This window comes from Amycolatopsis sp. NPDC026612, from assembly GCF_040638285.1.
Lineage (GTDB): Bacteria > Actinomycetota > Actinomycetes > Mycobacteriales > Pseudonocardiaceae > Amycolatopsis.
This window is the reverse complement of the sequence record NZ_JBEZYB010000020.1, coordinates 1-55942: the sequence shown is the minus strand read 5'-3', so window position 1 is coordinate 55942 and position 55942 is coordinate 1. Positions and strand designations below refer to the sequence as shown.

The following is a 55942-nucleotide window of genomic DNA, read 5'->3' as shown; positions in this document are numbered from 1 at the left end:
GGCCGAGGCGGATGATCTCGTCCTGCTCGGCCTGGATGGTCGCGACGATGTCCCGCATCCCCTCGCCGCGGGGCGCGTTGACGGCCGCGAGCAGGGCCGCGTCCCCGCGTTCGCTGAGACATGCCTGGGGGGACGACCCCCCAGACCCCCCGAGGTCGTCCGAGCCGGGACGGCCCAGGACTTCATCGGTGAAACCGAGGACCCGGCGGCCCATCGGGTGGAACTGACGGCGGCGGCGCATGTTTTCCGGTGTCGCCGCGGTGGCGACGTAGAACGGCCGCGCCGCCGGCGCCCGCCAATCGAGCAGGAACGGTTCGTAGTCGTTTTCCTCGTCGAAGAGCCCGATGCGGCCGATGTAGCTGGTTTCGCCCGAAACGGCGTCCAACCGGCCGAAACAAAGCCCGTTGTCGGCGACGTCCAGCCGGGCCGCCTCCCGCGACCGGCACCGGACGTCGGTCTCCCGTTCCCCCGGTGTCACCTCGGTTTGGCCGAGTGCGCCGTGGTACCGGGCCTGCGCCGCCGCGCGCTCGCGATCGAGCCGCTCGTACAGCGCGGCGACGTAGGCCCGTTCTTCCCGCAATTCCTCGTCGTACCCCTGGTTTGACAAGTTCCCCTCACAGCGGTTAGAATCCAATCAGGTTCGGCGAGTGCTCCGTTTGTTTTGGAGGACACGCCGATTTTTTATTGTCCACCCGCTGTCAAGGCCCTCAGTCCAGCATGAATTCACGCGGGTTCAGCGGCCGGTCGACCACCCGCACGTCACCCAGCAGCCCCGCGAAACTGCGGTCGACCTTCCCGCCGTAGGACGAGGCACCGACCAGCCACGGCCCGCCCGGATCGGCGAGCCCGACGGCGGGCGTGGCCGGGTTCCGGACCACGGGGCAGCCGTCGACGTACACGGTCGTGCGCCTGCCGTCGTTGACCACGGCCACGTGCCACCACTTCTCCACCGGCAGCTCGTGCCCCCAGTTCGTCGAGGTCCGGTCCTGGTTCAGCGGGTACACCGCCCACTGCAGCTCGCCACCGTCCGAAAGAGACAGTGTGGCCGCGGACTCCTGCGGGTCGTCGCCGGTCTTGCCCGCGGCGGCCCCGCTGCCGAGCCTGGCGAACAGGCCGCACCAGCCGTGGTGGCCGTCCTTGAAGTCGGCGGGCAGCCGGAAGAACGCCTCGACGGTGTACCCGCGTTCGAACTTCAGCCGGTTCATCGGCGCGGCGCCGACCGTGCGCAGGTACGCACCGCGGCTGGGGTTGCGGCTGCCGTCGAACCGCAGGCTCGCCCGCGACGGTTGCCGCGGCGAGAAGTCGCTCGAGTACTTCAGCGCGTCCGGGCCGCTGCCGGGCGCGGTGACGCGGGTGAGGTCGTTGCCCTGGCCGGTCTGGTCGCGCACGACGACGTCGTCCGGCACCGGCTTGCCGTCCTGGCCGCCTTCGAAGCGCCAGTAGGCGACGGTGCCCGGCACCAGCAGCTGCTTCGCCGGTCGTCCGGGCGGGACGGGCACCGGCGCGAAGCCCTTGAACCGCTCGGCGAAGTCGATCTCCAGGCTGAAGTAGTCGGCGGAGCCGCTGCGCTCGACCTCCACCTGCTGCATTTCACTCAGGTGGTCCTGCGCGGCGAGCCACGGCGAGAACGTCCGGACGTCGATCACGCCGCGTGCGAGGTCGAACCGGTAGAGCCGGATCATCGCGCTGCCGCCGTAGTAGCGGTCCTGGTAGTTGGCGAGGTGGACGTGCACGTCGTGCCCGGCGGCGTTCTTCCGGACGGTGCGCCCGGTCGGCCAGTAGTGCCCGTTGAGCGTGAGGAAGATCTGGTCGTTGCCGTTCACCAGCTCCTTCCAGACGAGCTCGCCGAAGGTCGAGAACTGGGCTTGGTGGTCGTCGTCGGCCCAGACGAGCTCGTGGATGGTGAGGATGGCCGGCAGCGTCGGGTGCTGCGCGAGGACCTGCTTCGCCCAGTTCAAGCCGCCCGCTGAGGGCCGCCAGTCGAGGGCGAGCAGCAGCCACTCGCGGCCGCCTCCGCGGAAGACGTGGTAGCTGTTGTAGCCGTCCTTCGTCGCGCCGCGGAACGTCGGCGAGTTGCGCCGGCGCTGCGGGCCGAACGCGTCGAGGTACGGCGAGGGGCCGCGCTGGTCGTCCTTCGAGCCGTCGATGTCGTGGTTGCCGGCGAGGGTGCTGTACGGGAACCGGCGGCGGTCGAGGGCCTGGAACGACCGGCTGATCCGGGCGAACTCGTCCGCCCGGCCGTTCTGGGTCAGGTCGCCCAGGTGGGCGAGGAAGACAACGTTGTCGTCCTCGGCTTCGAGGACGTACCGCAGCGAGGCGTCCAGCGGGGCCGCGTCGCCGCGGTCCTCGTCGAACAGGTACTGCGTATCCGGCATCACCACGAGCGTGAAGCGCGGATCTTCGGCGTCGGGACGGTGGCGGCCCTGCGCTCCGGCGGAGGGCGCGCCGAGGACGTTCGGCAGGGTCGCCGCGGCGGCGACGGCCGGTGCGCCGAGGAGGAAGGTCCGGCGAGAAGTGTCAGTCACGGGCGGGAAGCTACGGGCGGCTTCCGACCACCCCGGCAACTGCCGCCGAACGCAGGATGAACAGCGGTACTGTGCCCGCATGAGCGGCCCGCGGGTGTTCCGGATGATCCAACCCGTCGACGACATCGAGGTCGCCGTCGCGTTCTACGCCGCCGTCTTCGGCGACCCCGGCGAGCGGATCGCGGTCAACCGGCACTACTTCACCTGCGGCGGCGTGGTGCTGGCCTGCGTCGAGGCGCCGCTCGGACACCGGGAGCCACGCCCGCAGCGGGACCCGCGGATCGTCTACCTCGCGGTCGACGACGTCGAGGAGACGCTCGAGCGCGTGCGCGCCGCCGGGCCGCGCTGGGTCGACGACGCCATCGAAACCCAGTTCTGGGGCGAGCGCTCGTTCTACGCCGACGACCCCTTCGGCAACCCGCTCTGCTTCGTCCAGGAGGACACGCGCTACCTGGGCGGACCCGTCGGCTGAGTGCCGTTGGCCGGGTGCAGCCGGAACGGCATGACGAACCAGAGGATCCCGAAGAGCAGCAGGCAGAGCACGGCCATGATCAGCATCGCGATCCCGCCGTAGACCACCTTGGCGATCAGCGCCACCGTCGACGTGATCGCCAGGGCCAGGCAGACCAGCCCGACCAGCACGAGCCGGTTGCCGACGGTCAGGATCCGCTCCCGGCTCCCGGTGCGGAACAGCAGCCGGTGCCACGCCGCGGGCGCGGTCAGCAGCGCCGTGGCCGCCACCGCGAGCGCCACCGCGGACAGGTGCAGCGACTTTTCGAACCCGCTGGCGTCGTGGAACCGGTCGGTGAACACGACCGACAGCAGGAAGCCGAAGAGGATCTGCACCCCGGCCTGCGCGACCCGCAGTTCTTGCAGCAGCTCGCCGATGTTGCGGGTCAGCTGTTCGTTGCGGGTTTCACCGGTGTGTTCGGGCACGAAGGCACAATAACCGGACAACGGACCGTCCACCGGCTGGGAAATCCGCGACTTTCCCACGCACTCCCGGCTCGTCACCGTCCGAAACGGACTGGTCAGAACCCCCAGGAGCGCTCGGGCACCACGCGGATGCGGACGGAGTACTTGGCGTCGAACCCGTCCGCGGTCAAGCCGACGCCCGCGTAGCGGAAGCCGTACTTGTCGAGGTACCCGGCTGCCTCCGAAGGCTTGCCCGGCTCGACGTGCGCCTTCCCGGTGACGACGAGGACCGAGCCGCCGTGCTCGTCGCTGTTGAGGTGGAAGCTGACGTCGGGGTTCGCCTCGATGTGCCGGAGCTTCGCGGTGCCACGAGGGCACCGACAATTCTTCCCTCGCTAACGGCTTTTCGGGGGTTCCGGGTGGCGGAGCCCCCGGCCGGGGCGCAGCCCCGGTTGTCTCAGCGCGACGCGACCCGCCGCGCGTACCGCGTCCCGGCCGCCAGCAGCACCAGGCCGGCGCCGAGGAACGCACCGACCCTGGCCAGGCCGTCGAGTGCCGCCAGGTCGAACAGCACCAGCTTGAGCACCGCGGCGCCGACCAGGACCAGCCCGGTGACCCGCAGGGCGACGACGTCGATCCCGCGCAGGAGCAGCACGAGCGCCGCGATCGTCCAGGACACCGTGATCAGCGCGTGGCCGAGCAGGAACCCCGTCCGGCCGGGGACCGCCAGCAGCGACCCGCACAACACGACCCCGGCGGCGCCGTACAGCGCCGAAACCCCGGCGACGAGCCAGATGGGCAGGTCTTCGGCCGGTCCGCGGAACACCGCCAGCCGGGCCGCGGCCCACGGCAGCGCGACCGACACGGCGAGGATCAGCGCGGCGACCGCGAGCGCGCCGGTCAGCTCGGTGACCGGCCGGGTGCGAGGCACGATCAGCAGTGCAGGCGTGACGTCGAAGAACACGCCGATCAGGCCGCCGATGGTCGCGAACCCCAGCGCGGCGCCGAGCGCGCCCCGGTTGCGGCCGCCCACCGCGGCCACGACCAGCAGCAGTGCCTCGCCGAGCAGCACCCCGGCGCGCGCCGGGCCGTCGAACTGGGTGACCGTCGCCTGCAGGATCGCCAGCAGTCCGGCCAGGCCGGCCACGTGCCCGCCGAACCCCGGCCACCAGCGGCGTGCCGCCCAGACGACGAGCAGCACCGCGCCCGCCCCCGCCGTGATCGGCACCGACTGCGCCTTCGGCAGCAGGACCGCCGCGACGAGCGTCGGCAGCACGGCGGTCGCCAGCACCGCGAGCGCCGCGGGGTCGTTCTGACGGCGGTGGAGCACGCACAGCGCGAGCACGACGCCCGCCACCCCGGCGCCGCCGGCCGCGGCGGTGTTGGCCCAGCTGCCGCCCGCCCCCACCACCGCCGTGCTGACCACGGAGGCGAACAGCGGCGGGACGCCAGCCACGAGCGTCAGCGACGACCAGTCGCGGCGCAGCTGCACCGGCGCCGTCGCGAGCTGGACCATCAACAGGAAGGTGACCAGTTCGGGGGTGAACCCGCCGACGGTCAACGGCGCGCACACGACACAGCCGATGACGACGGCCGAGGCCAGCAGCGGCGACTCCCAGCGCACCGCCACGAGCAGCCCGCCGACGGCGACCGCCAGCCCGGCGGCGAGCCCGGCGAGCACCGGCAGGAATTCGTACAGCGTGGTCGCGGCGACGACGTCCAGGTAAAGCGTCGCGATGCCGGTGGCGGCCAGCGCGAACGCGCCGGTGCGGCCGGCGGGCTTGCGGTGCAGCCACAGGCCGGTGCCGGTCAGCGCCAGCCCGAACCCGGCGCCGACGAGCACCCGCGGCAGCGGCCCGAGCCAGCCCCGCTGCACGGCCAGCACGAGCAGCAGGACGACGCCGAGCAGGGTCACGGCCCCGCCGATCCAGGCGAGCACGCGGCTCCCGGCGCCTTCCGCGCCGAGCTTCTCGCCCAGCGTCGGCCGCGGAACCGGCGGAGCGTACGGCTGCTGCGGGACGTACTGCGGGTGCGGGACGTACTGCTGGTGCAGCGGCGGCGCGTACTGCTCGTGGGGCGGCTGCCACTGGTACTGCGGCCGCGGAATCGACTCGGGCCGCGTCGGCCGGGGTGGAGGCTGGGGGTGGGCATGGGCCTGGGGCGGCGGTTGGGGTTGCGGCTCAGGCTGCGGCTGCGGCTGCGGCTGCGGCTGCGGCTGCGGTTGCGGTTGCGGCTCAGGCTGCGGCTGCCGATCGGGCTGCTCGGGGTGTTCGGCCTGCTCGGGCTGCCCGTCCCGGACGGTCCGCAGTTCGGAACCCACCAAGGCGAGACGACGCCCCAGGTCGTCGATCTCGCCGGCGAGCCGGAGGAGCACAGTTGCTTCGGTGGTCATACCGGACAGGGTCACGCACCGGCGTCCACCTGCGGATCCGTAGTACTACGCAATCCCAGGTCACGTCCTGGTCGCGGCCAGCACCTCGTCCATGGTCGTCATGATCGAAACCGTCTCGTCCAGGGGCATGAGCGGGCTCTCGGTCTCGCCGGCGGCCAGCCGGAGCGCCACCTCGTCGGCCTGGTGCCGCAGGCCGCGGCCCTCGTCGACGTATTCGAAGCGGCTCCGCTCGCCTTCGCGCGGGATGTAGGTGAAGGACGCGGGCGCGTAGAAGGGCCCGTCGATCTCGATGCGCGCATCGGTGCCGGTGATCGACGCCGTGGTCGGCGAAACCGCGCTCAACGTGCAGGTCAGAACGGCTTGGGCGCCGCTCGGGTAGCCGAACAGCATCGACAGCTGGGCGTCGACGCCGGTGAAGGCGGCCGTGGCCATGGCGGCGACGCGGTCGGGCGAGCCGAGCACCATCGAGGCGAACGAGACGGGATAGATCCCCAGGTCGAGCCGGGCACCCCCGCCCAGTTCGGGAGCGAACAGCCGGAAGGCCGGGTCTTCGGCGAACCACTGCCCGTGGTCGGCGGCGACGGTGACGATCCGGCCGAGGCTCGGCAGGAGTTCGCGGATGTGCCGGACGTGCGGCAGGAAGCGCGTCCACATGGCTTCCATCAGGAAGAGGTTCCGGTCCCGCGCCAGCTCGACGAGGTCCCGCGCCTCTTCGGCGTCCATCGTGAACGGCTTCTCGACGAGCACGGGCTTGCCTGCTTCGAGGGCGAGGCGCGCGTTGGCGTGGTGCATGGGGTGCGGCGTGGCGACGTAGACGACGTCGACGTCCGGGTCGTTCGCGAGGGCTTCGTAGCTGCTGTGGCGGGTGGGGATGCTTCGCTCGGCGGCGAAGTGCTCGGCGCTCCCGGCGGTACGGGACCCGACAGCGGCGACCACGCCGGAGCCGGTGAGCCGCAGGTCCTCGGCGAAGGCGCCGGCGATCCCGCCGGTACCCATGATTCCCCAGCGCAGGGGCGCGTTCGTCATACGCCGAACCCTATGCCTGGCGAAGCCGGCGGCCTGGACGAGCAGCGGCATCGAGCGGGGCCCGAACCGGCGTGATCGACACCACAGGTGACAATGGAGGACGTGACCGCCCTGCTGAGCAAGCCCGCCCTGAAGATCGGCCCCTACGAGGTCGATCCCCCGGTCGTGCTCGCACCCATGGCCGGCATCACCAACGTCGCCTTCCGGCAGCTGTGCGCCGAGTACGGCGCCGGCATCTACGTGTGCGAGATGATCACCGCCCGCGCCGTCGTCGAACGGCACCCCGGGACCATGCACATGATGACCTTCGGCGAACACGAAAAGCCCAGGTCCATGCAGCTCTACGGCGTTGACCCCAAGACCATGGCCGAAGCCGTCCGGATCATCGTCGGGGAAGGCCTGGCCGACCACGTCGACTCGAACTTCGGCTGCCCGGTCGCGAAGGTGACACGCAAGGGTGGCGGGGCGGCGCTGCCGTTCAAACGGAAGCTGTTCGAAGCCATCGTGCGCGAGTCCGCCAAGGCCGCCGGGGACACCCCGTTCACGGTGAAGTTCCGGATCGGCATCGACGACGACCACCGCACCTTCCTCGACGCCGGCCGCATCGCCGAGGCCGAGGGCGCCGCCGCCGTCAGCCTGCACGCCCGGACAGCCGCGCAGCGTTACTCCGGCCAGGCCGACTGGACCAAGATCGCCGAGCTGAAACAAGCCGTCACCAGCATCCCCGTGCTCGGCAACGGCGACATCTTCAGCGCCGCCGACGCCCTGCGCATGGTCGAGGAAACCGGCTGTGACGGCGTCGTCGTCGGCCGCGGCTGCCTCGGCAGGCCCTGGCTGTTCGGGGAGCTGGAAGCCGCCTTCCAGGGGCGCGCCATCCCGACGCCGCCGAACTTGGGCGAAGTCGCGAAGGTCATGCGAAGGCACGCCGAGCTGCTCGTCCAGCACGACGGCGAGACCAAGGCCCTGCGCGACCTGCGCAAGCACATGGCCTGGTACTTCATGAACTTCCCGGTCGGCTCCGAACTCCGCCGCGGCTTCGCGATGGTCTCCGGCCTCGCCGAGCTCGACGACCTCATCGGCCGGCTGGACCACGACGCTCCCTTCCCCGACAACGCCGACGGCCCGCGCGGCCGCCAGGGCTCCCCGGGCAAGGTCACCCTGCCGCACGGCTGGCTCGACGACCCGGACGACGACTGCGTCCCCGAGACCGAAGACATGCACTCGGGCGGCTGAGCCCGGCCGTGACACTTGTCAGGGCGGAGTCGTGGCGGATCGCATCTTTGTGAACGCCCTGGCCGGGACATGCTTTTCGCATGACGAACAACACCAGCGGCCTCGGTTCCCTCCTCCAGACCCTCGGCGTGGAAATCGCCGTCCCCCTCGGCGTCTACTACGGGCTCCACTCGCTCGGTGCGGACGACTTCACGGCGCTCGCGCTCGCCGGGGTCTTCCCGCTCGCCCGGACCCTCTACCAGTTCGCCAGGACCCGGACGATCAACGGGCTCGCCCTCGTCGTCCTCGTGACCAACGTCGTCGGCATGCTGCTGACCTTCGTCTCCGGGGACGCCCGCATGATGATCGCCAAGGACTCGCTCGGCAGCGGCTTCATCGGGATCGTCGTCCTGATCTCCGCGTTCACCGCGCAGCCGATCATGACCAAGGCCCTGCGCCCGTTCCTGACCCACGGCCAGGCCGACCACGAAGAGGCCTGGGAGCGGCTGCGGAGCAACCGGCGGTTCGACACCGTCGTCCGCCGCAGCAGCTACATCTGGGGTATCGGGTTCATGCTGGAGAGCGCTGCCCGGGTGATCGGCGCGTTCACCCTGCCGGTGTCCACGATGGTGTGGCTGAGCACGGTCATCTTCGTGGGCTCGTTCGCGGTGATCATGCTGGTGGCCGGCGCGAGCGCCAAGGAAGCGGGCGGGATGGTCGCCGAGGAAGCCCGCCGTCCGGCCCTCGTCGCCGCTTGACCAGCGCAAAGCCGGCGCGTACAGGTGTGTACATGTACAGCAAGCGGCAGCAGCTGGTCGGCGACCTCACCGACCTGATCCGCTCCGGGCGGCTCGCCCACGGCGAACGCCTCCCCGGCGAGCACCAGCTCGCCGTGCAGTACCAGGTCAGCCGCGGCACCGTCCGCAGCGCGCTGTCCGAGCTCCAGCAGCTCGACCTCATCTCCACCCAGGCCGGCGTCGGGTCGTTCGTCACCTTCGACGGCGTCCAGCTCGACCAGCGGATCGGCTGGGCCCGCGCCCTCGCCGACGCCGGCGCGCCGGTCACCACCGAACTGCTCGGCATCGAGACCGTCGAAGACGTTGCCCTGGAAGAAGAATTCGACGAGAAGGCCTACGTCGCCGTGCGGCGGCTGCGGCGGGAGCACGACCGCGGGATCTCCCTCGAAACCGCCACCGTGCCCGCCGTCGGGCCGCTCGCCGACCTCCCCGGGACGGGCCTGCGGGACGGCTCCCTGACCAAGACCCTCGAAGCCGCCGGCCGGATCTCCGTCGGCGGCGACCAGTGGATCAGCACCGAGCGCCTCGACGCCTGCGCCGCCGAGCTCCTCGGCCGCTCGATCGGCGAGCTCTTCCTCCGCGCCGAGCGCACCTCGGTCGACGTCGAAGGCCGGCTCGTCGAGCGCGTCGTCAGCCTGCTGGACCCGGACCGGTTCCAGTTCCACCTCACGTTCGGACACCGGTGACCGCGCGGGACCGGGCCCTCGGCGCGTTCACCGGGCTGGCCGTCGGCGACGCGCTCGGCATGCCGACGCAGTCGATGTCCCGCGCCGCCATCGCCGCCACCTACGGGCCGGTCACCGGCCTGCTCACCGCCGTCGCCGAGCAGCCGGTGGCGCCGTCGATGCCCGCCGGCTCGATCACCGACGACACCGAGCAGGCCGTCCTGCTGGCCCGGCTGCTCATCGACGGCCGCGGCACCGTGGAGCCACAGGCCTTCGCCGATGCCCTGCTGAGCTGGGAGGCGGACATGGTCCGCCGCGGTTCCGCGGACCTGCTCGGGCCGTCCACCAAACGCGCTCTCGCCCGGCTGCAGGAGGGCGTCCCGGCCGACGAAGCCGGCCGCACGGGCACCACCAACGGCGCCGCCATGCGGGTCACGCCGGTCGGGATCGCCACCCCGTCCGACGACTTGCACCGGCTGGTCGACGCCGTCGTGGCGACCGCCAGGGTCACGCACAACACCAGCCTGGGCATCGCGTCGGCCGCCGCGGTCGCGGCCGCCGTTTCCGCCGGGGTCGACGGCGCGAGCCTGGCCGAAGCGCTCGACGCGGGTGAGCGCGCCGCCGTCGTCGGTGGCGAACGCGGGCACTGGGCGCCCGGCGGCGAAATCGCCGCCCGGATCGGCTGGGCGCGCGGCTGGGTGCGGGGCATGGCCCCGGCCGCCGTCGCGGACGCGGTCGCGCGGGTGATCGGGACGTCGGTCGCGTCGCAGGAGTCCGTCGTCGCCGCGTTCGCGCTGGCCGAAGCCATGGGCGACGACCCGCCGGCGGCGCTGCGCCTGGCCGCCGGGCTCGGCGGCGACACCGATACCGTCGCCGCGATCTGCGGGGCGATGCTCGGGGCCGTGCACGGCGCCGGCGCCTTCCGCCCCGACGTCGTCGAGACCGTGCTCGCCGTCAACCGGCTCGAATTCGGGCCGCTCGTCGACGAACTCCTGAAGCTGCGGCGTCGATGACCGGGCAGCTGGTGCACACCGGGCAGGTCGTCCTCGACCTGGTCATGGCGGTACCGGCCCTGCCACCACCGGGCGGCGACGTGCTGGCGTCGTCGACGAACCTGGTGCCCGGCGGTGGTTTCAACGTCATGGCCGCCGCCGCGCGCTCCGGGGCCCGCGTGCTCTACGCGGGCAGCCACGGCACCGGCGGCTTCGGCGACCTCGCCCGCACCGCCCTCGCGGCCGAGGGCGTGGAACTGGCGCACGAGCCGACGTCCGAACTGGACACCGGGGTCGTCGTCGTGCTGGTCGACGCGACCGGCGAGCGCACCTTCGCGACCGGCACCGGTGCCGAAGGCCGCCTTCGCACCCTGGCCGGCGTGCACCCCGCGAAGGACGACATCGTCTACGTGACCGGGTACAGCCTCCTGCACGAAGCCAACCGGGTGGCGCTCCTCGGCTGGCTCCCCCGCCTGCCCGGCTCGGCGGTCCTATTCGACCCCGGCCCGCTCGTCGCCGCGATCGATCCCGGGACACTCGGCAAGATACTGTCCACAGTGGACATCCTGAGCTGCAACGCCCGCGAAGCCGGCGTGCTCGGCGAGCTGCCGCCGGTCGCCGTCGTCCGCGACGGCGCGAACGGCTGCCAGGTCCGGGAACCCGGCCGCACCACCGACGTCCCGGGCTTCCCGGTCGACGCGGTGGACACCACCGGCGCGGGTGACACGCACTGCGGCGTACTGGCCGCGGAGCTGCTGCGCGGCAGCACCCTCCTCGACGCCGCCGTGCGCGCCAACGCTGCGGCCGCGCTTTCGGTGACCCGGCCCGGCCCGGCGACCGCGCCGGGCCGGGAAGAGATCGACCAGCTGCTGGAGGCCACGCGATGACCGGTTCCCGCAAGCTCGAGGTGGAGACCAACGGCCTGGACGTGATCGACGACGCCGAACGCCGCGGACGGCCGCGGCAGCTGTTCTGGCCGTGGTTCGGCGCGAACGTGTCCGTGCTGGGGCTGAGCTACGGCTCGTTCACGCTCGGCTTCGGCATCTCGTTCGGGCAGGCGCTGGTCGCCGGCGTCGTCGGCATCCTGTTCTCCTTCCTGCTGTGCGGGTTCATTGCCATCGCGGGCAAACGCGGCTCGGCACCGACGATGCTGCTTTCCCGCGCGGCCTTCGGCGTGCGCGGCAACCGGCTGCCGTCGGCGATCTCGTGGCTGCTCACGGTCGGCTGGGAAACCGTGCTCGCCGCGCTGGCGACCCTGGCCACGGCGACCGTGTTCGAGCGCCTCGGCTGGGGTGGCGGGACCCCGACGAAGGTGGTCGCGCTGGTCGTGGTGGCGGCGCTGACCGTCGCCGCCGGGGTGCTCGGCTTCGACGCGATCATGAGGCTGCAGACGTGGATCACCTGGATCACCGGCGTGCTCACCGTCGTCTACGTGGTCCTCGTGGCCGGCGACGTGCACTGGGCCGCGGTCACTGCGCTGCCGTCGGGCTCGGCGCAGCAGTGGGTCGGCGCGCTGGTGTTCCTGATGACGGGGTTCGGTCTCGGCTGGGTCAACGCGGCCGCGGACTACTCGCGCTACCTGCCGCGCTCGTCGTCGAGCCGCGGAGTGGTCGGCTGGACGACGTTCGGCGCGTCGGTGGCGCCGGTGGTGCTGCTGGTGTTCGGGTTGCTGCTGGCCGGCTCGTCGCCGGACCTGAGCAAGGCGATCGCGGCCGACCCGATCGGCGCGCTGACGACGTTGCTGCCGCTGTGGTTCCTGGTGCCGTTCGCGATCGTCGCGGTGCTCGGCCTGGTCGGCGGCGCGGTGCTGGACATCTATTCGTCGGGGCTGGCCCTGCTCTCGGCGGGCGTGCGCATCCCCCGCCCCGCGGCGGCGCTCGTCGACGGCGTGCTCATGATCCTCGGCACGGTCTACATCGTGTTTTCCGGCGGCGAGTTCCTCGGCCAGTTCCAGGGTTTCCTGGTGACGCTGGGGGTGCCGGTCGCGGCCTGGTGCGGCGTGATGCTCGCGGACGTCCTGCTGCGGCGAAGCGGCTACGCCGAGCGCGAGCTGTTCGACCCCGCCGGCCGGTACGGCGACGTCCGGGTCGGGCCGATCGCGGTGGTGCTGGTGGCGACCGCACTCGGCTGGGGGCTGGTGACGAACACGTCCGCGGACTGGCTGAAGTGGCAGGGGTACCTGCTCGAACCGTTCGGGCTGGGTGGCCGCGACGGCTCGTGGGCGTTCGCGAACCTCGGCGTGCTGCTGGCGCTGGCCCTGGGTTTCCTGGCCACCTTGCCGACGCGGCGGCGGGTCCACGTGCAGGAGGCCGCGTGAAGTCGATCCTGGCGGTCATCGACCTGCAGAACGTGTTCGCCGACCGGGCGAGCCCGTGGTTCACCCCGCGCTTCGCCGAGGTGGTCCCGCCGATCCGGCGGCTGGTGACGGCCTTCGGTGACGACGTCGTGTTCACCCGGTTCGTGGCGCCCGCACGTCCGGAAGGGGCGTGGAAGCGGTACTACGAGCGGTGGCCGTTCGCCCTGCAGCCACCGGACGCACCGCTGTACCGGGTGGTCGGCGGTTTCCAGCCGTCGTCCACTGTGGACGCGACCACGTTCGGCAAGTGGCACGCGCGGATGGCGACCCGGGTGGGTGGCGCCGGTCTGGTGCTCGCGGGGGTCTCGACGGACTGCTGCGTGTTGTCGACGGCACTGGCCGCGGCGGACGCGGGTGTCGCGGTCACCGTGGTGTCCGACGCCTGCGCGGGCGCGGACGACGAGAGCCACGCGAAGGCGCTGGACATCATGCGGCTGTACGGCCCGCTGGTGCAGGTCGCCACGACCGACGAGGTGCTCGCGAAGTAGATTCGCCTGCGTGATCGACCACATCAGCATCCCGACCGAAGCCGGTTCCTTCGACGCCATCGCCGCCGGACCCGAGGACGGGCGGCCCGTGCTGCTGCTGCACGGCTTTCCCGAAGCCGCGACCGAGTGGGAGCACCAGGTCGCCACCCTCGGGGTGCTCGGGTTCCGGGCCGTCGCGCCGGATCAGCGCGGCTACTCGCCGGGGGTGCGGCCGGAGCAGACCGGCGACTACTCGATCGAGCACCTCGTCGGGGACGTGGTCGCGATCACGGAAGCACTGGGCTGGCCGGAGTTCGACCTCGTCGGGCACGACTGGGGTGGCGCCGTCGCCTGGTGGACCGCCGACGCGCACCCCGAGCGGCTGCGCAGCCTCACCGTCGTCTCCACGCCGCACCCCGCCGCCCTCGCCGACGCCATGAAGACCGATGAGGACCAGCACCTGCGTACCCGGTACATGACCGAGTGGCGGCAGACCCGCGTCACCGAGCGGCGGATGCTGGAGAACGACGCCCGTGCGCTGCGCGACATGTTCGAGCGGCGCGTTTCGCCGTCCAAGGTCGACGACTACGTGCAGCGGCTGGCCGAGCCGGGCGCGCTCACCGCCGCCCTCAACTGGTACCGGGCCGGGCGACCGGGCGGGAAGATCGGCAAGATCGCCGTGCCGACGCTGTACATCTGGAGCACCGAAGACGTCTCGTTCGGCTCGACCGCGGCGCTGGACACCGCCAACTGGGTCACCGGGCCCTACCGCTTCGAAATGCTCGAAGACGTCACGCACTGGGTGCCCGAAGAGGCGCCGGAAGCCGTTACGTCGCTGCTCGTCGAGCACCTCCACGCGCGGTAGCCGGCCGTCACCCCGCCGAGCGGACCGCGATCACCCACCCGCCTCGCGGTACGGCTCACCCCGGTCCGTCGTGTTCACTGGGTCCGTGGATACCGCGATCGAACCCGAGACCGAGCAGGTCGTCTTCGTGACCGAGGACGGCGTGCCCACCGGCGAGACCGGCCCGAAGCTGGCCAGTCACCACGAGCACACCCGGTTGCACCTGGCCTTCTCCTGCTACGTCCTGCGACGCAGCGACAACGCCCTGCTGATCACCCAGCGCGCACTCCACAAGAAGGTCTGGCCGGGCGTCTGGACCAACAGCGTCTGCGGCCACCCCGCGCCCGGCGAAGCCCTCGAGGACGCCGTCCGGCGCCGCGCCGCCTACGAACTCGGGCTGCCGTCGCTGTCCGGGCTGCACTGCGTGCTGCCGGACTACCGCTACCGGACGCCGCCGTTCCAGGGGATCGTCGAGAACGAGTTCTGCCCGGTGTTCGCGGCGTGGGCCGACGCCGAACCGACGCCGAACCCGGAGGAGGTCGGCGCCTGGCGCTGGGTCACCTGGACCGACTACACAAAGCTACTGAACGATGTTGAGGCCAATATGAGTTACTGGGCCAAGGACCAGTTCACGCAGCTCAAGCTCATCGAACCCTTTGCCGGGCTCTGAGTCGTCCACTCCGCAGAGTCACCAACCCCGTCCCGTTTGAGCTAAATTCACCTTCGCCCGCCCCAACACCTCAAGCGCGGCCTCCACCACGACGACAACCAGGGAGTGGTGGAGGTGGGGATGGTCGCCGAGGGCGAAGGCGCGCTGAGCCGGACGGCGAGCCCGCGGCCGCCGGACCTGCTCCGCCTGCACGAAGCCATCGCCGACCTCTTCGCCACCCAGGGCGACTGGCGGCGCGCCTACCAGCACCTGCGGTCCGCGCTGGACATCGCCCGCGACGGGAGCCTGCGCGACGCGCTGACGTCGAGCTACAACCGCCGTTACCTCGACGAGCGGCTGTCCGGACCGTTCACCGATCGGCTACCGCTGGGCCTCGCGCTGATCGATCTCGACCACTTCAAGAGCGTCAACGACACGTACGGTCACCTCGTCGGCGACCGCGTCCTGCGCCGGGTCGCCGATCTCCTCCAGGAGGACCTGCCGCCGGGCGGCTTCTGCGCCCGCTACGGCGGCGAGGAGTTCGTGCTGTGGCTGCCGGGGCTCGACGCCCGGAGCGCCGTCCGCGTCGTCGACGAAGCCCGGCTCCGCGTCGCCCGTCACCCCTGGTCAGCCCTCCAGGTTGGGCTACGGGTGACGATCAGCGCCGGTCTGGCGCACGGCGCACCGGAGTTCGCGGAGCCGGCGTCACCCGAGCGCCAGCTGCGCCACGCGGACGCCCTGCTTTATGCGGCGAAACGCGCAGGCCGCAACAAAGTCGCCTATCAAGACGCGCAAACGACACAGTTAATAACCCACTCTGAGTAACACAAAGGCGGCATTACTCCGATTGCCGACCGGAGTCACCACCCGTTTGTCGACGCTCACCAGCCGTTCGTCGACTCAAGGTGAAGAAAATTCCGGGAGGGTGTCGTCACGAACGGGGGGTATCCGTACGATAACGAAACCGCCGGGGGAACGATCACCTCCTGCGGGGGATGACGGCCAATCGGAGCCACCCCCTTCGATCGTGCGAAAGGAGACCGAGTGCCGGACGAGCACGACAGCCCGGGAACCGGTCACCACCTCGACGGATCCCCGCGGCCCCGGTCCGGCCGTCGCCGGTCGATGGAGGACCAGGGCGGGATCAGCGTCTCCGACGTCGTCGCCCGGACCACCGGCGCCCGCCCGCTGCCGCCCCGCGAGCAGCAGGACCGCTCCGACCAGCCGGGACACCGCGGCCGCCCCGCCGAACCACCGGCTCCCGCGCGGCCCCGCCCTCAGCGGCCGGCGCAGACCGCCGCCGAGAACCCAGTACCCGCGGACGGCACTCATCAACCGCGCGCACCGCGACCGCGTCAGCCGCGCCGCACGACCGCGGCCGCCCCGCAGCCGGAGGCCCCGCTCCAGCGCCGCCCGCCGGCGGTCAACCCGGGCGCGCAGCAGACGTCGGCCGCACCGCAGCCGCCGCGGCGCCTCCGCCGCCCGGTTTCCGACGGCCCGGCCCCCCAGGCCGACAGCGCCCCGCCGCGCCGCCCCGCACCCCGTCCCGACGCGGCCGCACCCCAGCGGCCCACCCCGGACAGCCCGGCACCCCGCCGCACGGCCCACGCCGAAGGGGCCGCACCCCAGCGCCCCGAGGCTGACGGCCCGGCACCCCGCCGCATCCCCCACGCCGAAGGCGCCGGAACCTCGCGCCCTGCTCCCGACGGCCCGGCACCCCGCCGCACCGCCGAAGGCCCCGCCTCACGCCGTCCCGCGGCTCCCGGCGACGCCGCCGCATCCCCGCGCCCTGCTCCCGACAGCCCGGCACCCCGCCGCGCCGAGGGTGTGCCTCCGCGCGTCGGGGCCGGCCCCGACGGCCCGGCCCCCCAGCGTTCGTCGGCCGCGGTGCCGTCGCGCGCCGAGCTCGATCCGCTGACCATGACCGACGAGATGGAAGCGATCGACGAGGCGACGCAGTACCGCCGCAAGATCGACCACACGCTCGCCCGGTTCTCGGCCGCGCACGACGAGATGGAAGTCGAAGAGGCGAAGCGGCGCGAACGCCGTGAACGTCTCTCGCCCGCTTCGCTGCTCGAGAGCACCCGCACCGCCCTTCAGCGCGTTGTCGCCACGACACCGCCGCCCGAAGAAGAAGCCGAGCTGGCTGCGCAAACCCGGCTGCAGGAGAAGAAGCAGCGGAAGATCGATCAGTCGGCGCGGTTCGGGCGGATCGCCGCCGCCGTCGTCGCCGGGCTGGTGTTCCTCGGCATCGGGGGCGCGTGGGGTGCCCAGACCTACTTCGACGCCAAGTTCACCCAGGTCGCCGCGCTCGACGAGAACTCGGCCGACATCCAGGACGCCGATGCGCAGGCCAACGACGAGAACTTCCTGATGGTCGGCTCCGACACCCGTGACGGCGCCTCCGACGAGGAAGGCGTCGGCACCGCCGACAGCACCCCGGGGGCCCGCTCGGACACCGTGATGGTGGCGCACGTCCCGGCCGACCGGAAACGCGTCGTCGTCACGTCGTTCCCCCGTGACCTCGAGATCAACCGGCCCGAGTGCCAGCGCTGGGACCCGGTCCAGAGCAAGACGACCGACGAAAAGGTCCCCGCGCAGAAGATCGCCAAGCTCAACACCGCCTACGCGGTCGGCGGGCCGGCGTGCGTGACCAAGGTGATCCAGCAGCTCACCGGGCTGCGGATCAACCACTTCGTCGGCATCGACTTCAACGGCTTCAAGGAGATGGTCGACGCCGTGCACGGCGTCACCATCCACAACGAGATCCCGATCGACGACTCGATCCTCGGCAAAGTGCTGCTGCAGACCGGCGATGTGACGATCTCGGGCGACCAGGCGCTGAACTTCGTCCGCGCACGGCACGTCAAGGGCGACCCGACGTCCGACTACGGCCGGATCAAGCGGCAGCAGGAGTTCATCGGCGCGCTGCTGAGGAAGGTCATGTCGTCCGACGTCGTGCTCGACCCCGGCAAGCTCAGCGATTTCATCACGGCCTTCGCCAAGGCGACCTTCGGCGACAACCTCGGCGTCAAGCAGATGATGACGCTGGCGCAGTCGATGAAGGGTCTCGACCCGTCGAAGATCACGTTCCTCACCGTGCCGACGGTCGGGATGGCCAACAGCCGCGGCAACGAGGTCCTCGTCGTCAGCAAGACGAAGGCCCTCTTCGACGCGCTGCGCAACAACACCTCGCTGCCCGACCCGAACGCGCCGGTCCCGGTACGCGAACAGGCTCCGCCTACCAGCAGCACGTCGAAGGCCAAGCCGGGCTCGTCCAAGCCGACGTCCACGAGCAAGAAGAGCGGCAGCACCGGCTGAGCCGCGAGGATCGTTAGACCGGGTTCACGTGCGGTTCACCCGGCGATGCGGTATTCGGCCCCGGTTGGCCGTAGGGTTGGGCCATGCGTGAGGCTTACCATGTCGAACTCGAACAGCTCGCCGTCAACCTGGCCGCGATGTCGGTCCAGGTCGCCGAAGCGATGGAGCGGGCCACGAGGGCACTGCTGGAGGCCGATCTGAGCCTGGCCGAGCAGGTGATCAGCGACGACGCCAAGGTCGACGACGCCCGCGCCCAGTGCGAGGAGCAGGCGTACGCCCTGCTGGCCCTGCAGGCGCCGGTGGCGACCGACCTGCGCACGGTGCTCGCGGCCATCCACGCCGCCGAAAGCCTGGAGCGGATGGGCGATCTGGCGCTGCACGTGGCGAAGGCCGCTCGGCGCCGTCACCCCGAGCCGGTCCTGCCGGAGGCCGTGCGGCCGTACTTCGCCGAGATGGGCGAGATCGCGGTCAGGCTGGCGCACCAGACCGAGCAGGTCATCAAGACGAAGGACGTCGAAGCGGCGAAGACGCTCGAGTCCGACGACGACCAGGTGGACGACATCCACCGCCACCTGTTCACGGTCCTGATGGATCGCGAGTGGCCGCACGGCGTGGCCGCGGCGGTCGACGTGACGCTGCTGGGCCGCTTCTACGAGCGCTACGCCGACCACGCGGTGTCGGTGGCGAAGCGGATGATCTTCGTGGTCACCGGCAAGATGCCGGGCTACGGTTCCGACGACGACGCCTGAGTTCTCGCACGGAGAAAGCCCCCGACCGGAGTCGGGGGCTTTCTCATGCGGTCCACCGGGCCGGCACCGTCCTCATCGGACTGTCCGCGGATCGCGGAACCGGCCCGCAACGGCAACTCAGCCGAAGCGGCCGGAAATGTAGTCCTCGGTGGCTTTCTTCTCCGGGTTGGAGAAGATCTTCTCCGTGTCGTTCAGCTCCACCAGCCGGCCCGGCTGGCCGACGCCCGCCAGGTTGAAGAACGCGGTCTGGTCGGAAACCCGCGCCGCCTGCTGCATGTTGTGCGTGACGATGACGATCGTGTAGTCCTTCTTCAGCTCGCCGATCAGGTCCTCGATCGCCAGCGTCGAAATCGGGTCCAGAGCCGAGCACGGCTCGTCCATCAGCAGCACGTCCGGCTGGACCGCGATCGCGCGGGCGATGCACAGCCGTTGCTGCTGACCGCCCGAAAGCCCGCCGCCCGGCTTGGTGAGGCGGTCCTTGACCTCGTTCCACAGGTTCGCACCGCGCAGAGCGCGCTCGGCGATCTCGTCGAGCGCCTTCTTGCCCTTGGTACCGCCCAGTTTCAGGCCCGCGACGACGTTGTCCCGGATGGACATCGTCGGGAACGGGTTGGGGCGCTGGAACACCATGCCGATCGTGCGGCGCACCTGGACCGGGTCGACCGCCGACGCGTAGATGTCCTCGCCGTCGAGGAGGACCTGGCCGTCCACGCGGGCGCCGGGGATCACTTCGTGCATGCGGTTGAGCGTGCGCAGCACCGTCGACTTGCCACAGCCCGACGGGCCGATGAACGCGGTGACGTTGCGCGGCGGCACGGAAAGGGTGACGCCGTCCACGGCGTGGAACTTGCCGTAGAAGATGTCCACGTCCTTGACGTCGATTCGCTTGGCCATCAGGAACAGCTCACTTCTTCTTCGGGGCGACGAGGCGCGCGAACACGGTGGCGAGGAGGTTGATCAGCGCGATGATGAGCACCAGGGTCAGTGCCGCGCCCCAGATCCGGTCGAAGCCGACCGAGCCGGGGTCCATCGGGTTGCTGACCCGCTCGTTGTTCATCAGCAGGGGCAGCGCGGCCTGTTCGCCGTGGAAGATGTCCCAGTTCGTGTAGGCCGAGTAACCGACCAGGACCAGCAGCGGCGCGGTTTCGCCCATCACGCGGGCGAGGGCCATCATGACACCGCCGACGATGCCGGACAGCGCCGTCGGGACGACGATCTTCATGATCGTCTTCCACTTCGGCACGCCCAGTGCGTACGACGCCTCGCGCAGGTCGTCGGGGACGATCCGCAGCATCTCCTCCGACGAGCGGACGACCACCGGGATCATCAGCAGCACCAGGGACAGCGAGACGGCGAAGCCGCTGCGCGGCAGGCCCAGCGTCGTGATCCACAGCGCGTAGATGAACAGCGCGGCCACGATGGACGGGACACCGGAGAGGATGTCCACCATGAACGTGGTGGCCCTGGCGAGCTTGCCGCGGCCGTACTCGACGAGGTAGATCGCGACGAGCATGCCGATCGGCACCGCGATGATCGCGCAGACGAGGCCCTGCAGCAGGCTGCCGATGATGGCGTGCACCACACCGCCGCCGACCTCGTCGGACAGCACGTCCCCGAAGTCCTCGGTCCACCAGTTGCTGTACGGGAGGCGCTTGATGCCGTTGACGACCACCGTGTAGAGCACCCACACCAGTGGGACGACGGCGATCACGAACGAGAACCAGACCAGCGTGGTGGCGAAGCCGTTCTTGACCTTGCGGGCCAAGCTGACCTGCTGGAACGCCGGAGTCGTCGCGGGCGCTTCGAGCGAGGTGGTGGACATGCTCACTCCCCCTTCTTGCCGATGACGGCGCGCGCCGCGAAGTTGACGAGGAAGGTGAGCACGAACAGGACCAGTCCGGCGGCGATGTACGCGCCGGCCGAGACCTCGTTGTTGAACTCGCTGTAGTTCGCGGCGATCTTCGAGGCGAAGGTGGCGCCGCCGTCGAAGAGGCTCCAGTCGAAGTTCTTGCCCTGCGGGATCAGCAGGATGACGGCCAGCGCGATCGTCTCGCCCAGCGCGCGGCCGAGGCCGAGCATGGACGCGCCGACGTACCCGGCCTTGCCGAACGGCAGCACCGTGGTGCGGATGACCTCCCAGCGGGTGGCGCCGAGCGCCAGCGCGCCCTCGATGTGCGGGGTCGGCGTCCGCTCGAACACCTCGCGCGAGAGCGAGGTGATGATCGGCAGGATCATCACGGCCAGCACGATGCCGGCGGTGAAGATCGTGCCGCGCACGCTCGGCGCGACGTTGCCGGGCGCCAGCAGCGGGAACCACGAGAACGTTTCGTTGATCCACTGCGCGAACGGCTCGATCGTCGGCGCGAACACCAGGATGCCCCAGAGCCCGAAGATGATCGACGGTACCGCGGCGAGCAGGTCGATGACGTAGGCGAACGGGCGGGCGAGGCGCGGCGGCGCGTACTGGGTCAGGAACAGCGCGATACCCAGCGACACCGGCATCGCGATGACCAGCGCCACGAGCGACGTCGCCACCGTGACCTCGAGCAGGTCCAGGATGCCGAACGCCATGTTCGCGGGGTCGCTGGTCGACCAGCCGTGGTTGGTCAGGAAGTCGGCCTTGTTGGCCTTGAGCGCCGGGATCGCCTGGATGAGCAGGAAGAGCCCGATCAGGCCGATCAGGCCGACGACGAAGATCCCGGCCCCGGTGGTCAGGTTCTGGAAGATGCGGTCACCGGGCCGCACCTTCTTCGGTTTCTCGCTCGCGGGCGGCTGCGGCGCCGCCGTCGAGGCTGGTTGCTCCGAAATCGGGACCTCCGGGGGCGTCGTGACGGACGACGAACGCCCACCGGGGTCGCCGGTGGGCGTTCGCGTCGAGGATGACTCGCTCATCAGTGACTTCTGACCAGCCTCTATCAGTCGGACTTCAGTCGCAACGCGGTCAGGAGATCGCCTTGACGGCGGTCAGGACCTTCGACTGCAGCGACTGCGGGATCGGCACGTAGCCCTTCGCGGACAGCGGCTGCTGACCGGCGGTGGCGGCCACCGTCAGGAACGCCTTGACGGCCTTCGCGACATCCGGGTTCGCGTACTTCGAGCAGACGATCTCGTAGGTCGTCAGCAGCAGCGGGTAGGCACCCGGGGTGTTGCTGGCGTAGATGCCGTTGAGGTCGAGCGCGAGGTCGTTCGTGCCGTCCTTGAGGAACTTCGCCGCGTCGAGGGACTTCGCCACGTTCTGCGAGGTGAGCTCGACACCACCGGAGCCGCTGTCGATCAGGGCCGGGGTCAGGCCGTCCTTGGCGAACGCGCCCTCGACGTAGGTGATGCCACCGTCGGAGGCCTTCACCGCGGTCGCGACGCCGTTGGAGCCCTGCGCACCGTTGCCGACGCCACCGTTGAACTTCTTGCCGGCACCCTTGGTCCAGTCCGCCTTCGCGGCCGCCGCCAGGTACTTCTGGAAGTTGTCGGTGGTGCCCGACTCGTCGGAGCGGGAGACGACCTGGATGGCCTTGTCCGGCAGGTTCAGGCTCTCGTTGCCCTTGACCGCCTTGATGGCCGGGTCGTTCCACTTGGTGATGCCGCCGCTGAAGATCTTGGCGGTCACCGCCGGGGTCAGCGTCAGCTTGTCCACACCGGACAGCTTGTAGGCGACCGCGATCGGGCCGACGACGAGCGGGATGTTCCAGGCGTCGCTGGCGCAGCGGGCCTTGGCGGCCGCGGCGTCGGCGTCCTTGATCGGCGAGTCGGAGCCGCCGAAGTCGATCTGGTTGGCGTTGAACTGCTTGATGCCCGCACCCGAGCCGCTCGGGTTGTAGTTGACCTGCTGGCCCGCGCACTTCTTGGTGTACTGCTGCGTGAAGATGTCGATCGCGTTCTTCTGCGCCGACGAACCTTCCGCGGACAGCGGGCTCTTGCCGCCGCACTGGACGTCGGCCGTCTCGGTCGCGGCGGGGGCAGCAGCGGAGCTCGAACCGCTGCTGTTGGACGCCGCGGGGTCGGTGCCACAGGCGGCGAGTACGAGGGCGGCGCTCGCGACGATGCCCACCGCGCTCAGGGGCCGCATGATCTTCACTGCTGTTTCCTCCATCAGGAGCTCACCGGTTCGGCCGCGGCGGTGGTCGCCGTGCCGAAACCGGACACTAGGCAGCGCTGATGGACGGTCACCCCTGAACAAATGAACGCAAAGTGAACAGACCCCTGGATGTGAGCAGTGCTACTGGCCCGAGAGGTCGTCGTGTCCGGGCCGTGACCTGCAGGTATGCGGTCAGTGACGAGCCGCTCGCAGCGCGTCGACCGTGGTCACCGACCGTACTGGACGTCGGTTTCGTGACGCGTGAACCCGAGCTTGGTGTAGACCGCCAGCGCCGGCGCGTTGTCGCCCTCGACGTACAGGATGATCTGCCGCAGTCCCCGGCTCGCGAGGTACCGCAGCCCGGCCAGCGTCAGCGCCCGGCCGAGGCCGCCACCCTGTGCCGCCGGGTCCACGCCGACGACGTACACCTCGCCGACGCGCTCGCCGCCGAACCGGCCCGGCACCGCTTCGTGCACCTTCGTCCAGTGGAAGCCGATGACCTCACCGTCCTGTTCGGCGAGGAAGAAGCCGTCCGCGTCGAACCACGGCCGCCGCTCGTCGGCGCGGACGTCTTCGACGGTCAGCGCGCCCTGCTCGGGGTGCCAGTCGAAGGCCCGCGCGTTCACCCGGACGACGGCGTCCTCGTCCTGGCCCGGCACGAACGTGCGCAGCGAGACGCCCTCGCGCAGCACCGGCGCCGGCCAGTCCGCGCCTTCGACGTCGACGCGCAGGATCAGCAGCTCGCGCTTGCGCTCCAGACCGGCCTCCCGGGCCAGCCGCTGCGCTCCCGGGTGGTCGCCGTGCGCCCAGACGCGGAAGCCGACCGCGGCACGCTCGTCGAGCGCATGAAGCAGCTTCGCGCCGTAGCCGCGGTTGCGGTGGGCGGGGTGCACGAACAGCTCGGCGACCTGGTGCCCGAAGGAGTCGCCCGTGGTGTCGATGTGCGCGTAGCCGACGACGTCGTCCTCGACGCAGGCGACGAGGTGCTCACCGCCGTCGAACTCGCCGGGCAGCGGCCCCTCGGCGGCGACCTCGGGCCGCCCGTCCGCCGCGCGCACGGCCAGCAACAGCCGCCGCACGTCCTCGAGCTGCCGATCGTCCAGTTCCTGGCGCCACTCGCCGTCTCCGCTCACCCTGAGACCGTACCCGCGCCGGACGCAACGCGACGGTTGTGCGAGACGTCTTCCGTGCGCGGAAGGGGGATCAGTGGGCGAGTTCGGGAGTCTCGGCCGCCGGCTCGGCGCTCGCCTGCGCGGGCACGCCCGGCCGCGGCGCGCCGCTCTTGGCCGGCCGCTCGAACTTGTAGCCGACGTTGCGCACGGTCCCGATCATCTGCTCGTGCTCGGGGCCGAGCTTGGCGCGCAGCCGCCGGACGTGCACGTCGACCGTGCGGGTGCCACCGAAGAAGTCGTAACCCCAGACCTCCTGCAGCAGCTGCGCGCGGGTGAACACCCGGCCTGCGTGTTGCGCGAGGTACTTGAGCAGCTCGAACTCCTTGTAGGTGAGCTCGAGGGTGCGCTTGCGGAGGCGGGCGGTGTAGGTCGCCTCGTCGATCACCAGCTCGCCGACCCGCAGCTCGGCGTCGACCTGCTGCGAACCGCCGTCGCGGGTCGTGACCAGCCGCAGCCGGGCGTCGACCTCGGCCGGGCCCGCCGTCGGCAGGAGGATGTCGTCGGTGCGCCACTCGGCGCTGACCGCCACCAGGCCGCCTTCGCCGACGACCGCGATGATCGGAGTGGCCGCCTCGTCCTCACCGGTGCCCTTGAGCAGCCGGCAGAGGCTCTTCGCGGAGGCGAGGTCGCTGCGGGCGTCCAGGAGGATCACGTCGCGGTGGCCCGCGTCGAGCAGGGCCGTCACCTCGGGGGCACGGACGCGTACGGTGTGCGGCAGCAGGTCCAGTGCGGGAAGCACCGAAGTGGCGTCGGCCTCCGCGGTCAGTACCAGAAGGTCCAGGCTCATCAGCCGCACCGCCTTCTCGAGTCGTCGCCGCACGGCGGCAGTGGTCGGTGCTAAGTGAGAATAGCGGCTGAACGGCCGGGCACCTAACCCTTGCTGGATCGATCACACCTGGAGGAATCCCGGTGTCCCCGACGAACAGGAGTACGGACGCGATGGTGAGCAGGCCCGTGACCCGGGACGACCGACCCGCACCGAGGCCGGACGCACGGCGCCGCGGCCGCCGCGCCCGGCGCTGGGTGATCGCACTGGTCGTGCTGGTCCTGCTGCTGGTCGGCGCCGATTTCGGGGCCGCCGCGTACGCCGAGCACATGATCTCGCAGAAGGCACGCACCCAGCTCCAGCTGACCGACGACCCGTCGGTCACGATCCACGGCTTCCCCTTCCTCACCCAGGCGCTGGGTGGTGACTACCGTCACATCAGCGTCTCGGCCGCCGGCATCCCGGTCGCCGACAAGCTGCGGGACGTCGCGGTGAACGCCGAGCTCGAGGACGTCAAGGCGCCGCTGTCCGACCTCGCGAACGGCAACACGAAGGCGATCACCATCGGCAAGCTGACCGGGGCGGTCACCATCAAGGCCGCCGACCTGGCGCGCCTGTCCCCGCTGGACAACCTCAAGGACCTGCGGATCGAGCCGTCGACCACCCAGTACGTCGAAAACGGTGACGCCGGGCAGAGCGAGCCGACGCCGACCACCACGAAGACCACCGAGGGTCAGGCCGACCAGGACGAGTCGAGCACCGGTGTCCGCATTTCGGGACACCTTCGGTTCGCGGGCAAGGATCTGGAAATCTTCTGCTTCGCGATGATCGAGGCGGACGCGGCCAAGGGCACGATCAACTTCCTGCCCAAGCGGCTGCAGTTCGGGAACGACCAGGAGACCACGGTCGTCCCGCAGGCGGTGCAGAAGGCGCTGATGCCGAACTTCAACGCCTCGATCAGCACGAAGGACCTCCCGCTGTCGGTCACCCCGACCGGCGTGCAGGTGCAGAGCGGATCGGTGACGATCAAGGGCAAGGCGGCGAACGTGTCGTTCGCGGACCTGAGCAAGTGAGGAGCGGCCGGTGACGGGGCTGTGGGTGCTCGTGGCGACGCTGGTCGCCGCACTGGCCGTCGGCGGGCTGCTCAAGGCCCGCAACGGCCGGGTGCGCGACGCCAAACCCGCTCGTGAGCTGCCCGCGCCCGTCGCCGCCGTGCTCGACCCGGCGTCCGCGGTGACGCTGGTCCAGATCTCCACCACCTTCTGCGCGCCCTGCCGGCACGCGAAGGCCGTGCTCGCGCCGCTGGCCGAGCGCACCGACGGCCTGCACCACGTCGAGCTCGACGTGACGAACCAGCCCGAGGTCGCGCAGTCGCTGTCCGTGCTGCGGACGCCGACCACGATCGCGCTGACCCCGGACGGCCGGGAGCTGCTGCGCGTCGGCGGCGTCCCCAAGGGACCGGAACTGCTGGACGCCCTGCGCCCGCATCTCACCAGCCGGACGTCCTGACCAGGAGTTCGTCCCGGAAACCGGGACTCGTCCCAAGGTATGAACGTGGTTCCCACTCTGAGGGAGCACTGGGTACCCTCGCACCCGTGACCGGGCTGAACACCTTCTTGACGCAGCGACGCGCAGTGGACCTCTGCCGCGTCCGCAGCAGCCTGTGTCGCACGCAGCCCGACCGGCGCTGAAGCACGTCCGGTCCCGCCCAGCCCCGATGCCGCTGAAGCGTGCCGTTCGCACGCACCCCCCTGGAGCTCCAGCTGGAGGAACCATGTCCGCCGGACCGGCCGTCGACCCGCGAGGCCCGCGGTTCGCCGCCATCCTGACCACGATCGTGCTCGCGGTCGTCCTGGTCACCCAGTGGTGGCCGTTGCTGGCGATCCAGACCGTCGTGTTCGCCGTCGGCGCGTTCGTCGGGCTGAAGCCGGCGCCTTACTCGATCGTGTACCGCGCGCTCCTGGCCCCGCGCCTCGGCCCGACCGACGAACGGGAGGACGCGGCGCCGCTGCGGTTCGCCCAGGCCGTCGGATTCGTGTTCGCGCTCGCCGGCACGATCGGCTTCGCGCTCGACGTCACCCCGCTCGGCATCGTCGCGACGGCGTTCGCCCTGTTCGCGGCCTTCCTCAACGCGGCCTTCAACTTCTGCCTCGGCTGCGAAATGTACCTGCTGATCAAACGCTTCAGCCCCGCCCGCGCGTCCTGAGAAACAACCCAGAAAGAGAGTCCAGTTCATGAGCCGTGAAGACGTCCTGGTCACCACCCAGTGGGCCGAGGAGAACCTGGACACCCCCGGCGTCGTGTTCGCCGAGGTCGACGAGGACACCACCGCCTACGACGCCGGCCACATCCGGGGCGCGGTGAAGTTCGACTGGCGGAACGACCTGCAGGACGGGGTGCGCCGCGACTTCGTCTCCAAGGAGGGCTTCGAGAAGCTCCTCTCGGAGAAGGGCATCTCCAACGACGACCTCGTGGTCCTCTACGGCGGCAACAACAACTGGTTCGCCGCGTACGCGTACTGGTACTTCAAGCTGTACGGCCACGAGAACGTCAAGCTGCTCGACGGCGGCCGCAAGAAGTGGGAGCTCGACGGCCGTGAGCTGAACTCCGACGAGGTCAAGCGCGACCGCACCGAGTACCACGCCCAGGACCAGGACCTCTCGCTGCGCGCCTTCCGCGACGAGGTCGTCCAGTCGATCGGGTCGAAGAACTTCGTCGACGTCCGCTCGCCGGACGAGTTCTCCGGCAAGCTGCTCGCCCCGGCGCACCTGCCGCAGGAGCAGTCCCAGGTTCCCGGCCACATCCCCGGCGCGCTGAACGTGCCGTGGGCGAAGGTCGCCAACGAAGACGGCACCTTCAAGACCGAGGAAGAGATCAAGGAGCTGTACAAGGACGAGGGCATCGACGAGGGCAAGGGCACCATCGCCTACTGCCGCATCGGCGAGCGCTCCTCGATCGCGTGGTTCGCGCTCCACGAGCTGCTGGGCTACGAGGACGTCAAGAACTACGACGGTTCATGGACGGAATACGGCTCGCTCGTCGGCGTGCCGGTCGAGTTGGGAGCCAAGTGATGGCGGTTGACGACAGCTGCGGCGCACCGGTCCAGGAGGCCACGCCCGCGGACTACGACACGCGCGGGCAGGTCGTGCTCGCCGGCAAGGTGACCGGCGCGAACGGGCCGGTCGGCGGCGCGTTCGTCCGGCTGCTGGACGGCGGCGGCGACTTCACCGGGGAGGTCGTCTCCTCGGCCGAGGGCGACTTCCGCTTCTACGCGGCGCCGGGCGAGTGGACGGTGCGCGCGCTGCACCGCACCGGCAACGGCGAGGCCTCGGTCACCGCCGAGGGCCCCGGCGTGCACCAGCTGGCCATCTCCGTCGCCTGAGTCCCGTGCTTCGTGAAGGCCACCTTGAGGAACTTCAAGGTGGCCTTCACGGCTTTCCGGGTCCCGGAGCGGTGACCGTGCTCACCGCGGCGACCCTGCGCCGGGCCCGGTGAGCGGCGGCGGACTATTCTGCTCCCCGTGGAAGCTCTGTTTACGACTCTGCTGGTCCTCGCCGGCGTCGCGATCACCTGGTTCGCCGTGTACGTCGTCTACCGGCTGTACGCGGACCAGCGCTGACCCATGACCGCCAGCGGCGACGAAGCCATCGTGGCAGCGGAGAGGCGCGCGGAAAGCACCCGCGCCCGCAACCTCCCGCTGTGGGACGACCTGCCCATCCCCAATGACACCGCGAACCTGCGCGAGGGGCCGAACCTCAACGACGCCTGTCTCGCGCTGCTGCCGCTCGTCGGCGTCTGGCGCGGCGAAGGCGAGGTCGGCTACCCGACCATCGACGGCCCGCGCAAGTTCGCGCAGCAGCTGACGATCTCGCACGACGGCCGCCCGTTCCTCGTCCACGAGTCCCGCTCGTGGCTGCTGGACGAAGACGGCACCGTCATCCGCCCCGCCGCCCGCGAGTCCGGGTTCTGGCGGCCGCAGGCGGACGACACGATCGAGCTGCTGCTCACGCACAACACCGGCATCGTGGAGCTGTACTACGGCAAGCCGCGCAACCAGACGTCCTGGGAACTCGGCACCGACGCATTGATCCGCACGGCCACGGCCAAGGACGTCACCGCGGCCCAGCGCCTGTACGGCCTGATCGAAGGCTCCCTCGGCTACGTCGAGGAGCGCGCGATGGTGGGCCACGAACTGCAGCCGCACACCTCGGCCCTGCTGCACCGCATCGTCGGCTGAGGCCGTGCGCTGGCGGCGGTGCGGCGAGGACGCCGCCCTGCTCGACTGCGACTCGCTCGACCAGATGCGGGCGGCGCACGCGACCGTCTCGGCGGCGCGCCCGCCCGGGGTCGTCGAGCTCGTGCCGGGGGCGCGCAGCCTGCTCGTGGTCGGAGGTGTCGAGGCCGTGCGGGCGCTGCTGGCGGACGCCGATCTCGCGCACCCTCCCTCGGACGAGCCCCGCGAAGTGACCCTCGACGTCCGCTACGACGGCGAGGACCTTTCCCTGATCGCTGCGGACGCCGGAGTGTCCCCGGAAGCCGTCGTCTCGCTGCACACCGAAGCCGTCTACACCGTGGCGTTCACCGGCTTCGCCCCCGGCTTCGGCTACCTGACCGGGCTTCCACCGCAGCTCCGGCAGCCCCGCCTGGAGTCGCCGCGGACCCGCGTCCCGGCCGGCTCGGTGGGGCTCGCCGGCGAGTTCACCGGCGTCTACCCGCGCGAGTCGCCGGGCGGCTGGCGGCTGCTCGGGCACACGTCGGCGACGCTGTTCGACCCCCACGCGGACCCGCCCGCGTTGTTCGCGCCGGGTGCCCGCGTCCGCTTCCGGAGCAGCCGATGAGGAGCCTGGAAGTACTCGACCCGGGCCGGTACGCCCTGGTGGAGGACCTGGGCAGGCCCGGCTACGCCCACCTCGGTGTCGCGCCTTCGGGAGCGCTCGACACGGCGTCGCTGCGGCTGGCCAACCGGCTGGCCGGCAACGCCGAAGCGGCGGCGGGGATCGAAGCCCTCCTCGGCGGGCTGTCGGTCCGGTGCACCGCGGCGGCGACGGTGGCGGTGACCGGCCCGCCGGTCGAGGTCCGCGTCGACGGCCGCGCGGTCGGCTCCCACGTCCCCGTCGCCGTGCGGGCGGGGCAGACGGTGACGCTGGGCACGCCGCCGACCGGGCTGCGCTGCTACCTGGCGGTGTCCGGCGGGATCGCCGTGGAGGCGGTGCTGGGCAGCCGGTCCCGGGACGTCCTGTCGGGCATCGGCCCTTCCCCGCTTCGCGCCGAAGACGTGCTTCCGCTCGGCACGCCGACCGGCGTCCCGGCAGGTGCGGACGTCGTCGTCCCGGCCGCGGCGCCGGCCGACGTGGTGGTGCCGGTGACGCTCGGCCCCCGCGACGACTGGCTGGACGACCCGGCCCGCGGGCTTTCGGCGTGGTGGACGGTGACGCCGGAGTCCAACCGCGTCGGCCTCCGCCTGGACGGGACACCGCTGCGCCGCGCGGTCGACGGCGAGCTGCCCAGCGAAGGGGTCGTCACCGGGGCGATCCAGGTGCCGCCGAGCGGGCTGCCGGTGGTGTTCCTCGCCGACCACCCGACCACCGGCGGCTACCCCGTCGCGGCCGTGGTGCGGGCGGCCGCGTTGAGCGCGCTCGCGCAGGTTCGGCCGGGTACCCGAATCCGGTTCCGGCCTTCCTGAGCAAGACCTACCGCCACGCGGGTGAGACCCGGATCACGCGGTGCGCCCGTCCGGGTAGGGGCTGGAACCTTGTCGCGCCGTCACCCGTCCTGATGGATGTGGAACAGGTGACGATCAGCGGTGGCACGGGTTTTCTCGACGTGAACACGCGAGCGCGGGCGGAGCTGCCGCAATCGCTGCGGATCGCACTGGCCACCGGGCAGCTGCGCCGGCCGCTGGCCACCACGCTCGGGCCGGTCCTCGACCTGCTCGTGGACGGCGACTACCGCGTGAGCGGCCCGGAACGGCTGCCGGACGGCCAGGAACTCACCCCGTCCGACGCCTGGCCGCCGTCGGACGAGGCCCGCGTCGGCTACTACCGGGCCGCCATCCGCACCGGGCACCGGCCGGTCGCGGTGGTGCTGGCCGACGACGACCGCGAGCTGATCATCGACGGCCACCACAAGATCGCCGCCTACCGCGCCGAAGAGGTCGCCCCCGCCGTCGTCCGGATCACCCAAGGTCAGGCGTATTCGCCCTCGTAGGCCGCGACGATCTCGGCGTACACCGCTTCGGAATCGGGCAGCCGGTCGCCGTCGAGCGTGTGCACCCGGGTCAGCTTGCGGACGCTGGAGGCCATGAACACGCCGTCGCCCTCGACGAGGTCGCGGACGGTCAGCGGCTCCACCTTGGCCGCCCAGCCCGCCTTCTCGGCGCCGCGGAACACCGCGGCCTGGGTGGTGCCCGGCAGGATGCCGATGCTCGGCGGCGGCGTGTAGAGCGTGCGTCCCTTCGCGAGCACCACGGTCGACGTCGGGCCTTCGAACACCGAACCGTCGGCCGCGGTGAAAATCACATCTCCGGCGCCCCGGCGGCCCGCCTCGCGCAGCGCGGCCATGTTCACGCCGTAGGACAGCGGCTTCGCGCCGAGCAGCAGCCAGGGCGCGCGCTCGGCGAGGTCCGGCGGGAAACCGCGTTCGAGGGTGATCGCGGCGACACCTTCGGCGCGGGCCTTGAGGGTGGACGGCGGTACCTCGGAGCCGAGCGCGAACCCGGTCGGCGTCGCGGCCGGATCGCCGTCGGATCCTCTCGTGTACACCAGTTTCAGCACCATTTCCGCCCCGCCTGCCCACCTTTCGACGACCAGCGAAACGACCCGTTCCCAGTCCGCGAGGCGGGGCTCGGGCAGGTCGAGCATGGCCGCCGAGCGGGTCAGCCGCTCGAGGTGCGGCCGCAGCTCACGGGGCCGGCCGTCGACGACGAGGATCGTCTCGAAGACGCCGTCGCCGCGCATCAGCCCGAGGTCGTCGACCTTGATCTGGGCGACGTCGGGGTCCGCCGGGGTTCCGTCGGAGAAGACGAGCACGCGCATGCCGACACGGTACTCACCTAGGCTGGGCGGTATGCCGTACCGCTCGCCGCTGCTGGACGTGCCCGGATCGATCCCCCCACCAGAGTCGGACACCGCGTACCCCGAGGCCGGGGTGCCCTGGCACTGGGGTGACCCGTTCGCGGAGCAGCGCACGGCCTCGCGCGGCGTGGTCGTGATCGACCGGTCGAACCGCGAAGTCCTCGCCGTCACCGGCGAAGACCGGCTGTCGTGGCTGCACCTGGTCATCTCGCAGCACGTGACCGAGCTCGCCGAGGGTTCCGGCACCGAGGCGCTGGTCCTCGACAGCCAGGGCCGCGTCGAGACGCACATGGTGCTGGCGCACCTCGACGGCACGGTGTACCTCGACACGGACCCGGGTTCGAGCGTGACCAGCGCGCTGCCCAAGGGCGGCCCCCAGACGCTGCACGAGTACCTCGAGGCGATGAAGTTCTGGTCCAAGGTGGACATCCGCGACGCGACCGGCGAACTCGCACTGCTCACCGTGCTCGGCCCGGACGCCGAGCGCGTGCTGAGCGCGGCCGGCGCCGGGGTCGGCCCGGAGCCGTACGCGGTCGCGGCGCTGCCGGGTGGCGGGTTCGCGCGGCGGATGCCGTGGCCCGGCCGGTCCAGCGTGGACCTGGCGGTGCCGCGCGAGTCGCTCGCCGGCTGGTGGAAACGGCTCACCGACGCGGGCGCCCGCGCGGCGGGCAGCTGGGTGTTCGACGCCCTGCGCGTCGAGTCGGTGCGCCCGCGGCTGGGCGTCGACACCGACGACCGCACGATTCCGCACGAGGTGGGCTGGGTCGGGTCGGCCGCGCACGTCGCGAAGGGTTGCTACCGCGGCCAGGAGACGGTGTCGAAGGTCCACAACGTGGGACGTCCGCCGCGCAACCTGCTCCTGCTGCACCTCGACGGCTCGCCCGACGTCACCCCGGAGACCGGCGACCCGGTGCTGCTGGACGGCCGGACGGTCGGCCGGATCGGCACCGTGATCCAGCACCACGAGCTCGGCCCGATCGCGTTGGCCCTGGTCAAGCGATCAACGCCGGTCGGCGCGGAGCTGCTGGCCGGGTCGGAGGACAACCTGATCCAGGCGGCGATCGACCCGGACTCCGTGCCTTCGGAGCAGCCCGCACCCGGACGGGCGGCCGCCGCCCGACTTCGTGGCTGAACGAAAGCCCCTGACAGCGAGATCACGCTCAACCGGGATAAACTGCGCTGTGATCGAAGTGCGGCCCGGCGGCAGGCGGCGGATCGACCGCGTGCTCGGCCCGGGGTACCTCAGCGGCCTGGGTGATCTGCCGCTGAAGGTGCTGCGCGAGCGGCGCGACGAAGCCGCACAGGAAGAGACTGATCTGTCCTACCTGCGCCGTCTCCTGCACGCCCGGATCGACATCGTCCGGGCGGAACAGGCGCGGCGCAGTTCCGGCGGCGAAGACAGCATCGTCGACCAGCTGGCGACGATCCTGGCCGACAACGCGCTGGGTCCGGCGGCGGGTTCGGGCCGCCACCAGCAGCTGGAGCCGTCCCGGGCCGGCGAGCACCGGCGGCACGCCGAGGCCCTGATCGGCGACACCGACCTGACCGACGTCGGGTCGCTGTCGGACGAGAAGCTCACCTCCGCTTTGGACACCTACGCGCGCGAAGAGCTGTCGGTGTCGTCCTTCCGCCGCGAGGTCCAGGGCGTGATGGACACGCTCAACGCGGAGATCGCGCAGCGCTACCAGCAGGGATCGGCCACTGTGGACGAGCTGCTGGAGAACGAAGGCGGCCGCGCCGAGTGACCAACCCCGTGCTCGCCGAAGTCGTGCGGTCGGGTTTCGTCGAGAGCGTCCACCGCGGCGCGCTCGTGGTGACCGGCCCCGAAGGCGACGCCCGCCTGGCCCTCGGCGACGTGGTTTCCCCGGTCTTCCCCCGTTCGTCGAACAAGCCGCTGCAGGCGGTCGGCATGCTGCGCGCCGGGCTGAGCTTCACCGGCGAGGCCCTGGCGCTGGCGTGTGCGTCGCACTCGGGCGAACCCGCGCACGTCAAGGGAGTGCTGGAGCTGCTGACGGCGGCCGGGCTGAGCGAAGACGACCTCGCGTGCCCACCCGGCTTCCCGCTCCACGTCCCGAGCATGCGCGACGCCGCCGAGCCGCGACGGGTGACGATGAACTGCTCGGGCAAGCACACGGCGATGCTCACGACCTGCGTCGAGGCCGGCTGGCCGGTGTCCGGCTACGAAGCACCGGACCACCCACTGCAGCAGGCGCTCGCCACAGCGGTGGCGGACCTGACGGGCGAGCCGATCGCCCACACAGGCATCGACGGCTGCGGCGCACCGCTTTTCGCGTTCTCCCTGACGGGCCTGGCCCGCGCGTTCGGCCGCATCGCCCGGGCAACGGAGGGCCCATCCCGGACAGTGGCTTCGGCGATGCGCGCGCACCCGTGGCTGGTGGCGGGCACGGGACGCGAAGACACCGAGCTCATGTCCGCTGTGGAGGGTCTGATCGCCAAGGCCGGCGCGGAAGGAGTCCAGGCGTTCGCCCTACCGGACGGCTTCGCGGCGGCAATCAAGATGGACGACGGCGCAAAGCGGCCCTGCGCACCCCTGGCAGTGGAGACGCTGCGGTACCTCGGAGTGGACGTGTCCGGCCTGACCGAGCTCGCCCACGGTCCGGTACTGGGCGGCGGCCACCCGGTCGGCGAGCTCCGGGTGCCGGAGCTGCGGGGCTGAGCAGCCCCCGATTTCCACGCTACCGGCGGGGGCCGACAGTTCCGGGTTGCAAGCCGCCGCTAGGGCCGGTCGGCGGCGCAGCCGCGGAAGGGCCGGTCGGCGGCGCAGCCGCGGAAGGGCCGGTCGGCGGCGCAACCCGCGAGAGGTTCGGTCGCCGGCGCAGCCCGCGAGAGGTTCGGTCGCCGGCGCAGCCCGCGAGGCTGGTTGCCCGCGCGGCTAGTTGGCGCGTTCGCGGGCGGCCACGTCGCCCCAGAATTCGCGCAGGTCGGAGAACAGCTCGGCCAGCTCCTCGACGTTGCCCGAGCGCAGTGCGTCCAAGATGTCGTGCACCTCGTCGGCCGTGTTGTCGGCCTCGAGGACCGGGTCCGTGAGCAGCTGCACCAGACCGCCGTAGTCGAGCTCGACCACCGAGTCCGCGTGGAAGTTGTCCAGCCAGCGCCGCGTCTCGAACAGCACGCGTCCCGGGCCGGAGTCGCCGAAGGTCTGCTCCAGGAGCTCGCCGGCCTCGCGCGCGCGGTGCTGCGCGTCGGCGAGGGTCGCCCGCCAGGACAACTCCCGGCGGGGGTCGGTGCGGCCGGCGCCGAGCACCAGGCGTCGTTCTTCCGGCTCGATCAGCACGAACCACGGCAGCGGGATGGTCCAGGTGGTCGACAACGTGTGCGCCGCCGACGTGCTGAGGTCCGCCATCGCCGACTTGGTCCGGCCGCGGATCGTCTCCTGGGTGAAGCCGCCCTCGTCGAGGACGACGTTCTTCAGCGCCGGGTGGGCGTCGCCGAGGAAGGTGACCAGCGCGGCGGCCGAACGGGCCCGCAGCTCGAGCGGGCAGACGAGCGGACCGAGCTCGGCCTTGCCGCCCGGCACCTCTTCGGGGTCGAGCACCAGGACGTCGGTCAGCAGGCTCGGCGCGGGACGGCCGTCGGCGAGCTCGGCGGGCAGGAGCCGCCGCGGTGCAGCCACCTGTGACTTGAGCCACATGGCCTGCTCACGCGCCCCCGCGTCCGTCCGCTGGAGCTTGGCCGCCGCGACGGCCGCACGCAGCCGATCGTCCGGCGGATCACCCAGGGCGAGCAGGGGTTCGTACACCCGCAGGTAAGCCACAAAGGGACGGAGCACGGTTAGATCGTGGCACGTCTACCTGCACCGATCGTCACCGACCGGCCGGTAACCGGTGTCCGGCGAACGCTGTCGCGATCGGCACACCGTGCCACGTCGCATCGAACCCCCCGGACACGGTACGGTGTGAGCAGGAAAGAATTGTCGAGACGATGCGGGGCCGCCGATTCCCCCGGCCGCCCCGCCCCTGTGCGAGGGGGTCGAGCCATGGGGCGCGGCCGGGCTAAGGCCAAGCAGACGAAGGTGGCGCGTGAGCTCAAGTACAGCTCGCACGAGACCGACTTCGATGCTTTGCAGCGCGAGCTGTCGAGTAACTCCTCCAGTAGTCATTACGAGGAGTCCGCCAGCGATGATCCAGACCCATATGACGACGGGTACGACGAGTACCGTCGTTGAGCACGCGTAAACGCGCGAGGGTGGAGCCGGGCCACATCCGGCAACCACCCTCGCGCGTTGTGTGCTGCCCACAGTGCTGCCCAAAAGGCGTGCGGGGCTGCGAAGCGATGAGGGAGTGAGCCGGTGGTAAGTCGGGTTGGAGTCGTCGGAGCGGGCCTGATGGGGTCCGGTATCGCCGAGGTGCACGCACGGTCCGGGTTGGACGTCGTGGTCACCGAGGTGAACCAGCCGGCGCTCGACGCCGGCAGGGCGCGCATCGAGAAGTCGCTGCAACGCGGCCTCAAGAACGGCAAGCTGACCGCGGAGGACGCCGACGCGGCGCTCGCCAGGCTCCGGTTCACCACGGACATCGCCGAGTTCGCCGACCGCGAACTGGTCATCGAGGCGATCCTCGAGCAGGAGCAGGCGAAGGTCGAGGTCTTCCGCCAGCTGGACAAGATCGTCGAGGCGGAGGACGCCCTGTTCGCGTCCAACACGTCGTCGATCCCGATCATGAAGCTGGGCATGGCGACGAGCCGGCCGCAGCAGGTGGTCGGCATCCACTTCTTCAACCCGGTGCCGGTGCTGCCGCTGGTGGAGCTGGTGCCCTCGCTGCTGACCAGCGAGGAGACCGCCCGCCGCGCGGAGGAGCACGCGACGACGGCGCTGGGCAAGACCGTGATCCGCTCGCAGGACCGCGCCGGGTTCATCGTGAACTCGCTGCTGGTGCCGTACCTGCTTTCGGCGATCCGGATGATCGAGTCGGGCTTCGCCTCGGCCGAGGACATCGACCGCGGCATGGAGCTGGGCACCGCCCACCCGATGGGCCCGCTGCGGCTGTCCGACCTGATCGGCCTGGACACGATCAAGGCCATCGCGGACTCGATGTACGCGGAGTTCAAGGAGCCGCTGTACTCGTCGCCGCCGCTGCTGCTGCGCATGGTGGACGCGGGCCTGCTCGGCAAGAAGACGGGCCGCGGTTTCTACTCCTACAGCTGACTCTGGTCGAACGTCACGGGCGCGTCGAAGGCCGCCCGTCTTGCGGCACGCCGCAACACCGCCAGAACGGCGGGTCCCAGCAGGACGATCGCGACCGCGTTGGTGACGGCGCGGCCGGTGTCCCAGCCGAGCGTCGACGTCAGGACGGTGTACACCGCGAACCGGTGGAGGTTGTCCGGCAGCGGCGCGCCGGGCACGAAGCCGAGCTGGGTGGAATCCCCGGCGAGGAACGGCCACGACCACAGGCTCATCAGGAGCCCGAAAAAGTAGGCCGCGAAGACGCCGTACGCGACCAGCAGGGCGATCTCCGCTTTACCGCGCGGTTTTCGCGGTAGCAGCCCGGCACCCAGCCCGATCAGCGACGACGCGAGCATCTGGAACGGCAGCCACGGCCCGACACCGGCGGTGAGCAGCGCGCTCGTGAACAGCGAAGTCGAGCCGAGGACGAACCCGAAGCCGGGCCCGAACACCCGCCCGGCGAGTACGAGCAGGAAGAACACCAGCTCGATCCCGCCGGTCCCGGCGCCGAGCGGCCGCAGCCCGGCGTTGACGGCGGAAAGCACGCCCAGCAGCGCGAGCGCCTTGGCGTCGATGCCGCCGCGGGACAGCTCGGCGAGCACGACCAGGATGAGCACCGGCAGGGTCGCCATGAACACGAACGGCGCATCCATGGCGTGCGCGGCCCCGCCGGGCCGGGGGTGTGCGAGGAGCGGCCAGCAGAACATGGCCAGGCCGAGCAGGGCGGCGAGGCCGAGGACCAGTGCGGACCGAAGCGTCAGCCGGACGACGCGCGGCGGCGGGCTCAGGAAGCCGGTCATGCCGGAGCCGCCGGTGCTAAGCGGGCACGCAGGGTTGGGCGCCCGCCGACGGCCGAGGTCCGCAGAGCCTCGGCCGGGCGCGCGAAGGCGCCGGCCCGGTGGACCGCGCGAGGCGAGGCGACACAGCCGGTCATGCCTGGACCTCCGCCACTTCGCGGGCACGCACGGGCGGGCGGAGGGAAGGCACCGACCAGGCGAACGCCACGAGACCACCGGTCATGCCCCGCCTCCACCGCTACGCGGGCACGCACGAGCGGGAGGTGGGAAAGCACCGACCAGGCGAACGCCACGAGACCACCAGTCATGCCCGGCCTCCACCGCGACGCCAAGCCACGGCCGGAGCCGACTGTGAGGCACCGCTACCTGCGCAGCGTGCGCCCCCAGTCGGGATGCCCGCGCCCGGGCGCCGCACCGGCCGGTGCGCGAGCTGCGCTTTTGCCCGCGTCCTCATGCCAAGGCTTCCGCTACCTCGTCGACCGTCAGCCACTGCTCGGGTGCCAGGATCTTCGCCACCTGCGGTGCGAACGCCGGTGAGGCGACGATCACCTCCTTCGTCGGGCCGTCCGCCACCACCTCGCCCTCGGCCATGACCACCACGCGGTCGGCCACCGTCGCCACGAACTCGACGTCGTGGGTGGCCAGCACCACCGCCCGGTCCTGCGAGGCCAGCTCTCGCAGGACCGCGGCGAAGCGCCGTTTCGCGTGGTAGTCCAGGCCGCGGGTGGGCTCGTCGAGCAGCACGACCGGCGGTGCCGCCGCCAGCTGGACAGCCAGCACCAGTGCCAGCCGCTGCCCTTCGGACAGGTCGCCGGGGTGCGCTTCACCGGCGATGCCGGGGGTCAGCCGGTCCAGCAGCTCCCGGGCCGTTCCTGCCCGTACCTCCGATTCCGCGTCGGCCTGTGCGCACTCGGCGTCCACCGAATCGAGGTACAGCAGGTCGGCCGGGGTCTGCGGGACCAGCCCGACGCGCCGACGGGCCACCCGTGGCTTGAGCGACGCAGGATCCGCTCCACCGACGTCGACCTTCCCCGCCGACCTCGGCCCGCTGCCCTGCACCGCCCAGAGAAGCGACGACTTGCCGGAGCCGTTGCGTCCCATCAGCGCGACCACCTCCCCCTGCCCGACGCGCAGGTCCACCCCGCGCACCGCCAGGACATCTCCGTAGCGGACCACCACCCCTCTCACATCCAGTGTCGAACCGGTCACCGAGAGACTACGACCCCCCACCGACAGTTTCCGACGATCCGCGAGCCGCGCGCGCAGTGGCCCGGCCACCCGCCGCGCGTCCCGGACCGACAACGGCAGTGGCCACCACCCCGCCAGCCGCCCCAGCTCGGCGATCGGGGGCGCGATCGCGGACGTCGCCAAGATCTCCGCGGGCGGTCCCGACCGGACCGAACCGTCGCCCGGCAGGTACAGCAGCCGGTCCGCGTACTGCGCGACGCGCTCCATCCGGTGCTCCGCGACGACCACCGTCGTCCCGAGGTCGTGCACCAGGCGCGTGATCGACGCGAGCACGTCCTCGGCGGCCGTCGGGTCCAATGCGGACGTCGGCTCGTCGAGCACCAGGACCCGGGGGTGCGCCGTCAGCACCGAGCCGATCGCGACGCGCTGCTGCTGCCCGCCCGACAATGTCCGAAGTGGACGGTTGCGCAGCTCCGCGATCCCCAGCAGGTCCAGGGTTTCCTCAACCCGCTTACGCATGACTTCGGGCGGCACCGCCAGCTGCTCCATCGCGTACGCGAGCTCCTCCTCGACGGTGTCGGTCACGAACCCGGCGAGCGGATCCTGCCCGACGACACCGACGACCGAAGCCAGCTCCCGAGGCGGGTGCGAAGCAGTGTCCAGCCCGTCGACCAGCACCCGGCCGGACAGCCGCCCGCCGGTGAAGTGCGGCACGAGCCCGTTGATCGCGCCGAGGAACGTCGACTTGCCGGCCCCGGTCGGCCCGGCGACCAGGCACAGCTCACCCTCCTCGACCAGCAGCGACACGTCGGTGAGCACCGGCCGCGCCGCGTCCGGGTAGGTCACCGTGACCCGCGAGAACTCGATCACCGGACGACCTCCGACGACGGCGGCGAGGACGCGACGAACGCCGGCAGCACCGCGACCAGCAGGGACAACGCGTGCACCCAGGAAACCTCCGGCCAGCGCAGCGGACTCAGCGACGGGTACAGGTTCCCCGGATCGACGCGCGCGGTCACGAACAGCAGCGCGCACGCCCCCACGCCGGCCGCGACGACCAGCGTCTCCGGCCACCGCCAGGGATCCGGCCGGTACGCCGTCCGCCGCACCCGCCGCCCGCCGAGGACGAAGCCCACGACGGCCACGGCGAGACCGGCCACCAGCAGCGGCACCCCGAGCCAGAACGACGCCGTCCCGTCGAGCACGCCGTAGACGCCGACGCACACGCCGACCAGCCCGGCCAGCACACAGCCGCCGATCAGCAGCCGCAGCCCGCGGCTCAGGTCACCGCGGCGGCCGTAGCCGCGGGAGTCCATCGCGGCCGCCAGCCGCAGCGACCGGTCCATCGCGTCCTCCAGCACCGGGACCACGATGCCCTTGACCGCCCGCAGCCCGCGAGTCCGGCCGGCTCGCAGCCGGCGGGCCCGCCGCACGCGTTGCACGCTCTCGACGAGCTGCGGAGCGACCGTCAACGCCACCGTCACCGCCGTGCCGACCTCGTACAGCGCTCCCGGGACGGTCTTGAGCAGGCGTTTCGGGTTGGCGAGGGCGTTCGCCGCGCCGACGCAGACCACCATCGTCGCCAGCCGAAGGCCGTCGTAGAAGCCGCCGAGCAACTCCTCCGCCGACGTCGGCCCGAGCAGGGACAAGCCGGCGGTGAGCGTGATCCGCGGCAGCGTGAAGAGCACGTGCCCGCCGTCTTCGCCGCCGACCAGGATCCGGAACAGCACGCGCGAGGCGACGATCAGCGCGCCGACGTAGACGTACAGCCGGAACGCCAGCGCCCAGGGCGCGTCACTCCGCCGGCTCGCGACGACGAACCCGGCGACCGCGATGATCAGGCCGAGCAGCAGCGGGTTCGTCGTGCGGCTCGCGGCGACGGCCAGCGCGAGCGCCCAGGCCCACCAGGCGCCGGGGTGCAGCGCCCTACTGCGCACGCCGGCGACGGGCGACGACGATCCCCGCGCCGCCGACCACCACGATCACGGCGGCCCCGATCACCAGGCCCCAGGGGAACGAACTTCTCTGTTCAGCAGGCGCGGGAGCCGATGCGACCGGCTGCCGGACAGGCGGCACGCGCGGCGGCGACGGCAGGTCGTTCGCGGACTTCGGACGGGCGAACGCCCAGCCTTCGAACCCGCCGGGGGCCGGCTTCGCCGTCTGCGCGCCCTCCTGGCTCGACGTCCAGGTCCCGCCGGCGGCAGCGTGCCAGTAGCCCCAGTACGCCGTGGCCGACGGCATCCCCGCGCAGGATTCGACGCTCGCGTCGGGCTGCCCGTTGATCCGGCAGGCCACGGCGAGACCGTACTTCTGCGAACCGGCCACCTCGATCCCGGCCTCCTGCAGGGCGGCGATGCCGTTCGCGGGCACGCCGGGGGCACAGCGGATCAACGGCTGCGGGCCCAGGTCACCGAAGTCGACGACCACCGTCACGCCGCCGCCCTCCGCGCAGGCCCCGTCGGTGCCCGCCGCCGAAGCGGGTGCAGCACCCACGAAGGCGGCGCCGAACAGGAGAGCGCAGGCAACGGCGAACCGGGAGGCGATCATGCAGGCACTTTAACCACGCCGGCGCCCGCCGAAGGTGCGGTTCCGGCGCGACGCGGAACACACCTAGACTGCGAGCCGTGGGACAGCTCATCGCGGACGGACAGCTGCGCGTCGGCCTGATCGGTGCCGGCCCGTGGGCGACGACGGTGCACGCGCCCGGACTGGCGGATCATCCCGGCACGACGTTGACCGCGGTCTGGGGCCGTCGGCCAGAGGCCGCGCAAGCGCTTGCGGAGACGCACTGCGCAACCGCCACCGAGAGCGTCGAAGAGCTGTTCGCGCAGGTCGACGCGGTCGCGTTCGCCGTCCCGCCGTCGGTTCAGGCGGAGCTGGGCGTGCGGGCGGCCGAAGCCGGGAAGCACCTGATCTTGGAGAAGCCGATCGCCGCCGACCTCGACGGCGCGCGCCGGCTGGCCGACGCGGTCGCGGCCGCCGACGTGACCGCCCTCGTCATGCTGACCCTGCGCTACTCGGCGCAGACCCAGGAGTGGCTCGCCGACCTCGCCCAGGCGGGCGGCTGGGCGGGCGGCGGGGCGCGCTGGCTGTCCGGCGCCCTGCTCGGCGGTCAGTACGCCGCCTCGGAGTGGCGGCAGGACGACGGCGGCGCGCTGTTCGACGTCGGCCCGCACGCACTGGACGTGCTGGACGCCGCGCTCGGCCCGATCACCGAGGTCGTGGCGGCCCGGCGGAGCCCCGGCGACCTCTGGCACCTGATGCTGGCGCACGACGGCGGCGTGATCAGCACGGCCACGCTCGCGCTGCGGCTGCCGGTGCAGCCGACCGTCGTCGAGGTCGCGGTCTGGGGTGAGCACGGCTACCGGACGCTCGGGCGCAAAACGGGCTCGGCGCAGGCGTCCTACACCGCACTGCTGGACGACTTCGCGGCGATGATCGCGAGCGGCGCGACGACGCACCCCTGCGACGTCCGGCGTGGTCTGCACCTGCAGGTTCTGCTCGAGCAGGCGCGGGAACTGGCCGCAAAGTAGTCCACAGGGACACTTCAACCCTTTCCCTTGCAGCACAAGGCTTTCCCCTCGGGCACGGGAATTCATCCACAGGGTTGTCCACAGGCTCCACTGTGGACGATGGCCCCCTGACCGAACCACGTCAAGATAATCGGCGCCACCGGAAAGATCACCGAATAGTGCGGCCCGCTCGGACTGCCGAGTCGATCTTGTGATGCGAAGGTGATCTTGCTAGGGGTCGTTTCATCGCGCATCGATGATCTTGAGGGGTTCAAGAAGGGAAGCGCATGGAAGCTCTGCTGCGCGCCTTCTGGGGGATGGTTCCCATTTCGGCCATCGCGCTGCCGTACGCGCTGCTCGGCTGGCCACTGCTCGCGGCGAGGCGCCGCCGGAGAATGGCCGCTCGCCGAGCGAGCGCGACGGCCGCGGTCGACTGCGCCGCCGCCCTCGTCGTCTTCCTGGTGTTCTGCCTGGTCACGATGCCCGTCGGCGGCTCGAGGGAGAGCACGCTCGACCTCGTGCCCGGTGCCGACATCACCGCGGCGATGGCCAGCGACGGCTCGCTCTGGCAGGTGGTCGGCAACGTCTTGCTGCTCTGTCCGCTCGGCGCCCTGCTCCCGCTGCGGATCCGCCGCCTGCGCGTGCTGCCGCGGATCGCGCTGGCCGCACTGATCGCGTCCGTGCTGGTGGAAGGTACGCAATATCTGATCCACACCGGCCGCGTGACGTCGGCCGACGACGTCCTGCTCAACACGGCGGGCGCAACGCTCGGCGCGGCCCTCAGCCGTCGCGGCTGGCGCGCGCTGGACGCCCCACCGCCGGTGCCGGTGGTGATCCCGGTACCGCGCCGCACCATTTGCGAAGCTCCGAAACTCACCTTGCGGGTGCCGCGCTCGGTGTGGGACACGCGCTACGCGGCCATCGCGCACCCGGAACGCCGGTAAACCGGTGGCCGGCCGTGCGATGATGGCCGGGAAGAGCACCATCGAGTCAAGGAATGACTGCCTATGCCTGGCGCCGTCTCCGGCGTCGGCCCCCGCTAGGCCCGACGCCCAGCGCCCTGCCCGCACGCCCGCTGAGCGGCTGCGGTTCCTTGACGTGCTCTCGAAAGAGCTCCCACCAGCAATGTCTGCTATCCAGACCTATGTCCGCACCACGGCGCCCCGCGGCCGGGAGACCGAGCGGCTCGGCCCGTTCCTCGCCACCTATTCGCCGGGCACGGCCCACCCGATGCTCAACTACGCGATCCCGGACGACGGCGCGAAGCCGACGATGGCCGAGATCGGCGCGCTGACCGAGGCGTACCGGCGGCGGGACCTGCTCCCGCGGCTCGAGTACTTCACCGACGTCGCACCCGGCCTGGAAAACCGGCTCGTCGACGCGGGGTACGAGCTCGAACGACGGGTGCCGTTGATGACGTGCGCGCCGGCCGCCCGCGTGGACAAGCCGGCTCCGGCGGGTATCCGGCTGCGCGTGCCGGAGTCCGGCGAGGACTTCCGGCGCATGCGGTCGGCGCAGAACACCGCGTTCGGCGAACCCGCGGAGATCGTCGACGACGAAGTTCCGCAACCGAGCGCCGGCGGGCGGTACCTCTTGGCGGAGGACATCGCGTCCGGCGCGGTGGTCGGCGGCGGGCTCGCGCTCGAAATCGTCGACGGCACCACCGAGATCGCCGGGATCGCCGTGCTCGAGCCGTACCGCGGCCGCGGGATCGCCGCGGCGCTCACCGCGCACCTCACCCGCGAGGTGCACGAAGCCGGTGCGCACACGGCGTTCCTCACCCCCGGTGACCTGGGGATCGGGAACGTCTACGCCCGCGTCGGCTACCGGACGGCGGGCGAGTGCGTGCACCTGAGCTCAGTGACCAGTTAGTCCTCGAAGCGGCCGGAGCGGCCTCGTTTCACGTCGCTCCGGCGCTTCTTCGACGCCAGGCGGCGCTCCTTCGAACCGCGGGACGGCTTCGTGGGGCGCCGCTTGGCGGGCGGCGGCGCCGACGCGTCGAGCAGGAGGTTCGCCAGCCGGCCGCGCGCCGCTTCCCGGTTCTGCAGCTGCGACCGGTGTTCGCTGGCCGCGATGGTCAGGACGCCGTCGACGAGCCGCGAGCCGAGCCCGGCCAGCACCCGGTCACGCAGGTGCTCGGGGATCGACGGCGAGGAAGCGACGTCGAAGGACAGCTCCACCCGCGAGTCCGTGGTGTTCACGCCCTGGCCGCCGGGGCCGGACGAGCGCGAAAAGCGCTCGCTCAACTCGGCTCCCGGGATCACGAACCGGGAGCCGATCACCACGTCTTCGGCTGCCACACCCTCAAGTGTGACAGCCACGATCAAGTGGCTTCTTGAAAGGACGCTGTCAGAAGCGCGGGTGATCGCCCGAAAGGATCGCCCTCGGCCCGTCGACGTCGTCGGCGGGCTGGACGTCGCCCAGCACCCACGCCGGGACGTGCCGCGCGGTGAGCATGGCCAGCGCCCGGTCGACGTCCTCGGCGCCGACGATCGCGACCATGCCGACCCCCATGTTGAACGTCTTCTCCAGCTCGGCGCGCTCGACCTTGCCGCGGTGCCCGATCAGCGCGAACACCGCCGACGGCGACCAGGTGCCGCGGTCGAGCCGGGCGACCAGGCCGCGCGGCATGACGCGGGCCAGGTTCGACTCCAGGCCACCGCCGGTGATGTGCGCGAACGTCCGGACCTCGGTCTCCGCGGCGAGCGCCAGGCAGTCCTTCGCGTAGATCCGCGTCGGCTCCAGCATCTCCTCGCCGAGGGTGCGGCCGAACTCCTCGACGTGCCCGTCCAGCGGCATCCGGGCGATGTCCAGCAGCACGTGCCGGGCCAGCGAGTACCCGTTCGAGTGCAATCCGGACGAGCCGAGGGCCAGCACGACGTCACCCGGGCGGACCTTCTCCGGCGAGAGCAGCCGCGACGCCTCGACCACGCCGACGCCGGTGGCCGACATGTCGTAGTCGTGCTCGCCCATCATCCCCGGGTGCTCCGCGGTCTCCCCGCCGAGCAGCGCGCAGCCGGCCTGGACGCAGCCCTCGGCGATGCCGCCGACCAGCGCGGCGATCTTCTCCGGGTGCACCTTGCCGACGGCGATGTAGTCCTGCAGGAACAGCGGCTCGGCCCCGGTCACGACCAGGTCGTCGACCACCATGGCGACCAGGTCGATGCCGACGGTGTCGTGCTTGTCGAGCGCCTGCGCGACCGCGATCTTCGTGCCGACACCGTCGGTCGAGGACGCGAGCACCGGCTCCTTCCACTTGTCGAGCTTCAGGGAGAAGAGCCCGGCGAAACCGCCGACACCACCCAGGACCTCGGGCCGCGTCGCCCGCTCGGCGTGCGGCTTGAGCAGCTCGACGGCTTGGTCGCCGGCGTCGATGCTGACGCCGGCGGCGGCGTACGTGGCGCTCGTGGACTCGCTCACGGTGGAAGGACTCCCTACTGGAAGGAACTGCTAGGGACGCCGGACGGCGTCTTCGGCACCGTACCCGGCGGGGCTGACGGGGGTCGCCGCGCCATTGACCGCGTCGAGGCTTTCGAGCAGGTGTTTCCCGATCAGCGCGTCCTCGGGCAGCGGGATCGGGTACTCGCCGGAGAAGCACGCCGTGCACAGCCGCGTCTTCGGCTGCTCCGTCGCCGCGACCAGGCCGTCCAGGGAAATGTAGCCCAGGGAGTCGGCTCCGATCGAGCGCCGGATGCCGTCGAGGTCGACGCCGTTCGCGACCAGTTCGGCCCGCGAGGCGAAGTCGATGCCGTAGAAGCACGGCCAGCGTACGGGCGGCGACGCGATCCGGACGTGCACCTCGAGCGCGCCGGCTTCGCGCAGCATCCGGACGAGCGCGCGCTGGGTGTTGCCGCGGACGATCGAGTCGTCCACCACGACCAGGCGCTTGCCGCGGATGACGTCGCGCAGCGGGTTCAGCTTGAGCCGGATGCCCAGCTGGCGGATGGTCTGGGACGGCTGGATGAAGGTGCGCCCGACGTAGGCGTTCTTCACCAGGCCGGTGCCGTACGGGATGCCGGAGCCCTGCGCGTAGCCGATGGCGGCCGGGGTGCCCGACTCCGGCACCGGCATCACCAGGTCGGCCTCGACCGGCTCCTCGGTGGCCAGCCGGCGGCCGATCTCGACGCGGGTGGCGTGCACGCCGCGGCCGGCGATCGTCGTGTCGGGGCGGGCGAGGTAGACGTACTCGAAGACGCAGCCCTTGGGGTCCGGGTTCGCGAACCGCGAGGAACGCAGGCCCGCGGCGTCGATCGCGATCAGCTCGCCCGGCTCGACCTCGCGGACGAACGACGCGCCGACGATGTCGAGGCCCGCCGTCTCGCTCGAGACGACCCAGCCGCGCTCGAGCCTGCCGAGCACCAGCGGGTGCACGCCGTGGGGGTCGCGCGCCGCGTAGAGCGTGTTCTCGTCGGCGAACACCAGGCAGAAGGCGCCCTTCAGGGTGGGCAGCAGCTCCATGGCGGCGGCCTCGATGCCCTTGTCGGCGGCGTTCGCGGCGAGCAGGCCGCAGATCAGGTCGGAGTCGCTCGACGAGCCGGTCAGGCCCGCGTGCGGCTTGAGCCCCGCGGCGAGGGTGCGTTCCCGCAGCTCGGCGGTGTTCACGAGGTTGCCGTTGTGCGCGAAGGAAAGGCCGCTGCCGGTCGCGGTGGTGCGGAAGATCGGCTGCGCGTTCTCCCAGATGGTCGCGCCGGTGGTCGAGTACCGGCAGTGCCCGACGGCGATGTGCCCCTGCAGCGACTGCAGGATCTGCTCGTCGAACACCTGGCTGACCAGGCCGAGGTCCTTGAAGACCACGATCTGCGAGCCGTCGGACACGGAGATGCCGGCCGCCTCCTGCCCTCGGTGCTGCAGGGCGTAGAGGCCGTAGTAGGTCAGCTTCGCAACTTCTTCCCCGGGAGCCCAGACGCCGAAGACGCCACACTCCTCACGGGGTTCCGGTTCGGGCTGGTCGGACACGAGCTGCGGGTCGGAAACCACCGAGGAGCTCCTGGGAAGACGTGGTCAGGCCGATTTCAGTGTAGACGGTGCGAACATGCGTCAGGCCCCGCCCGACGTGGTACTGACCACTTCGGACGGGGCCCGCAAGCTCGCACGTCTAACACGCATCCGGCAACGAGAGGATCTCCGTCAGCACCTGCGCACCTTCCCCGGAGCGGCGCCACAGCCACCGCTCCGGCTCGAAGATGTTCTCTTCGGTGCCGGGCATCCTGGTCGCCACCACGTCGTCCTCGGCGTTGAGCCGGACCACGTCCACCACGTCGTCGTGCACCCGCACGCCGACGACGGCGAGGACTTCACCGCGGTCGTCGGCGGGGTGCACGAACTGGTAGCCGCGGGCCACCAGCTCCTGCAGTCCGGTATCGATGTCGAAGACGGGGACGACGACCTCAGCCGAGGACATCGTCGAATTCACCGTCCTTGGCGCCGGCCAGGAACGCCGCCATCTCGGCACGCGTGTACACAAGTGCCGGGCCGGTCGGGAACCGCGAGTTGCGCATCGCGATCTCCCCGTTGGACAGCGGGGCAACTTCGACGCAGTTGCCCACCGCGCCGCTGTAGCTCGCCTTGCGCCACTGGGCATCCGACAGCCGATCGGCCGGGATGCCGTTCTCGAATCGCTCAGCCATGGTCCACCTCTCGAAGCAAAAAATCTTCCGGGGCTATGCATCTGCATGTGCATTTGCCCGCGTATTCGAGGCTAGCACGTGTGGCTGCAACGGTAAATGCACGTGCAGAAGTTCTTGCAAAGTTTTCTGACGGTAAGAAATCACAAGAGTGCGGTTAACCTATCGGGTGATCGCTCCCTACCCGATCGGCGGTATCACTACGGCCGGTCAGCGTTCACAGGCCCCTGACTAGGGCAGTCAGATCTCCTGGCGACGCTTCCCGAGCATCGACCGGCTCCGCTCCGGCGTCTCCGCGTCGACGGCCAGCATGTCGAGAGCGCGGCTGTACTTCTCGATCTCTTCGCGCTTTTCGATGTAGTGCGCGCCGGTCAGGTATTCGACGTACGCGATGTTCGGGAGTTCCGGCTCGCCGAACCGCAGCAGCGAGAACGCGTGCTCCGCGGAGAGCCCGCTGCGCGAATACGGCAGCACCTGGACCGACACGTGCGGCAGCGCACTCATCTCGAGCAGGTATTCGATCTGCTGTTTGAGGACCTTCATTCCGCCGATCGGGCGGTACAGCACCGACTCGTCGAGGACCATCCACACGCGAGGCGCGTCCGGCCTGCTGAACATCTTCTGCCGCCGCATCCGCAGCGCGACCAGCTGGTCGACCCGCTCGTCGGCCATGTCGGGGCGGCCGTGGCTGAAGATGGCCCGCGCGTACGGCTCGATCTGCAGGAGCCCGGAGACGTAGATCGGCTCCCAGATCTGGATTCGCGCGGCGGCTTCTTCGAGGCCGACGAGGTCGGTGAACCAGTTCGGCATGGTGTCGCCGAAGCGCCGCCACCAGCCCGGTTCGTTCGACTGCTTGACCATCTCGAGGAACGTCCGGCGCTCCGTCGGGTCGTCGACGCCGTACATCGTCAGCAGGTCGGTGACGTCGCGTTCCTTGAACCCGACGCGGCCCAGCTCCAGCCGGCTGATCTTCGACTCGGACCCACGGATGTTGTAACCGGCCTGCTGGCGGGTGATGCCGGCCTCTTCACGGAGTCGGCGAAGCTGCGAGCCCAGGATCATCCTGCGCGCCGTGGGGCCGATGTTCTGTTCACCTGCGGACGCGTTCACCGCGTTCATTCCCGGAACCTTCCGCGCTCACGTCACCAGGGGGTTCTAGCCCGACTACCGAAAGTACACGTTGGGCCGTCCTGCGCAAAGAGGTGACCCGGTTTACCGCATGCGTGCGGAGTCCTACTCTACGTAGAGTACGAGACTTTCGACACAGAACTTGCGAGGTTCAAAATGCCCGACGCCGCGACCCGGACCGAACGAGTTCCCGTGGGGGTCGACCCGACCCGAGCGAGCATCGCGCGCGTCTACGACGCCTTCCTGCTCGGGAAGGACAACTACGAGATCGACCGGGAGGTCCTGCACAAGGTGCAGAAGGCCGCCCCGGAGGCGCAGGACCTCGCCTTCGAAAACCGCGGCTTCCTGATCCGCGCCTGCCGCTTCCTCGCCGGCCAGACGGGCATCACCCAGTTCCTCGACTGCGGCTCCGGCCTGCCGACCGCCGAGAACACCCACCAGGTCGTCCAGCGGATCAACCCGGAAATCCGGGTCGTCTACGTCGACAACGACCCGGTCGTGCTCGCACACGGCCGCGCGCTGCTCGAGGAGAACGAGAACACCCACTTCGTCGCCGAGGACATCTTCGAGCCGCAGCGGATCCTCGAGCACGAGGTGGTCCGGCAGCACATCGACTTCTCGCAGCCGGTCGCGTTCCTCCAGATGGGCACGCTGCACCACTACAACGGCCCGGCGGAACGGCCGGCCGAGATCATGAAGGAGTACATCGACGCGCTGCCCTCGGGTTCGTTCGTGGCGGTGTCGCACTTCTTCGACCCGGAGGACGAGGACTCCGCGACGGCCCGCCGGATGGAGGACTTCTTCCTGCACAGCCCGATGGGTTCCGGCACCTTCCGCACGCAGAAGGAGATCGAGGGGCTGTTCCCCGGGCTCGAGATGGTGCCCCCGGGCGTGGCCCGGTGCGCCGACTGGTGGCCGGACGGCCCGCGGCTCAAGGAGCTCAACGTGGCCCAGCGGACCATCGCAGGCGGGATCGGCCGCAAGCCGTAGCCGCGGCCCCCGCCCGTCAAAGGCGGAGCAGCGGGAGCCAGTGCGACAGGTCGGCCCGGGTGCCCGACGCGGACACCCGGCCGTCGGCCATCGCCGTGGTCCAGTCCAGTTGGCCCGTGGCCAGTTCGAGCCACGTGCGCGGGTCGGTCTCGATCACGTTCGGCGGGGTGCCCCGGGTGTGCCGCGGTCCCTCCACGCACTGCACCGCGGCGAAGGGCGGCACCCGCACTTCGACCGTCCGGCCCGGTGCGTCGGCCGCCAGCGCGCGCAGGCTGAGCCGGACCGCCGCGGCCAGTTCCGGGCGGGCCGGAGCCGGCGCATCGCCCTGCAACCACGGGAAAACCGCCAGCACCGCCGCACGTAACTGTCCGGGGTCGACCGAACGCGAAGAGGCCATGGGCAAACAGTAGAGTGGCGCTCCAAGACTTGGCAGGCACATCCGAGAACATGGGGATGACGATGGCGCAGCGGGACGAGGCGGATCGAGTGGTTTCGCAGCAGCCCACCGGAAGCGGAGCCGATCGCCCCGGCAGGCACGGCAAGGACAACCGGGCCGCACGGCGCGACGGTCAGCAGGCACGACGCTCGGGCAAGCACGGCACGCCCGAGATCACCGCGGAAATGCGGGCGAACGCCCGCGCCAACCCCAACAGCTGGCTCTACGTCATCGACGAAGCCTTCGACCCCAACGGCCCGGTGCCGTCCTGGGCGGTCGTCGGCGCCTACCCGGTGAACGCCGCCGGCGACGTCGTCGCCGACTTCCACCCCAACGACCGCTACCGGCCCTCGCCCAAGGCGCTCGGCTTCCCGGACCCGGCGAACGACCTCGAGCACCTGCTGCAGCTCGTCCGCACCGAGCACCGCCCGCCGTCGGACCTCCCGAAGGTCGTTCTCGACGCGACGCTGTTCGTCTACGCGATGTCGCCGGTGCAGCGGACCGTCATCGGTTTCCACAACACCGACGGCCGGGTCATGGTGCCCGCCTACACCCGCAAGGCGCTGGTGCCGCGCGAGTGGCCGCACGCGCGCGCCGTGCTCGGCCGCGACATCGTCGACCTGCTCGGCGGGCACCCCGTCGCGATCAACCCGCACGACCTGATCACGGCCGTCGTGCCGGCGGAGCACCTGATGAAGGCCATCGCCGACGAGCGGCGCTGACCTGCGAGTTTCACCCCATCGAGTGATCATCGAGTCGCCGATCCGGCGACACCGGTGCATCGTGAGGCTGAAGAAGTCTCACGAGATCGGTGGGGAGCAAGAGGGTGAAACGACGTTCGCTGCCCTTCGCCGCCGTCCTCGCCGCCGCGTTCCTCGCGGCCGGGCAGGCGCCGGCGAAGGCCGTCGATGCCTACGGCGGCGCCGAAGACCACCACGCGGGTTCGCAGATCGCCAAGGTCGAGGGCGTCGGCGGGGTTCCCGGAGTGCTGTACGGAGGCGACGAGCAGCAGCTCGGGCACGACGTCAGCGGGCACCAGGGCCCGGTCGACTGGTCCGGCGCGGCCGGCGCGGGCGCCAAGTTCGTCTACGTCAAGGCGACCGAGGGCACCGGCTTCGTCAACCCGCAGTTCGCGCAGCAGTACAACGGCGCCTACAACGCCGGCCTGATCCGCGGCGCGTACCACTTCGCCCGCCCGGACATCTCCGGCGGCGCCGAGCAGGCCCGGTACTTCCTCGCCCACGGCGGCGGCTGGTCGGCCGACGGCAAGACCCTGCCCGGCGCACTCGACGCGGAGTACAACCCGTACGGCGAAACGTGTTACGGCAAGGACGCCGCGGGCATGAGCGCCTGGATCCGCGACTTCTCCGAAACCTACCGGGCCGCGACCGGCCGGTTCCCGACGATCTACACGTCGACGAGCTGGTGGAAGCGGTGCACCGCGAACAACGGCGGGTTCGGCGCCAATCCCCTGTGGATCGCGCGCTACAACACCTTCATCGGCGAGCTGCCGTCCGGCTGGAGCGTCCACACGATCTGGCAGTTCGCCGATCGCGGCACCCTGCCCGGCGACCAGAACTGGTTCAACGGCCCGGCGGACCGGCTGCTCGCGCTCGCGTTGGGCTGAACGGCGCAACGGTGTGGTAATAGGTGTTAACCGGTAACCAATTAAAGATCATTTGCCCGGGAAAATCACCCACACGTATACCCAATTTCACGGAACTGAGTGACAAACGCCACTTCGTCCCCAACAATCGTGCACGGGCGGCTACCTGCAGTAAGCCGCCCTCAGCGAGGGTATCTGTGAAGGGATCCAACGATGTCCACTTCCCGAAGAGGGCGGCTGTTCGCTGCCCTGGTCGTCCCGGCCACGCTGCTCCTGCTCGGCAGCACGGCCCAGGCGACGACCTTCTCCCCCGAAGTCGACCCCGTGGCCGCGATCAACGCGGACATCGCGCAGCACGACCACGAACTGGGGTCGCAGATCCGGCGCGTCGAAGGCGACACGTCGACCCCGGACACGCAGAAGGCGGCGCAGCTGCCGCAGCCCGGCCAGGCCATCCCCGGCCAGGTGCTGGCCACCGTGGCCGGCATGGACGTCGCCGGTTACCAGGGCAACGTCGACTGGGCGAACTGGTGGAACCAGGGCAAGCGGTTCGTCTGGACCAAAGCCACGGAGAGCACCAGCTACACCAACCCGTACTTCGCTCAGCAGTACACCGGCTCCTACAACCAGGGCTTCGTCCGCGGCGCCTACCACTTCGCCACGCCGAACACCTCGAGCGGCGCGGCGCAGGCGACGTACTTCGTCGCGCACGGCGGCGGCTGGTCGAAGGACGGCAAGACGCTGCCCGGGGCGCTGGACATGGAGTACAACCCGTACGGCGCGACCTGCTACGGGCTGAGCAAGGCGGCGATGACGTCGTGGATCCTCGACTTCCACGACACCTACCACGCCAAGACCGGCCGGTACCCGGTGATCTACACGTCGACGAACTGGTGGGGCCAGTGCGTCAGCGGTGACTTCTCCAGCACGGCCCCGCTGTGGATCGCGCGGTACTCCTCGACGGTCGGCAGCCTGCCGTACAACTGGGGCTTCCACACCGTCTGGCAGTACACCTCGAGCCCGCTCGACCAGGACACCTTCAACGGTGCCTACGACCGGCTCCAGGCTCTCGCCGTCGGCTGATCCGCCCGGCCCGGCTCCCGGATCGTGACGGCTTCGCGTCATCACGGCCGGGAGCCGGTTCCATGCCGTACCGTCCGAGCTTGCAGAATGCTGCAGCCACGTCCTGGGGGAACCGCACGCCTCCGCCGGACGTCGGAAGCGCACGAACCCCCAGCGCCCGGAAGGCATGGAAAGATGACGTACCCGCCTCAGCCGGGCCAGCCCGGTCAGCCCGACCCGTACGGCCAGCCGCAGTCCGGCGGCTACCCGCAGCAGGGCGGGTGGGACCCCAACCAGCAGCAGCCGTACCCGACGCAGCAGTACCCGCAGGGCTGGGACCCGAACCAGCAGCAGGGCTACCCGCCGCCCTCGGGCGGTTTCCCGGCGAACCCGCAGCCGGCGTGGGGCGACCCGTACGCCCAGCAGCAGTGGGCGGACCCCACCACGCAGCAGTACGGCCAGCAGCAGTCGGCGTGGGCGGACCCGAACGCCCAGCAGTACGGCCAGCAGACCTGGGACCCGAACGCGGGCGGTCAGGTGTCCGGCTGGGCCCCGGCGGCCGGCGGCTACGCGCAGGGCTTCGGCGGGCCGCCCGCGCCGCCGAAGAAGAGCCGGACCGGGATGTGGGTCGCGATCGGCTCCGCCGTGGTCGTCGTGCTCGCCTTGGTGGGCATCACGGGATTCGTCGCGCCGGGGTTCTTCCTGTCGAAGGACGACAACACCGCCGCGGCCCCGGCGTCGAGCACGTCCGCCAAGCCGTCGGCGCCGAAGACGACGTCCAGGAAGTCGACGACACGCGCCACGGAGCCGCCGGCGGCCGGCGGCGGCAACTCCGACGCGAAGGCTGTGCTGCAGGGCTTCATCGACAAGCTGAACGCGGGCGACAACAACGGGGCGGTCGCGATGGGCTGCGCCGACTCGAAGGACCTGCTGAGCTCGTGGCTCGACACGTTCCTCAAGCCGCCGCTGCAGCTGCAGCTCGGCGAGGTGCCGGCGGACAAGTACCTGGTCTCGGGAGAGGTCACCGGGACGGCGGCCGGCAAGCCGGTCAAGGGCACGCTGAGCGCCACGAATTTCGACAAAAAGGGTTTCTGCGTCAGCACCATGCTGGTCTCCTGAGCCGGTGAAGCTGTGGCGATCGCCGCTGGCGTGGACGTTCCTCGCGTCGGCGGTGCTGCTGTTCGGGGTCGGCGGCTGGCTGCTGACCGACCCCGCCACCAGCCGCAGTGACGCGCTGAAGACCGGCGGCCTCGCCGGCGGCGCGATCGTGGCGCTGTACGCGCTGTGGCTGAACGACCGGCGGCGCCGGGTCGAGGAACGGCGCCAGGACATCGAGCGGCAACGGCACGAACTCGAGGCCCAGCGCGCGGAACAGGACCGCGAGCGCGTCGCCGACGAGCGGTTCGCGAAGGCGGTCGAGCTGCTCGGGCACGCGGCCGACCAGGTGCGGGTGGGGGCGCTCCACGCGCTGGCGGGGCTGGCGCGCAGCCGGCCGGCCTACACGCAGACGGTGCTGGATGTGCTGTGTTCCTACCTGCGGCGGCCGTTCGAGCATCCGCGGTACAAGGCTGCCGACGACAAGGCTTCCGACGACACCGAGGAGGACAGCAGCCCGGAGGAGGACCGTGAGCTGACGGTCCGGCTCACGGCGCAGCGGCTGCTCACCGAACTGCTCCCGGCGCGCGACGCCGAGGGCCCCGAGTACGACCTGGATCTGACCGGCGCGACGCTGGAGTACTTCACTCTCTCGGGCAAGCTGGTCGGCGGTCTGCTGCTGCGGTACGCGTCGCTGCGCAGCAGCACGAACTTCAACGGTTGCCGCTTCACACGGCGCGTGTACCTGACGGCCGCGGGCACCGGCGGGGGGCGCTTGATCGGCTACTTCCGTTGCCGCGGCGCGATCTTCGAAAGCCACGCCTGGTTCAGCGGAACGACCTTCGCCGAGACGGCGGACTTCTCGGAGACGATGTTCGCCGGGCCGACGACGTTCAAAGACGCGGAGTTCGCCGGCGACGCCGAATTCACCGGAGCGCGCGCGACGGATTCACTGGAGCTTCGCCGAACCCGGTTCGAAGGCCAGACCGACCTGCGGTTCGCGGCGCTGCCTGAGTCGGTTTCGCTGTACAACACGGTGGTGCGGATGGAGAAGGACGTGCGACTGCCGGAGGTTTGGGGTCTCGAGGAACTGCGCGATGGGACAGCGCGGATCGTCGCCAAGGCGGGCTGAGCAGCCCCCGCCCTCCCAGGCAGGGTTCCGGCAAAGTCGATCGCTGTGGCGGGCCTCCGCGGCGGGCCTTCGCGGCAGGCCGCAGCGGATGACCCGTTCCACCCGCGGGAGGCCCAAGTCGGCGAATCCGCGCGACTTACCGGTCGCCGGTGCAGCCAACTCACCGCCCGCCGCGGCCAACTCGCCCGGGCTCCCGG

General features: G+C 71.0%; 59 protein-coding genes and 1 pseudogene (1 of these 60 cut by a window edge). 36 read left to right on the top strand and 24 right to left on the bottom strand.

Annotation, left to right across the window (positions count from 1 at the left end):
- Nucleotides 1-607, bottom strand: a pseudogene (helR, locus tag AB0F15_RS20265) (RNA polymerase recycling motor ATPase HelR) (it extends 1642 nt beyond the left edge of the window).
- Nucleotides 608-707: 100 nt separating this feature from the next.
- The gene (locus AB0F15_RS20260) at nt 708-2525 is read right to left on the bottom strand and encodes a LamG-like jellyroll fold domain-containing protein (RefSeq protein WP_360272176.1); all 1818 of its coding nucleotides are present in this window, start codon (nt 2523-2525) and stop codon (nt 708-710) included.
- A gap of 79 nt (nt 2526-2604) precedes the next feature.
- Here AB0F15_RS20260 and AB0F15_RS20255 point away from each other — a divergent pair, with 79 nt between their 5' ends.
- Nucleotides 2605-2997: a VOC family protein gene (locus AB0F15_RS20255; RefSeq protein ID WP_360272173.1), complete on the top strand. Its 393-nt coding sequence runs from the start codon at nt 2605-2607 to the stop codon at nt 2995-2997.
- Here the strand turns inward: AB0F15_RS20255 and AB0F15_RS20250 are convergent.
- The 3 genes from AB0F15_RS20250 to AB0F15_RS20240 form a co-directional block, all read right to left on the bottom strand.
- Complete coding sequence (locus tag AB0F15_RS20250; RefSeq protein ID WP_360272170.1) at nt 2973-3461, bottom strand: DUF6328 family protein; 489 nt, start codon at nt 3459-3461, stop codon at nt 2973-2975. The two genes, AB0F15_RS20255 and AB0F15_RS20250, sit on opposite strands and share 25 nt — an antisense overlap.
- Before the next feature lie 436 nt (nt 3462-3897).
- Nucleotides 3898-5832: a DUF2339 domain-containing protein gene (locus AB0F15_RS20245; protein ID WP_360272167.1), complete on the bottom strand. Its 1935-nt coding sequence runs from the start codon at nt 5830-5832 to the stop codon at nt 3898-3900.
- A 60-nt stretch (nt 5833-5892) separates the two neighbouring features.
- Nucleotides 5893-6858 (bottom strand): Gfo/Idh/MocA family oxidoreductase, encoded by a 966-nt coding sequence (locus tag AB0F15_RS20240; protein WP_360272164.1) that lies wholly within the window; start codon nt 6856-6858, stop codon nt 5893-5895.
- 93 nt (nt 6859-6951) lie between these two features.
- Between AB0F15_RS20240 and dusB the strand changes: the two genes are divergently transcribed.
- The 12 genes from dusB to phoU all read left to right on the top strand — a co-directional run bounded on the left by dusB (nt 6952) and on the right by phoU (nt 18910).
- The gene (gene dusB / locus AB0F15_RS20235; protein ID WP_360272161.1) at nt 6952-8091 is read left to right on the top strand and encodes a tRNA dihydrouridine synthase DusB; all 1140 of its coding nucleotides are present in this window, start codon (nt 6952-6954) and stop codon (nt 8089-8091) included.
- A gap of 80 nt (nt 8092-8171) precedes the next feature.
- Nucleotides 8172-8828, top strand: coding sequence for a VC0807 family protein (locus AB0F15_RS20230; protein ID WP_360272158.1), 657 nt, complete (start codon nt 8172-8174; stop codon nt 8826-8828).
- 32 nt (nt 8829-8860) lie between these two features.
- Nucleotides 8861-9553 (top strand): GntR family transcriptional regulator, encoded by a 693-nt coding sequence (locus AB0F15_RS20225; protein ID WP_360272156.1) that lies wholly within the window; start codon nt 8861-8863, stop codon nt 9551-9553.
- The gene (locus AB0F15_RS20220) at nt 9550-10545 is read left to right on the top strand and encodes an ADP-ribosylglycohydrolase family protein (RefSeq protein ID WP_360272153.1); all 996 of its coding nucleotides are present in this window, start codon (nt 9550-9552) and stop codon (nt 10543-10545) included. The genes AB0F15_RS20225 and AB0F15_RS20220 overlap by 4 nt, the downstream gene beginning before the upstream one ends.
- Nucleotides 10542-11411 (top strand): PfkB family carbohydrate kinase, encoded by an 870-nt coding sequence (locus AB0F15_RS20215; protein ID WP_360272151.1) that lies wholly within the window; start codon nt 10542-10544, stop codon nt 11409-11411. The genes AB0F15_RS20220 and AB0F15_RS20215 overlap by 4 nt, the downstream gene beginning before the upstream one ends.
- Nucleotides 11408-12841 (top strand): cytosine permease, encoded by a 1434-nt coding sequence (locus AB0F15_RS20210; protein ID WP_360272148.1) that lies wholly within the window; start codon nt 11408-11410, stop codon nt 12839-12841. Before AB0F15_RS20215 ends, AB0F15_RS20210 begins: the two co-directional genes overlap by 4 nt.
- Entirely contained in the window at nt 12838-13368 is a 531-nt protein-coding gene (locus AB0F15_RS20205) for an isochorismatase family protein (RefSeq protein WP_360272145.1), read from the top strand. Before AB0F15_RS20210 ends, AB0F15_RS20205 begins: the two co-directional genes overlap by 4 nt.
- A gap of 10 nt (nt 13369-13378) precedes the next feature.
- On the top strand, nt 13379-14212 hold the full coding sequence (locus tag AB0F15_RS20200) for an alpha/beta hydrolase (protein ID WP_360272142.1): 834 nt from the start codon (nt 13379-13381) through the stop codon (nt 14210-14212).
- Nucleotides 14213-14297: 85 nt separating this feature from the next.
- Nucleotides 14298-14861: an isopentenyl-diphosphate Delta-isomerase gene (gene idi, locus AB0F15_RS20195; protein ID WP_360272139.1), complete on the top strand. Its 564-nt coding sequence runs from the start codon at nt 14298-14300 to the stop codon at nt 14859-14861.
- 120 nt (nt 14862-14981) lie between these two features.
- A complete protein-coding gene (locus tag AB0F15_RS20190) occupies nt 14982-15665 on the top strand; it encodes a GGDEF domain-containing protein (protein ID WP_360272379.1) in 684 nt (227 codons plus the stop codon).
- A 219-nt stretch (nt 15666-15884) separates the two neighbouring features.
- Nucleotides 15885-18161 carry an LCP family protein gene (locus AB0F15_RS20185; RefSeq protein ID WP_360272137.1) on the top strand — a complete coding sequence of 759 codons (2277 nt, stop codon included), beginning with the start codon at nt 15885-15887 and terminating at the stop codon, nt 18159-18161.
- Between the two features lie 83 nt (nt 18162-18244).
- Complete coding sequence (phoU, locus tag AB0F15_RS20180; protein ID WP_360272134.1) at nt 18245-18910, top strand: phosphate signaling complex protein PhoU; 666 nt, start codon at nt 18245-18247, stop codon at nt 18908-18910.
- A 117-nt stretch (nt 18911-19027) separates the two neighbouring features.
- On the opposite strand, the gene pstB is transcribed toward phoU, so the two are convergent.
- From pstB to AB0F15_RS20150, 6 genes are all read right to left on the bottom strand, one after another.
- Nucleotides 19028-19804: a phosphate ABC transporter ATP-binding protein PstB gene (gene pstB / locus AB0F15_RS20175; protein WP_360272132.1), complete on the bottom strand. Its 777-nt coding sequence runs from the start codon at nt 19802-19804 to the stop codon at nt 19028-19030.
- A 10-nt stretch (nt 19805-19814) separates the two neighbouring features.
- Nucleotides 19815-20732, bottom strand: a complete 918-nt coding sequence (pstA, locus tag AB0F15_RS20170) for a phosphate ABC transporter permease PstA (RefSeq protein WP_360272129.1) — start codon at nt 20730-20732, stop codon at nt 19815-19817.
- Nucleotides 20733-20734: 2 nt separating this feature from the next.
- Nucleotides 20735-21655 (bottom strand): phosphate ABC transporter permease subunit PstC, encoded by a 921-nt coding sequence (gene pstC / locus AB0F15_RS20165; RefSeq protein WP_360272376.1) that lies wholly within the window; start codon nt 21653-21655, stop codon nt 20735-20737.
- 196 nt (nt 21656-21851) lie between these two features.
- Entirely contained in the window at nt 21852-22982 is a 1131-nt protein-coding gene (pstS, locus tag AB0F15_RS20160; protein WP_360272373.1) for a phosphate ABC transporter substrate-binding protein PstS, read from the bottom strand.
- A gap of 227 nt (nt 22983-23209) precedes the next feature.
- Entirely contained in the window at nt 23210-24115 is a 906-nt protein-coding gene (gene mshD, locus AB0F15_RS20155) for a mycothiol synthase (RefSeq protein WP_360272126.1), read from the bottom strand.
- Nucleotides 24116-24185: 70 nt separating this feature from the next.
- On the bottom strand, nt 24186-24941 hold the full coding sequence (locus AB0F15_RS20150) for a response regulator transcription factor (protein ID WP_360272123.1): 756 nt from the start codon (nt 24939-24941) through the stop codon (nt 24186-24188).
- A gap of 152 nt (nt 24942-25093) precedes the next feature.
- Between AB0F15_RS20150 and AB0F15_RS20145 the strand changes: the two genes are divergently transcribed.
- The 9 genes from AB0F15_RS20145 (at nt 25094) to AB0F15_RS20105 (ending at nt 31127) form a co-directional block, all read left to right on the top strand.
- Nucleotides 25094-25993 carry a DUF2993 domain-containing protein gene (locus tag AB0F15_RS20145; RefSeq protein ID WP_360272121.1) on the top strand — a complete coding sequence of 300 codons (900 nt, stop codon included), beginning with the start codon at nt 25094-25096 and terminating at the stop codon, nt 25991-25993.
- A 10-nt stretch (nt 25994-26003) separates the two neighbouring features.
- Nucleotides 26004-26429: a thioredoxin family protein gene (locus tag AB0F15_RS20140; protein ID WP_360272118.1), complete on the top strand. Its 426-nt coding sequence runs from the start codon at nt 26004-26006 to the stop codon at nt 26427-26429.
- 265 nt (nt 26430-26694) lie between these two features.
- On the top strand, nt 26695-27126 hold the full coding sequence (locus tag AB0F15_RS20135) for a DUF4395 domain-containing protein (protein WP_360272115.1): 432 nt from the start codon (nt 26695-26697) through the stop codon (nt 27124-27126).
- Nucleotides 27127-27154: 28 nt separating this feature from the next.
- Complete coding sequence (locus AB0F15_RS20130; protein WP_360272112.1) at nt 27155-27991, top strand: sulfurtransferase; 837 nt, start codon at nt 27155-27157, stop codon at nt 27989-27991.
- The gene (locus tag AB0F15_RS20125) at nt 27991-28302 is read left to right on the top strand and encodes a DUF1416 domain-containing protein (protein ID WP_360272110.1); all 312 of its coding nucleotides are present in this window, start codon (nt 27991-27993) and stop codon (nt 28300-28302) included. The genes AB0F15_RS20130 and AB0F15_RS20125 overlap by 1 nt, the downstream gene beginning before the upstream one ends.
- 240 nt (nt 28303-28542) lie before the next feature.
- The gene (locus tag AB0F15_RS20120) at nt 28543-29157 is read left to right on the top strand and encodes an FABP family protein (protein WP_360272107.1); all 615 of its coding nucleotides are present in this window, start codon (nt 28543-28545) and stop codon (nt 29155-29157) included.
- 4 nt (nt 29158-29161) lie between these two features.
- Nucleotides 29162-29758: an allophanate hydrolase subunit 1 gene (locus AB0F15_RS20115; RefSeq protein ID WP_360272105.1), complete on the top strand. Its 597-nt coding sequence runs from the start codon at nt 29162-29164 to the stop codon at nt 29756-29758.
- Nucleotides 29755-30603 carry a biotin-dependent carboxyltransferase family protein gene (locus tag AB0F15_RS20110; protein WP_360272102.1) on the top strand — a complete coding sequence of 283 codons (849 nt, stop codon included), beginning with the start codon at nt 29755-29757 and terminating at the stop codon, nt 30601-30603. The genes AB0F15_RS20115 and AB0F15_RS20110 overlap by 4 nt, the downstream gene beginning before the upstream one ends.
- Nucleotides 30604-30701: 98 nt before the next feature.
- The gene (locus tag AB0F15_RS20105; protein ID WP_360272370.1) at nt 30702-31127 is read left to right on the top strand and encodes a hypothetical protein; all 426 of its coding nucleotides are present in this window, start codon (nt 30702-30704) and stop codon (nt 31125-31127) included.
- Here AB0F15_RS20105 and AB0F15_RS20100 read toward each other — a convergent pair.
- Nucleotides 31106-31954: an aminodeoxychorismate lyase gene (locus tag AB0F15_RS20100; protein WP_360272099.1), complete on the bottom strand. Its 849-nt coding sequence runs from the start codon at nt 31952-31954 to the stop codon at nt 31106-31108. The two genes, AB0F15_RS20105 and AB0F15_RS20100, sit on opposite strands and share 22 nt — an antisense overlap.
- 31 nt (nt 31955-31985) lie before the next feature.
- Between AB0F15_RS20100 and AB0F15_RS20095 the strand changes: the two genes are divergently transcribed.
- From AB0F15_RS20095 to AB0F15_RS20085, 3 genes are read left to right on the top strand one after another with little or no spacing between them, the layout of a single operon-like run.
- The gene (locus tag AB0F15_RS20095) at nt 31986-33125 is read left to right on the top strand and encodes a folate-binding protein (protein WP_360272097.1); all 1140 of its coding nucleotides are present in this window, start codon (nt 31986-31988) and stop codon (nt 33123-33125) included.
- A gap of 49 nt (nt 33126-33174) precedes the next feature.
- A complete protein-coding gene (locus AB0F15_RS20090; RefSeq protein ID WP_360272094.1) occupies nt 33175-33738 on the top strand; it encodes an aerial mycelium formation protein in 564 nt (187 codons plus the stop codon).
- Nucleotides 33735-34670, top strand: a complete 936-nt coding sequence (locus AB0F15_RS20085; RefSeq protein WP_360272092.1) for an asparaginase — start codon at nt 33735-33737, stop codon at nt 34668-34670. Before AB0F15_RS20090 ends, AB0F15_RS20085 begins: the two co-directional genes overlap by 4 nt.
- A 216-nt stretch (nt 34671-34886) precedes the next feature.
- Here AB0F15_RS20085 and AB0F15_RS20080 read toward each other — a convergent pair whose 3' ends face one another.
- Nucleotides 34887-35783 carry a hypothetical protein gene (locus AB0F15_RS20080; RefSeq protein ID WP_360272089.1) on the bottom strand — a complete coding sequence of 299 codons (897 nt, stop codon included), beginning with the start codon at nt 35781-35783 and terminating at the stop codon, nt 34887-34889.
- Between the two features lie 207 nt (nt 35784-35990).
- On the opposite strand from AB0F15_RS20080, the gene AB0F15_RS20075 reads away from it, so the two are divergent.
- Together AB0F15_RS20075 and AB0F15_RS20070 are read left to right on the top strand one after the other, a co-directional pair.
- Complete coding sequence (locus AB0F15_RS20075) at nt 35991-36179, top strand: DUF3073 domain-containing protein (RefSeq protein ID WP_360272087.1); 189 nt, start codon at nt 35991-35993, stop codon at nt 36177-36179.
- 123 nt (nt 36180-36302) lie between these two features.
- Nucleotides 36303-37157: a 3-hydroxybutyryl-CoA dehydrogenase gene (locus AB0F15_RS20070; RefSeq protein ID WP_360272085.1), complete on the top strand. Its 855-nt coding sequence runs from the start codon at nt 36303-36305 to the stop codon at nt 37155-37157.
- Here AB0F15_RS20070 and AB0F15_RS20065 read toward each other — a convergent pair.
- The 4 genes from AB0F15_RS20065 to AB0F15_RS20050 form a co-directional block, all read right to left on the bottom strand.
- Nucleotides 37148-37975: an ECF transporter S component gene (locus AB0F15_RS20065; RefSeq protein WP_360272082.1), complete on the bottom strand. Its 828-nt coding sequence runs from the start codon at nt 37973-37975 to the stop codon at nt 37148-37150. The two genes, AB0F15_RS20070 and AB0F15_RS20065, sit on opposite strands and share 10 nt — an antisense overlap.
- A gap of 447 nt (nt 37976-38422) precedes the next feature.
- A complete protein-coding gene (locus tag AB0F15_RS20060; RefSeq protein ID WP_360272079.1) occupies nt 38423-40030 on the bottom strand; it encodes an ATP-binding cassette domain-containing protein in 1608 nt (535 codons plus the stop codon).
- Nucleotides 40027-41097: a CbiQ family ECF transporter T component gene (locus tag AB0F15_RS20055; protein ID WP_360272076.1), complete on the bottom strand. Its 1071-nt coding sequence runs from the start codon at nt 41095-41097 to the stop codon at nt 40027-40029. The genes AB0F15_RS20060 and AB0F15_RS20055 overlap by 4 nt, the downstream gene beginning before the upstream one ends.
- Complete coding sequence (locus AB0F15_RS20050) at nt 41087-41707, bottom strand: hypothetical protein (RefSeq protein ID WP_360272074.1); 621 nt, start codon at nt 41705-41707, stop codon at nt 41087-41089. Before AB0F15_RS20050 ends, AB0F15_RS20055 begins: the two co-directional genes overlap by 11 nt.
- Before the next feature lie 77 nt (nt 41708-41784).
- Between AB0F15_RS20050 and AB0F15_RS20045 the strand changes: the two genes are divergently transcribed.
- The 3 genes from AB0F15_RS20045 to AB0F15_RS20035 all read left to right on the top strand — a co-directional run bounded on the left by AB0F15_RS20045 (nt 41785) and on the right by AB0F15_RS20035 (nt 44544).
- Entirely contained in the window at nt 41785-42693 is a 909-nt protein-coding gene (locus AB0F15_RS20045; RefSeq protein WP_360272072.1) for a Gfo/Idh/MocA family oxidoreductase, read from the top strand.
- 266 nt (nt 42694-42959) lie between these two features.
- Nucleotides 42960-43616 (top strand): VanZ family protein, encoded by a 657-nt coding sequence (locus AB0F15_RS20040; protein ID WP_360272069.1) that lies wholly within the window; start codon nt 42960-42962, stop codon nt 43614-43616.
- Nucleotides 43617-43797: 181 nt separating this feature from the next.
- Nucleotides 43798-44544, top strand: a complete 747-nt coding sequence (locus AB0F15_RS20035) for a GNAT family N-acetyltransferase (protein WP_360272066.1) — start codon at nt 43798-43800, stop codon at nt 44542-44544.
- Here AB0F15_RS20035 and arfB read toward each other — a convergent pair.
- The 6 genes from arfB to AB0F15_RS20005 form a co-directional block, all read right to left on the bottom strand.
- A complete protein-coding gene (gene arfB, locus AB0F15_RS20030; RefSeq protein WP_360272367.1) occupies nt 44541-44957 on the bottom strand; it encodes an alternative ribosome rescue aminoacyl-tRNA hydrolase ArfB in 417 nt (138 codons plus the stop codon). The genes AB0F15_RS20035 and arfB overlap by 4 nt on opposite strands.
- Nucleotides 44958-45021: 64 nt before the next feature.
- The gene (purM, locus tag AB0F15_RS20025) at nt 45022-46092 is read right to left on the bottom strand and encodes a phosphoribosylformylglycinamidine cyclo-ligase (RefSeq protein WP_360272063.1); all 1071 of its coding nucleotides are present in this window, start codon (nt 46090-46092) and stop codon (nt 45022-45024) included.
- A gap of 30 nt (nt 46093-46122) precedes the next feature.
- Nucleotides 46123-47649: an amidophosphoribosyltransferase gene (purF, locus tag AB0F15_RS20020; protein ID WP_360272060.1), complete on the bottom strand. Its 1527-nt coding sequence runs from the start codon at nt 47647-47649 to the stop codon at nt 46123-46125.
- 118 nt (nt 47650-47767) lie between these two features.
- Nucleotides 47768-48073, bottom strand: coding sequence for a hypothetical protein (locus AB0F15_RS20015; RefSeq protein ID WP_360272057.1), 306 nt, complete (start codon nt 48071-48073; stop codon nt 47768-47770).
- The gene (locus tag AB0F15_RS20010; RefSeq protein WP_360272055.1) at nt 48060-48299 is read right to left on the bottom strand and encodes a DUF397 domain-containing protein; all 240 of its coding nucleotides are present in this window, start codon (nt 48297-48299) and stop codon (nt 48060-48062) included. The genes AB0F15_RS20015 and AB0F15_RS20010 overlap by 14 nt, the downstream gene beginning before the upstream one ends.
- Nucleotides 48300-48536: 237 nt before the next feature.
- Nucleotides 48537-49415 carry a helix-turn-helix transcriptional regulator gene (locus tag AB0F15_RS20005; RefSeq protein ID WP_360272052.1) on the bottom strand — a complete coding sequence of 293 codons (879 nt, stop codon included), beginning with the start codon at nt 49413-49415 and terminating at the stop codon, nt 48537-48539.
- Between the two features lie 201 nt (nt 49416-49616).
- Here AB0F15_RS20005 and AB0F15_RS20000 point away from each other — a divergent pair, with 201 nt between their 5' ends.
- The gene (locus AB0F15_RS20000; protein WP_360272049.1) at nt 49617-50414 is read left to right on the top strand and encodes an SAM-dependent methyltransferase; all 798 of its coding nucleotides are present in this window, start codon (nt 49617-49619) and stop codon (nt 50412-50414) included.
- Between the two features lie 16 nt (nt 50415-50430).
- Here the strand turns inward: AB0F15_RS20000 and AB0F15_RS19995 are convergent, their stop codons facing one another.
- Complete coding sequence (locus AB0F15_RS19995) at nt 50431-50811, bottom strand: sterol carrier family protein (protein ID WP_360272046.1); 381 nt, start codon at nt 50809-50811, stop codon at nt 50431-50433.
- Nucleotides 50812-50867: 56 nt separating this feature from the next.
- On the opposite strand from AB0F15_RS19995, the gene AB0F15_RS19990 reads away from it, so the two are divergent.
- The 5 genes from AB0F15_RS19990 (at nt 50868) to AB0F15_RS19970 (ending at nt 55745) form a co-directional block, all read left to right on the top strand.
- Nucleotides 50868-51572 (top strand): type VII secretion system-associated protein, encoded by a 705-nt coding sequence (locus tag AB0F15_RS19990; protein ID WP_360272364.1) that lies wholly within the window; start codon nt 50868-50870, stop codon nt 51570-51572.
- Nucleotides 51573-51676: 104 nt separating this feature from the next.
- Nucleotides 51677-52477, top strand: a complete 801-nt coding sequence (locus AB0F15_RS19985) for a lysozyme (protein WP_360272043.1) — start codon at nt 51677-51679, stop codon at nt 52475-52477.
- Nucleotides 52478-52669: 192 nt separating this feature from the next.
- On the top strand, nt 52670-53539 hold the full coding sequence (locus AB0F15_RS19980) for a lysozyme (RefSeq protein ID WP_360272040.1): 870 nt from the start codon (nt 52670-52672) through the stop codon (nt 53537-53539).
- Between the two features lie 174 nt (nt 53540-53713).
- The gene (locus AB0F15_RS19975) at nt 53714-54637 is read left to right on the top strand and encodes a hypothetical protein (protein ID WP_360272037.1); all 924 of its coding nucleotides are present in this window, start codon (nt 53714-53716) and stop codon (nt 54635-54637) included.
- Between the two features lie 4 nt (nt 54638-54641).
- Entirely contained in the window at nt 54642-55745 is a 1104-nt protein-coding gene (locus AB0F15_RS19970) for a pentapeptide repeat-containing protein (RefSeq protein ID WP_360272034.1), read from the top strand.
- The last annotated feature ends 197 nt before the right edge of the window (nt 55746-55942 follow it).

Coding starts and splice junctions, on each gene's coding strand:
- AB0F15_RS20120 (WP_360272107.1), top strand. CDS start 28,543: ATGACCGCCAGCGGCGACGAAGCCATCGTGGCAGCGGAGAGGCGCGCG.
- AB0F15_RS20135 (WP_360272115.1), top strand. CDS start 26,695: ATGTCCGCCGGACCGGCCGTCGACCCGCGAGGCCCGCGGTTCGCCGCC.
- AB0F15_RS20095 (WP_360272097.1), top strand. CDS start 31,986: ATGCCGTACCGCTCGCCGCTGCTGGACGTGCCCGGATCGATCCCCCCA.
- AB0F15_RS20040 (WP_360272069.1), top strand. CDS start 42,960: ATGGAAGCTCTGCTGCGCGCCTTCTGGGGGATGGTTCCCATTTCGGCC.
- AB0F15_RS20100 (WP_360272099.1), bottom strand. CDS start 31,954: ATGCGCGTGCTCGTCTTCTCCGACGGAACCCCGGCGGACCCCGACGTC.
- AB0F15_RS20245 (WP_360272167.1), bottom strand. CDS start 5,832: ATGACCACCGAAGCAACTGTGCTCCTCCGGCTCGCCGGCGAGATCGAC.
- AB0F15_RS20255 (WP_360272173.1), top strand. CDS start 2,605: ATGAGCGGCCCGCGGGTGTTCCGGATGATCCAACCCGTCGACGACATC.
- AB0F15_RS19980 (WP_360272040.1), top strand. CDS start 52,670: ATGTCCACTTCCCGAAGAGGGCGGCTGTTCGCTGCCCTGGTCGTCCCG.
- phoU (WP_360272134.1), top strand. CDS start 18,245: ATGCGTGAGGCTTACCATGTCGAACTCGAACAGCTCGCCGTCAACCTG.
- AB0F15_RS20005 (WP_360272052.1), bottom strand. CDS start 49,415: ATGAACGCGGTGAACGCGTCCGCAGGTGAACAGAACATCGGCCCCACG.
- AB0F15_RS20050 (WP_360272074.1), bottom strand. CDS start 41,707: ATGATCGCCTCCCGGTTCGCCGTTGCCTGCGCTCTCCTGTTCGGCGCC.
- AB0F15_RS19975 (WP_360272037.1), top strand. CDS start 53,714: ATGACGTACCCGCCTCAGCCGGGCCAGCCCGGTCAGCCCGACCCGTAC.
- pstA (WP_360272129.1), bottom strand. CDS start 20,732: ATGTCCACCACCTCGCTCGAAGCGCCCGCGACGACTCCGGCGTTCCAG.
- AB0F15_RS20150 (WP_360272123.1), bottom strand. CDS start 24,941: ATGAGCCTGGACCTTCTGGTACTGACCGCGGAGGCCGACGCCACTTCG.
- AB0F15_RS20210 (WP_360272148.1), top strand. CDS start 11,408: ATGACCGGTTCCCGCAAGCTCGAGGTGGAGACCAACGGCCTGGACGTG.
- AB0F15_RS20215 (WP_360272151.1), top strand. CDS start 10,542: ATGACCGGGCAGCTGGTGCACACCGGGCAGGTCGTCCTCGACCTGGTC.
- dusB (WP_360272161.1), top strand. CDS start 6,952: ATGGAGGACGTGACCGCCCTGCTGAGCAAGCCCGCCCTGAAGATCGGC.
- AB0F15_RS20190 (WP_360272379.1), top strand. CDS start 14,982: ATGGTCGCCGAGGGCGAAGGCGCGCTGAGCCGGACGGCGAGCCCGCGG.
- AB0F15_RS20110 (WP_360272102.1), top strand. CDS start 29,755: ATGAGGAGCCTGGAAGTACTCGACCCGGGCCGGTACGCCCTGGTGGAG.
- AB0F15_RS20125 (WP_360272110.1), top strand. CDS start 27,991: ATGGCGGTTGACGACAGCTGCGGCGCACCGGTCCAGGAGGCCACGCCC.
- AB0F15_RS20010 (WP_360272055.1), bottom strand. CDS start 48,299: ATGGCTGAGCGATTCGAGAACGGCATCCCGGCCGATCGGCTGTCGGAT.
- AB0F15_RS20230 (WP_360272158.1), top strand. CDS start 8,172: ATGACGAACAACACCAGCGGCCTCGGTTCCCTCCTCCAGACCCTCGGC.
- AB0F15_RS20065 (WP_360272082.1), bottom strand. CDS start 37,975: ATGACCGGCTTCCTGAGCCCGCCGCCGCGCGTCGTCCGGCTGACGCTT.
- AB0F15_RS20225 (WP_360272156.1), top strand. CDS start 8,861: ATGTACAGCAAGCGGCAGCAGCTGGTCGGCGACCTCACCGACCTGATC.
- AB0F15_RS20035 (WP_360272066.1), top strand. CDS start 43,798: ATGTCTGCTATCCAGACCTATGTCCGCACCACGGCGCCCCGCGGCCGG.
- pstB (WP_360272132.1), bottom strand. CDS start 19,804: ATGGCCAAGCGAATCGACGTCAAGGACGTGGACATCTTCTACGGCAAG.
- AB0F15_RS20130 (WP_360272112.1), top strand. CDS start 27,155: ATGAGCCGTGAAGACGTCCTGGTCACCACCCAGTGGGCCGAGGAGAAC.
- AB0F15_RS19990 (WP_360272364.1), top strand. CDS start 50,868: ATGACGATGGCGCAGCGGGACGAGGCGGATCGAGTGGTTTCGCAGCAG.
- AB0F15_RS20075 (WP_360272087.1), top strand. CDS start 35,991: ATGGGGCGCGGCCGGGCTAAGGCCAAGCAGACGAAGGTGGCGCGTGAG.
- AB0F15_RS20145 (WP_360272121.1), top strand. CDS start 25,094: ATGGTGAGCAGGCCCGTGACCCGGGACGACCGACCCGCACCGAGGCCG.
- AB0F15_RS20015 (WP_360272057.1), bottom strand. CDS start 48,073: ATGTCCTCGGCTGAGGTCGTCGTCCCCGTCTTCGACATCGATACCGGA.
- AB0F15_RS19995 (WP_360272046.1), bottom strand. CDS start 50,811: ATGGCCTCTTCGCGTTCGGTCGACCCCGGACAGTTACGTGCGGCGGTG.
- AB0F15_RS20240 (WP_360272164.1), bottom strand. CDS start 6,858: ATGACGAACGCGCCCCTGCGCTGGGGAATCATGGGTACCGGCGGGATC.